The sequence below is a fragment of the Pseudomonas sp. GL-B-12 genome, from assembly GCF_019955895.1.
GTDB lineage: Bacteria > Pseudomonadota > Gammaproteobacteria > Pseudomonadales > Pseudomonadaceae > Aquipseudomonas.
This window is the reverse complement of the sequence record NZ_JAHBCX010000033.1, coordinates 285,866-343,536: the sequence shown is the minus strand read 5'-3', so window position 1 is coordinate 343,536 and position 57,671 is coordinate 285,866. Positions and strand designations below refer to the sequence as shown.

Here is a 57,671-nt window from a genome sequence, read left to right as displayed (position 1 = left end):
TCGCTGTGGCTGATCGTTATCGCGCTGGTTCTGTTCGGCTCGCTGGCCGGTGGTCTCACGGCGATACGGGAAGAATACAAAAGCGCCGCCCAGAGCAGCTACGAAAGCAGTTCGGTCACCACCGATGAAATCGACGTCGAGGTCGAACCGGTGCCAAATTCCGCCAACGATGCAGCCGAAGAGGCCCAGCCCCCTGTAGACTCTGCGAAAGAATAAACAGCGCTCCTGGCCCGTGACACCTGCGTCGCGGCGCGGAGCTGTTGCGATGGAGAACTGCATGACCCGTTACGCTCTGATCACTGGCGCCTCCAGCGGCATCGGCCTGGCAATGGCCGAAGCGCTGGCCCGGCGCGGCCGCAGCCTGATTCTGGTGGCCCGACAACGTGATCAGCTGGAAAGTATTGCGATTGAACTGACCCAAAGGTTCGGCGTGGAAGTGTTGTTCCGTGCCTGCGACCTGGGCGAACCGCTGCGCCTGTCCGGATTCCTGCTGGAGCTGGAAGAAGGCGACCGGCAGATCGATCTGCTGGTCAACTGCGCCGGTATCGGTACATGCGGCCCGTTTCTGGCCCAGGACTGGATGACCGAGCAAGACCTGATCGAAGTGAACATCCTCGCCCTCACCCGCCTGTGCCATGCCATCGGCAACAGCATGGCCCTGCAAGGCGGCGGGCAGATTCTGAATGTGGCCTCGGTGGCGGCGTTTCAACCGGGGCCGTGGATGAGCACTTATTACGCCAGCAAAGCGTATGTGCTGCACTTTTCCGAAGGATTGCGTGTCGAGCTGAAAAAATGTGCGATCAAGGTTTCGGTGCTCTGCCCCGGGCCGACCCGCACGGCGTTTTTCCGTACCGCACAACTCGACAGCGACAAACTGGCCAACAGCAAACTGCTGATGAGCCCCGAGGAAGTGGCGCTCTACACCGTGCGCGCACTGGAAAAGAATAAAGCGATCATTATTCCCGGGCGGCGCAACCGCTGGTTCGCCTTCCTGCCGCGGCTGGGCTCGCGCTGGCTGACTCGCACAATCGCCGGTATGGTCAACAAGGCTTACTGCCCGCGCTGATCCAACTTAAGGTAAAAAGCTGGGCGCTGGCATACGCCATGAGTACACTCAGGCCAGCCCAAACAACGGAGAAAACAGCTGTGGATACTCTGTTCACCAAGATCATCAACCGGGAAATCCCGGCGAAGATCATTTACGAGGACGACCAGGTACTGGCCTTCCACGACATTGCCCCACAGGCACCGGTACATTTCCTGGTGGTCCCGAAGAAACCGGTTCGCACTTTGAACGACCTGACCGAGGACGACAAGGCATTGGCCGGGCACATTCTGTTCACCGCCCAGCGCCTGGCACTGGAACTGGGCTGCGAAAAAGGTTTCCGCGTCGTCATGAACTGCAATGAAGAAGGCGGACAAACCGTCTACCACATTCATATGCACGTGCTGGGTCAGCGCCAGATGCACTGGCCGCCGGGCTGATTGCGCCAAACCCCGAGGAAGCGGCACACTGCCGCTTCCACAAAAAGCATCACAACACTGTCACAGCCTCTGCATCACAATGACCCAGCGCAAACCTTCCCCGGCCGATTGGGTTAAACTGGCCGCCGAAATCCCCCCGGAGGTCAGCATGACTACCCAACGTCACTACTCGCCAATTGACCGCCTTCTGCTGCAAGCCGATGCCGCGATGCGCACCCTGCTGCCCTTCAGCGGTCAGCCGTACCGTCCGTCGCCCGCCATCGTACAGCCGGATGCGAAGATGAGCGACGAAGACACGCGCCACGTTGCCGGCCTGATGCGCATCAACCATACCGGCGAAGTCTGCGCCCAGGCGCTGTACCAGGGACAGGCACTGACCGCCAAGCTGCCGCAAGTGCGTGCCGCGATGGAACATGCCGCCGAAGAAGAAGTCGATCACCTGGTCTGGTGCGAACAACGCATTCATCAACTGGGTAGCCACACCAGCATCCTCAATCCGCTGTTCTATGGCATGTCGTTCGGGATTGGCGCAGTGGCCGGCCTGATCAGCGATAAAGTCAGCCTGGGGTTCGTTGCGGCGACGGAAGACCAGGTGTGCAAACACCTGAACGAACATCTGGAGCAATTGCCGGCCGAGGATGAAAAATCCCGGGCGATTCTTGAGCAGATGCGTATCGATGAAGAACAGCATGCCGAAAGTGCGCTGGAGGCTGGCGGGTTCCGCTTTCCGGCACCGGTGAAATTCGGGATGAGCCTGATGGCCAAGGTGATGACCAAGAGTACTTATCGGATCTGACTCCATTTTTTGTAGGAGCGAGCGCCAGAATAAAAAAGGCGACTGCCGTGAGGGAGTCGCCTTTTTTTGTGCTCGGGAGTCTTACGCCATATTGCGCGCGTAGAAGATTTCGAGCATTTCGTGTTTCACCCGCTCGGTCACCTGGGCGCGTTGCTCAGAGGACAGGTTGCTGGTGGCGTCGCCGAACAGGTAGTTATCCAGCTCGAAGTTCTTCAGCAGCATCTTGGTGTGGAACAGGTTTTCCTGGTACACGTTCACGTCGGTCATCTGGTACGCGTCGTAAGTGTCATCGGAGAGGTAGTTCTGGATCGAATTGATCTCGTGGTCGATGAAGTGCTTTTTGCCCTCAACGTCACGGGTGAAGCCGCGCACACGGTAGTCCACGGTCACGATGTCCGAATCGAACTGGTGAATCAGGAAGTTGAGCGCTTTAAGCGGTGAAATGACCCCGCAAGTCGACACGTCGATGTCCACACGGAAGGTTGCAATACCGCTGACCGGATGGATTTCCGGGTAGGTGTGCACCGTAATGTGGCTCTTGTCGAGGTGGGCCAGAATAATTTCGGGCAGCGGGCCCGGGGACTCTTCGATCTGACTGTCGGTCGGGGTTACCGGCTCTTCCGAGATCAGGATCGTGACGCTGGCGCCCTGCGGCTCATAGTCCTGACTGGCAATGTTCAGGATGTTGGCACCAATGATATCGACAACTTCCGTGAGGATCTGCGTCAGGCGTTTCGCGTTGTACTCTTTATTGATGTACTCGACGTAAGCCTGCTGGTCTTGCGGGGTTTCCGCGTAGCAGATGTCATAGATGTTGAAGCTCAAGGTCTTTGTCAGGTTATTGAACCCGTGGAGCTTGAGTTTGCTTTTCACCGTTAAAAACTCTCTATGTGTTTGCGGCCCGGCCGCGTGATCAAGCATGCCCGTCAGATGCGAACAACGCACCTGCGTAGGACGGTTAACACCTCTTCGCGATGGCGATTTTGGTTGTCTGTTCGGGTGCGAGGCCTGTCGGCTGACGGGCCACCACCCTGAAAAAAGTGGCGCATTATGCAGACGTCAGCTTGTGTTCGCCAGAGTCTGCACTGCTTTTATGATAGTTGAATGTCGATTCAACCGAGCTCGATGATCTCGTAGTCGTGGGTAATTGCCACGCCTGCGGCGCCGAGCATGATCGAAGCCGAGCAATATTTCTCGGCAGACAGCTCGATGGCGCGTTTGACCTGGGCTTCTTTCAGCCCGCGGCCCTTGACCACAAAATGCATGTGGATCTTGGTGAACACCTTTGGATCTTCGGTCGCACGCTCGGCTTCAAGGAAGGCTTCACAGCTTTCCACTGCCTGGCGGGACTTCTTGAGGATGCTGACCACATCGAAATTGCTGCAACCGCCGACACCCAGCAGCAGCATTTCCATCGGCCGGACACCCAGGTTACGTCCGCCGGCATCGGGCGGACCGTCCATGACCACGACATGACCGCTACCGGATTCGCCGAGGAACATGGCTTCGCCAGCCCATTGGATGCGTGCCTTCATCGCCAAGACTCCACTGTATAAAAAAGGGTCGCCAGCTTAGCACAGGCCCCGTGATTGACGGCGCCCGGCGTCCTAGGACATATCCCACCGCCTTGTAGGTAAATGCTCGAATATTTCAAGAGGTGTCTGTTAAGCTGACGCCAATTCAATGGCGCATTGCCAGCTTTTCCCCAGCGTCCGCTATTCATAAAAAAACCAAACACACCGTGCAGTCTTTTCGGGATACAACCATGGTTGCGATTGCCCCCAACCCCAAGATCAAGAACCTCGACAAGCTGTTGATGCATTGCCAGCGCCGCCGCTATCAGGCCAAGAGCAACATCATTTGTGCCGGCGACCGCTCGGAAACGCTGTTCTTCATCATCAAAGGCTCAGTCACCATCCTGATCGAAGATGACGACGGCCATGAAATGATCATTTCCTACCTGAACACCGGGGACTTTTTCGGCGAGTTGGGTCTGTTTGAGCAAGCTGGCCTAGAGCAGGAGCGCAGCGCCTGGGTGCGGGCCAAGGTTGAATGCGAAGTCGCGGAAATCAGCTACGCGAAATTCCGCGAGTTGTCCCAGCAGGATCCGGACATTCTTTACGTGCTCAGCGGACAAATTGCACAGCGTCTGCGCAACACCACGCGCAAGGTCGGTGACCTGGCATTCTTTGATGTAACCGGTCGAGTCGCCCGCTGCCTGCTGGAGCTGTGTAAACAGCCAGACGCCATGACTCACCCCGATGGTATGCAAATCAAGGTGACACGTCAGGAAATCGGGCGGATTGTCGGTTGTTCGCGGGAGATGGTCGGTCGCGTACTCAAGGATCTGGAAGAACGCAACCTGGTGGACGTCAAAGGCAAGACCATGGTGGTCTTCGGTACGCGATAAGCTCGAAAACCTAGCCGCTGAACATCTGCGCCAGCATCAACCGGTAGAGTTCGTCCAGACGTGCCAGTGCATTGGGTGCTGTGAACTTCTCATGCAGCGCGATGTGGCTTTCGGCGCGTACGCGTTGCTCCAGCCCGCAGGCCTCGTTGAAACGATTGACCGCGGCGACCATTGACACTCGCTCGTTATCGATCAGCATCGCTCCGTGCACCAGTCCTACCGGACGCTGCCCACCCTGGCTCTGGCGCCAGCGCTGGGCGGTACCGACCATTTTGCGTCCGTCGAGGTTGACGTTGAAGCGACCGTCACAGAAGGCGCCTTCGATTTCACCCAGGGATGAAGTGCCTCCCAACTCATCCAGCAACTGACAAATCGGATCGCACAAGCGGTGGTAACCGGTTTCGATGCGATTCAGATCCCCTTCGCTGCGTGGGGGCGCGTAAACCAGGGCGATGTTGATCGTTGAGGCCGATTGCGGCACCGGTTCGCCACCGGTTTCACGTAACAGTACTGGCCAACCTGCCACTGCCGACACTTCACATGCGGCCTCGAAACCGGGCAGGCGATTCAAACGGCGCGGCATGACCAGCGCCCGATCACTCGGCTGCCAGAACAGCAGGCCGAACTCCGCGTCGCTGGCGCAGACCGAGGCCAGCAGATCCTGTTCGGCTTGCAGGCCAGCTTCGATGGTCAGGGAGATTGGCAGCGACATAGGCGACTCCGGCAGACATGAGGTCTTTAGGGAATTTGAGGTCCTCATCGCGGGCAAGCCCGCTCCCACAGGGAATCGGGTTGCCTGCAATGGCGGGGGTCAGTCGAGTGTAGAGCCGCTGACAGGTACACCGCGCTCAGGGAAGAACAGACGCTGCAACTCGCTGCCCGGGCTTTCGGCGCGCATGAAGGCTTCGCCGACCAGGAATGCGTAGACGTCGCTGATTTCCATCAGTTCGACATCGGCGCGGTTGAGAATGCCGCTCTCGGTGATGACCAGTCGATCGCGCGGAATACGCGGCAACAGGTCGAGGGTGGTTTCCAGGCTGACATCGAAGGTGTGCAGATTGCGGTTGTTCACGCCAACCAGCGGAGTGTCGAGGGTTTTCAAGGCCCGCTCCAGCTCGTCGCCGTCGTGGACTTCCACCAGCACATCGAGGTTGACGCTTTTGGCCACGGCTGCCAGTTCGGCCATTTTCACGTCATCCAGCGCGGAAACGATCAACAGCACGCAGTCGGCACCCAAGGCCCGGGCTTCGACGATCTGGTACGGATCGATCATGAAGTCCTTGCGGATCACCGGCAGCTGGCACGCCGCGCGGGCCTGCTGCAGATACGCATCCGCGCCCTGGAAGTAGTCGATGTCGGTGAGTACCGACAGGCAGGTCGCGCCGCCCTTCTCGTAGCTTCTGGCGATGTCGGCGGGAATGAAGTTCTCGCGGATCACGCCTTTGCTTGGCGAGGCTTTCTTGATTTCGGCAATGACTGCCGGCTGCTTCAGCTTGGCCTGAGCCAGCAAGGCCTTGGCAAAACCACGGGGTGCATCGGCCACCTTGGCCAGGCTTTCCAGCTCGGCGAGGCTGACGCGAGCGCTGCGCTCGGCCACCTCCTCGACTTTGCGCGCCAGAATCTTTTCCAGAACCGTCGGTACACTCATCCCTCATTCTCCACTTTGAATACCGCGGTAAACGCACCCAGCTCCTCGAACTTTTCCCGAGCGAGGCCGGTGTGCAGCGCATCGTGCGCAAGTGCAACTCCCTCTTTCAAACTGCTGGCATGATCGGCGGCGTACAGCGCGGCACCGGCATTGAGCATGATCATCTCGGCCGCTTTCTGACCGTTTTCGGTCTTGCGCTTGCCCAGGGCATCACGAATCAGCTCAAGAGATGCCGCCGGGCTTTCTACTGCCAACCCATGCAGGCTCTGGCTCTTCATGCCCAGGTCTTCCGGCTCGACCCAATACTCGGTGATCTGGTCGTTTTTCAGTTCTGCCACGAAGGTCGGTGCTGCCAGGCTGAACTCATCCAGGCCGTCCTTCGAATGCACCACCAGCACATGCTTGCTGCCCAGACGCTGCAACACTTCCGCCAGCGGCCGGCACAAGGCCTGGGTGAACACGCCCACCACCTGATGTTTCACACCGGCCGGATTCGTAAGCGGGCCGAGCATGTTGAACAAGGTCCGCAGACCCAGTTCGCGGCGCGGGCTTGCAGCGTATTTCATCGCAGAGTGATGGGTCTGGGCAAACATGAAACCAATACCAACGTTGTCAATGCAGCGCGCCACTTGCACCGGTGTCAGGTTCAGGTAGATACCGGCCGCCTCCAGCAGATCGGCACTGCCGCTCTTGCCCGAGACTGCACGGTTGCCATGTTTGGCCACGGTGCAGCCAGCAGCGGAAACCACGAACGCAGCAGCGGTTGACACGTTGAAGATATTGGCGCCGTCGCCGCCGGTGCCCACCACATCGACCACACCGTCGAGGGTCTTGAGTTCGACCTTGTCCGCCAGTTCGCGCATCACCGACACTGCACCGACGATTTCGTCGATGCTTTCGCTCTTCATGCGCATAGCCATCATGAACGCGCCAATCTGCGCGTCCGAGCATTGCCCGGTCATGATTTCGCGCATCACATCGCGCATTTCATCGGTGCTGAGGTCGAGGTGATCGACGATACGGCTCAGGGCTGTCTTGATGTTCATGAAAAGTCCTTAGCGCGTGCCGCCGGTTTGTTTGAGGAAGTTGGCGAACAGTTCGTGGCCCTGTTCGGTGAGGATCGACTCAGGGTGGAACTGCACGCCTTCGATGTTCAGAGTCTTGTGACGCAGGCCCATGATCTCGTCGACCGAGCCGTCTTCGAGCTGGGTCCAGGCGGTCAGCTCCAGGCAATCTGGCAGGGTTTCGCGCTTGACGATCAATGAATGATAGCGCGTGACCGTCAGCGGACGATTCAGCCCTTCGAAGACACCCTTGTCCTCGTGGAACACCGGGCTAGTCTTACCGTGCATCACTTGACGGGCGCGCACCACATCACCGCCAAAGGCTTGGCCGATGGACTGGTGGCCGAGGCAGACGCCAAGAATCGGCAGTTTGCCGGCGAAATGCTTGATCGCTTCAATCGAGATACCGGCTTCGGTCGGGGTGCAAGGACCGGGGGACACGACGATGCGCTCAGGGTTGAGGGCTTCGATTTCAGCGATGGTCAGTTCATCGTTGCGCACGACCTTGACTTGGGAACCGAGCTCGCCCAGGTACTGCACAACGTTGTAGGTAAAGGAGTCGTAATTATCGATCATCAGCAACATGGCGTTTAGAACCTCTTGAATTCACTGACTTTGAAGATGGCCTTCGAATGATTTACCCGCAGAGTGCTGCGCTTTGTCAGGTGCCGGAGTAGCGCCAGCAAAGCGGCATTTCAAACAGGTATAGAAGGCGAAGCGATACAGGTCCGGCGAGGCCGGCAAAAGAATTCAGGCGCGCCAACGCCAGCGGGCGTGTGCCTTGATGACTTGATCCAGGAGTTTACTGATGATCAACACGGGGAAGGTCTCGTTCGTACGTCCCGGCACAGTAACTTAGCTGGGCAGAGCGCGCAATATCGCCGGGGGTGCTGCCCGCGAAACTATCAAAGGCTTAGCGACAGATGGCAAAAGGCCGAAAGTTTTTGGTACTGTCGTTTCGTTCACTACAACAATAAATAAACGGACTTGCTCATGATCAAACAGTCGTTGTTTGTACCGCTCGCAGGATGCTTGCTCGCGATCGCATGCGCCCAGGCGAACGCCGCACCTAATCCTTATACAAGCTTCATTGTCTTCGGGGACAGCCTTAACGACGCTGGGACCTTTGCCGACACGGGCGGGCCTGCCGGGGCGACGCAGCGCTTCACCAACCGGACGGGGCCGGTGTACCTGGATGGCAGCGGCGAAGTCCGCTCGCTCAACGCCACACAGATTCTGGGTGGAAAACTGGGGTTTTCACCGGACCAGACGGCATCCTCTGCTTCAGCAGTTCGCGTCAACGAAGGCCTGCCTGATGGTAACAACTGGGCTGTAGGCGGCTACCGTACCGACCAGATTCTTGATTCGATTACCAGCACCTCCGCCACCGGCGAACGCACCCGGGCCGGCTATCTTCCATCCAATAACTTCCGTGCCGACCCGAACGCACTGTATTACCTGTCGGGTGGCGGTAACGACTTCCTGCAAGGTCGCGTCACCAGCCTGCCCCAGGCCAGTGCCGCCGCCGACCGCCTGGCTGACAGCGTGCAGACGCTGCAAACCGCCGGTGCCAAATACGTCATGGTCTGGTTGCTGCCCGATATCGGCTTTACCCCGGCGTTCAACGGCACCCCGCTGCAAGCGTTCACGTCCCAACTCAGCGCCCAGTTCAACACTGAACTGGTAAGCCGACTGCAAAACATCAATGCCGAAGTCATCCCGCTCAACATTCCGGTACTGCTCAAAGAGACGTTCGCCAACCCGGCACAGTTTGGCCTGGCCACCGACCAGAACCTCATCGCCACCTGCTTCAGCGGCAGCGGCTGCACCGAGAACGCCCGCTACGGCATCAACAGCGCCACGCCGGACCCGACCAAGCTGATCTACAACGACTCGGTGCACCCCACCGAAGCCGGGCAGCGCCTGATTGCCGATTACGCGTATTCCCTGCTGGCGGCGCCGTGGGAGTTGACCTTGCTGCCAGAAATGGCCCAGGGCACCGTGCGTGCGCATCAGGATGAATTGCGCAATCAGTGGCTGGCCGATTGGGAAAACTGGCAAGGCGTCGGCCAATGGCGAGCCATTGTTTCCGGCGGCGGACAGCATCAGGACTTTGACGGTCAGGACAGCGTGGCAAGCGCCGACGGTAACGGTGCCAACCTGAACATCGGTAGCAGCTACCGTCTCGACGATGCCTGGCGTGTTGGTCTGGTGGCCGGTTTCTATAACCAGAAACTCGAAGCCGGCAACAACGACTCCGACTACAAGCTAAACACTTACCTGGGCACGGCATTCGCCCAGTACCAGCAAAACCGTGTGTGGGCTGATGCGGCGCTGACGGCCGGGCATCTGGATTACGATAGCCTCAAGCGTAAATTCCAGCTGGGCGTCAACGAACGCGGCGAAAAAGGCGATACCAGCGGCTACGTCGAAGCCTTCAGCGCACGCGTGGGTTACGACATTGCGCAACAAGCCAGCAGCCCTTGGCATCTGTCGCCGTTTGTCAGCGCCGACTTCTCCAAGGTGCAAGTCGATGGTTACTCGGAGGACGGCAACGACTCCACGGCGCTGACCTTCGCTGATCAGGAGCGTATTTCCCGGCGTCTGGGCGCTGGCCTGCAGGGCAAATACCAGATCACCCCGCAAACCCAGGTTTTCGGCGAAGCGGCAATCGAGCGCGAGTACAACGACGACACTCAGGACGTGGGTATCAACCTCAACAGCCTGCCGAACAACCAGTTCACGCTGGAAGGCTACACCCCGCAAAGTCACTTGCAGCGTGTGAACCTGGGGGTGAGCCACAACCTCACCCGGGACCTGGCACTGCGCGCCAGCTACAACATTCGCAAGGACGACGACTTCACCCAACAGGGCATCAACCTAGGTGTTGCGCTGGACTTCTGATGTGCAGCCAATAAAAAACGCGGCGCCCTCACAGGCGCCGCGTTTTTTTATTGGTGAACACTTATTGCTCGCGCTCGGCTGCGTAGCAGTCGTCGATGGGGCCTGCTTCGCAGGCCAGCGGGAGCAAGCTCCCTCGCCACAAAAAGCCCTTTGCCACTGTGTCAAAAGTAAGCTCAGGTGTTCGGGGTCTGTTCAGCCAAGGCAACGGCGCGGAACATCGCGCGGCGCTTGTTCAGGGTTTCTTCCCATTCCAACGCCGGTACCGAGTCGGCGACGATGCCGCCACCGGCCTGCACATGCAGTTCGCCGTTCTTGATCACCGCCGTGCGGATCGCAATGGCGGTGTCCATGTTGCCGTTCCAGGCGAAGTAACCGACCGCACCGCCGTAGACGCCACGCTTGACCGGCTCCAGTTCGTCGATGATTTCCATCGCGCGAATCTTCGGCGCGCCGGACAAGGTGCCCGCCGGCAGAATCGCCCGCAGTGCGTCCATGGCGGTCAGCCCGGCTTTCAGTTGCCCGGTGACGTTGGACACAATGTGCATCACGTTGGAGTAACGCTCGATGACCATTTTCTCGGTGAGCTTCACCGAACCGATTTCCGATACGCGACCGGTGTCGTTGCGACCGAGGTCGATCAGCATCAAGTGTTCGGCGATTTCCTTGTCGTCCGACAGCAGGTCTTTTTCCAGCGCCAGGTCGGCCTCTTCGTTGGCGCCCCGCGGACGGGTGCCGGCAATCGGGCGCACGGTGATCAGGTTGTCTTCGACCCGCACCAGCACTTCCGGCGAACTGCCGACGACGTGGAAGTCGCCGAAGTTGAAGAAGTACATGTAAGGCGTCGGGTTGAAGCAGCGCAGCGCGCGGTACAGATCGATCGGCGCCGCCTTGAAGTCGATCGACATGCGCTGTGACGGCACGACCTGCATGCAGTCACCGGCCAGGATGTATTCCTTGATGGTGTCGACGGCTTTTTCGTAATCGTCCTGGGTGAAGCTGGAGCGAAACACCGGGTCAGCCGATTGTTGCTTGCTGAAGTCCAGGCCACGGCGCGGGGTGATCGGCTGACGGAGTTTTTCCAGCAACTCCTCCAGGCGCGCGCGCCCTTGTTCGAAGGCGTCTTCCTGCGCCGGGTCGGCCAGGACGATGGCGTGCATCTTGCCGGCCAGGTTATCGAACACCACCACGGCGTCGGACACCATCAGCAGAATGTCCGGTACGCCCAGCGGGTCCGGGTTCGGGCATTTGCCCAAGCGCTTTTCCACATAACGCACGCAGTCATAACCGAAGTAACCCACCAGGCCGCCGTTGAAGCGCGGCAGGCCGGCAATGGTCGGAACGTTGTAGCGAGCCTTGAAGGTTTCGACGAAGGCCAGCGGGTCTTCCACGTCGTGGCTTTCGGTCTCGACGCCATCGACGGTCACGCTGACATGATGATCGTGAACCCGCATCACGGTACGGCACGGCAAGCCGATGATCGAGTAACGGCCCCACTTCTCGCCGCCCTGTACGGACTCCAGCAAGTAGGAATTGGGCTCGTCGGCCAGCTTCAGGTAGATCGACAGGGGCGTGTCGAAGTCGGCCAGGGTTTCGCAGGCAAGCGGGATGCGGTTGTAGCCGGCAGCGGCCAAACGCAGGAATTCTTCGCGGATCATGAGGTGCCTCGTGGCTTGAGGGTCGAACAGTCAGGTATGCAAACGCGCCGGATAACCGGCCAGAATCAAGTCAGGCGCGCCAACGCCAGCGGGCCAGGGCCTTGATGACTTTCATCCAGAGTTTGCGAGTGACCACCACGATGGCGTTTCCAGAAGGGGGTTTGACAGCGTCGGCCAACGTTATCTCAGCGGCCGGATCCAGGCAACCGGGAATTAGTTTGCGCAGGTCGTCGATCACCAGCGCCGGCGACTCTTCGGCAATTGGCCGACCGTGGTTATAGCCGTAGCTCAGGGCCACGCACTTGACCCCCGCCGCTTTCGCCGCCAGCACATCGCTGCGCGAATCGCCGACAAACAACGACTGCGAAGCCGGAATGTTGGCCATTTTCATCACGAAAAACAGCGCGGCCGGATCGGGCTTTTTCTGTGGCAGGGTGTCGCCGCCGATGATCCAGCGGAAGTAACGGCCGATTTTCATCTGATCCAGCAGCGGCGCGACGAAACGCTCCGGCTTGTTGGTGATCAGCGCCATCTCGACGCCCTGCTTTTGCAGCCATTTGAGGAAGTCGCGCACGCCGGGATACACCACCGTCAACTCATGGCTCTCGCCATAAGCCTGCATGAAATACTCCAGCGCCCGTTCGGCCTCGTGGTTATCGACCGCCGAATGATCTATAGCGCCAGCCAGCGCACGACGCACCAATACCGGCGCGCCGTTGCCGACCCATTCACGTACCGCTTCCAGACCGGCGGGCTTACGACCGAGTTTGAGCAGCATCTTGTCCACAGCCACTGCCAGGTCCGGGACCGAATCGATCAACGTGCCGTCCAGATCGAACATCACCAGCCGCGGCAGTTGCCCCGGGAACAACTGCTCAAAGCCACTCATGGGCGAGCCAGCGCCAGTTCGGAACGCATCTTGTCGATGACTTCCTGATAGTTCGGCGCATTGAAGATGGCCGAGCCGGCGACGAAGGTGTCAGCGCCAGCCGCAGCGATTTCGCGAATGTTGTTCACGTTCACGCCGCCGTCGATTTCCAGGCGAATGTCACGGCCCGACGCATCGATCAGCGCCCGCACTTCACGCAGCTTGTCGAGGGTGCCGGGGATGAACTTCTGCCCGCCGAAGCCCGGGTTGACGCTCATCAACAGGATCATGTCGACCTTGTCCATGACGTGCTTGAGCACATCCAGCGGGGTCGCCGGATTGAACACCAGGCCCGACTTGCAGCCGCCTTCGCGGATCAATTGCAGGGAGCGGTCGATGTGCTGGGTGGCTTCCGGGTGGAAGGTGATGTAAGTAGCGCCGGCTTCGATGAAGTCGCCGACGATGCGGTCCACCGGGCTGACCATCAGGTGCGCGTCGATCGGCGCGGTCACGCCGTACTTGCGCAGCGCCGCACAGACCATCGGGCCGATGGTCAGGTTCGGTACGTAGTGGTTGTCCATGACATCGAAGTGCACGAAGTCGGCACCGGCGGCCAGGACGTTGTCCACTTCTTCACCCAGGCGGGCGAAGTCGGCGGAGAGAATCGACGGAGCAATTACGAAGGGCTGCATGACGCACCTTTTCTGAGCAGAATCACGATGGCGCGCATTGTATACCTCATGCTTTGACGCGCGCACCGTGAGCGCGATGATTGGACCTTGCCATCATCCAATAACAGCAAAGGCTCTAGTACGCCGCGCGATAGATCTTTTCGATATCGACGGCACTCAACTTGCGCGGATTGTTGCGCATCAAGCGCTCGATCCCCGCCGCTTCCACGGCCATGGACGGGATGGCGTCCTCGGGCACACCGAAGCTGCGCAGGCCCTGGGGAATTTCCACAGCGGCACACAGTTCGGACATGGCTTGCACGGCTTTGTCGGCCGCTTCGTTGATGCTCAATTGAGCGGTCTTCACGCCCATGGCCTCGGCGATATCCTGCATGCGTTCGATGCAGGCCATCTTGTTCCAGGTCATGACATGGGGCAGTAACAAGGCATTACTGACTCCATGGGCAATGTTGAAACGCCCGCCCAGCGGATACGCCAGCGCATGCACCGCGCCAACCCCGGCATTGCCGAACGCCATGCCGGCCATCAGGCTGGCAGTGGCCATGTCTTCGCGCGCTTGCAGGTTCGACGGGTTGGCGTAGGCCTTGGGCAAAGCCTTGGCGATCAACTTGATGGCGCCGATGGCCAGGGCATCGGTAATCGGCGAGGCGTTGACCGACAGATAGGACTCGATGGCATGCACCAGCGCATCGACGCCGCTGGCCGCCGTGACGCTGCGCGGACAGGTCAGGGTCATTTGCGGACTGACCAGCGCCACATCCGGCAACAGGTAGTCGCTGACAATGCCCTTCTTCAGTTGCGCGAGCTTGTCGGAAAGGATGGCGACGTTGGTCACTTCCGAGCCGGTGCCGGCGGTGGTCGGGATGGCGATCAGCGGCGGGCCTTTGCGCGGGACCTGATCAATACCGAACAAATCCTCCAGCGCACCGTGGTACCCGGCGTAGGCCGCCACGCTCTTGGCAATGTCGATGGCACTTCCGCCACCGAGGCCGATCAAGCCGTCATGCCCGCCGTCGCGATAGACCTGCATGCAATCTTCGACGATGGCAATTTCCGGGTCCGGCAGTACCCGGTCGAAAATCTCGTAACTACGTTCGCCCAGCTGTGCCAGGGCCAGTTCTACCGTGCCGGACTTGACCAAGACGGCATCGGTGACGATCAGCGGGTTGTCGATGTCCAGGCGTGTCAGCTCGGCGGCCAGTTGCTCGATGGCACCTGCGCCGGTGATCAGTTTGTGAGCGATTTTGAAAGAGGAAAGACTCATGTGCGCAGCCTCTTATAGGTAGGGGAGCTGGGCACAATAGTAGCTGGGGATTTCGGGTTGTCTTCCATTCAGGTCGTGAATGACCCAACAGACACTGGAGATCCAATGTAGGAGCGAGCCTGCTCGCGAAGACGGACTGACAGTCACTATGGATGTCGACTGAAAGTCCGCTATCGCGAGCAGGCTCGCTCCTACAGTTGATTGGTGTGAAGGCTTAAACCTGCGCCGTGCGCAGTTTCTCGCTACGCCCACGCAGCCATTCCAGGGTCAGCAACAGGATCACCGAGAAGGCAATCAGCAGCGTCGCGGCGGCGGCGATGGTCGGGCTGAGGTTTTCGCGGATACCGCTGAACATCTGCCGTGGCAGGGTCGCTTGTTCGGGGCCGGCAAGGAACAGCGTCACCACCACTTCATCGAACGAAGTCGCAAAGGCAAACAGCGCCCCGGAGATCACGCCCGGCGCAATCAGTGGCAAGGTCACCCGGCGGAACGTGGTCAGCGGCGAAGCGCCCAGGCTTGCCGCAGCCCGTACCAGGTTCTGGTTGAACCCCTGCAAGGTCGCCGACACTGTGATGATCACAAACGGGACACCGAGCACGGCATGCACGACGATCAGCGAGGTATAGCTGTTGCCAAATCCCAGTGGAGCGAAGGTCAGGTAACTGGCCACACCAATGATCACCACCGGCACCACCATCGGCGAAATCACTAGCGCCATCACCAGCGGCTTGCCCGGGAAATCGCCTCGGGTCAGGCCGATCGCCGCCAGCGTGCCGAAGATCATCGCCAGTACCGTCGCTGCCGGGGCCACGATGATGCTGTTCTTCAACGAACGCATCCATTCCGCCGAGGCAAAGAAGTCCTGGTACCAGTGCAGCGAAAAGCCTTGCAGCGGATAGACCAGAAAACTCCCCGAGTTGAACGACAGCGGAATGATCACCAGCACCGGCAGGATCAGGAACAACAGAATCAAGCCGCAGAGAATCCGCAAGCTGTAGAACCACACCCGTTCGATGGGCGACATATAAGGACTCAGCATTTCGTTCTCCCCTTAGCTCAGGCGCAGGCGGCTCGCGCCCACCAGCCAGCTGTAAATCAGATAAAGCACGACCGTCGCGAGCAACAGTAGCCCACCGAGTGCGGTCGCCATACCCCAGTTGATGCTGGTGTTGGTGTAGAAGGCGACGAAGTAGCTGACCATCTGGTCGTTCGGGCTGCCCAGCAATGCCGGGGTGATGTAGTAGCCGATGGCGAGGATGAACACCAACAGGCAACCGGCGCCTACACCGGCATAGGTCTGCGGGAAGTACACCCGCCAGAAGCTGGCGAACGGATGGCAGCCGAGGGAAATCGCGGCGCGCATGTAGGTCGGCGAGATGCCTTTCATCACGCTGTAGATCGGCAGGATCATGAACGGCAGCAGGATGTGCACCATCGAGATGTAGACACCGACGCGGTTGAACACCAGCTCGATCGGCTTATCGATGATGCCCATGGCCATCAGGCCGCTGTTGATCAGGCCACCCGATTGCAGCAAAACGATCCACGCCGCGACCCGTACCAGGATCGAGGTCCAGAACGGCAACAGCACCAGGATCATCAGCAGGTTGCTCTGCCGTGATGGCAGGTTCGCCAACAGGTAAGCCAGGGGATACGCCAGCACCAGGCAGATCACGGTGATGATCAGGCCCATCCAGAAGGTGCGGGCGAAGATGTCGAGGTAGATCGCCTGGTCCGGGGTGGCCGGGGCGATTTCGCCGAGGTCGTCGATGCGGTGATCGACAGCCGCCAGCAGGTAATACGGGGTAATGTTGCTGGTGTTGCGGCGCACCGCTTGCCAGTAGGCCGGGTCGCCCCAGCGCTCATCGAGACCTTCCAGCGCTTCTTTATAGGAGGCAGGTTCAGTGGCGAGCGGCAAGGCGCGGGCAGTTTTGGTCAGCAGGCTACGGTAGCCGGCCAGTTCCATGTTCAGGCGTTTGGACAGATCGCCCAGGGTCTGATTCTTGCGAGCGTCGGCGAGGTCTTCGGCCGCCGCTTTGTAAACCGGTTCAGCGGGCAGGCCGCGGCCGTCCCAACTGGCGATGGCGGTCACGGTACGCGGCATGCCGCCGACCACTTCCGGGTTGCCAACGCTTTTGTAGAGCAGCGCCACGATCGGCACCAGGAACACCAGCAACAGAAACAGCACCAGCGGTGCGATCAACGCTTGGGCCTTCCAGCGGTTGACCCGCTCGGCATGCTTGAGCCGCTGCTTCAAGGTGGGGCTGGTGCCCTCGTTCAGGGGAACGGCGATAGCCATGACGTACTCCGGGAATCTTTGATCGTTACAGAGGTGGAAATACCACCTCGATCGTTATTGTGGGAGCGGGCTTGCTCGCGAAGGCGTCAGCACATTCAGCATCGCTGTTGACTGACACTCCGTCTTCGCGAGCAAGCCCGCTCCCACAGGTGGGGCAAGCCCACCATCACAAGGTTCTGCTTACTTGGCAGCCCAGGCGTTGAAGCGCTGTTCCAGTTGCTCGCCGTTGTCAGCCCAGAAGCTGACGTCGATCTGCACCTGGTTGGCGATGTTTTCCGGGGTAGTCGGCATGTCTTTCAGGACATCCTTGGTCAGCAGGGGTACAGCCTGGGTGTTTGCCGGGCCGTAGGCGATGTTTTCCGAGTAGGTCTTCTGCTGCTGTGGCATCACCGAGTAGGCGATGAACTTCTTCGCGGCTTCAGCGCGCTTGGCATCCAGACCTTTTGGAATGGCCCATGCGTCGAAGTCGTAGATACCGCCGTTCCACACGACTTTCAGGTTGCTTTCTTTCTGCACGGCAGCGATACGACCGTTGTAGGCCGAGCTCATGACCACGTCGCCGGAAGCGAGGTATTGCGGCGGTTGTGCGCCGGCTTCCCACCACTGGATGTTTGGCTTGAGCTCATCGAGCTTCTTGAACGCGCGGTCCTGACCGTCTTTGCCGGCCAGCACTTTGTAGACGTCTTTCGGCGCAACGCCGTCGGCCATCAGTGCGAATTCCAGGGTGTACTTGGCGCCTTTACGCAGGCCACGCTTGCCCGGGAACTGCTTGGTGTCCCAGAAATCCACCCAGCTGGTCGGTGCGGTTTTCAGCTTGTCGGCGTTGTAGGCCAGCACGGTCGACCACACGAAGAAACCCACGCCGCAAGGCTGGATGGCGCCCTTGACGTAGTCTTCGGTCTTACCGAACAACTTCGGATCAAGCTGTTCGAACATGTCTTCGTCGCAACCACGGGACAGTTCCGGCGATTCAACCTCTACCAGATCCCAGGACACGCTCTTGGTGTCAACCATGGCCTTGACCTTGGCCATTTCACCGTTGTACTCGCCGGCCACGATCTTGCCGTTGCCTGCCGCTTCCCACGGTGCGTAGAAGGCTTTGACCTGAGCCGCCTTGTTCGCCCCACCAAAGGACACCACGGTCAGGTCCGGGCCGGCCGCCATTGCGTGTGCCGCGCCCATCATGCCCAGTGCCAAAGCGGTGAATTTCAGGGATCTCAACATTTATTGTTCTCTCCACGTGCAGGGTTGGTGTTGGTGTTGCCGGGGCGATCAATGCGCCTCTAAAAGTGGGTCGAGTGCGCGAACGTGCTCGACCTGCCAGCCAAGCGGTACCACGTCGCCGACGGCGAGCGAGGGATCAAGCTCGGCAATCGGCTGTTTCACGAAGAAGTCGGTCTTACCGCAGACTTCCATGCGAACCCGGACGTGGTCGCCCAGATAGATGAATTCCTCGACTCGCCCGGAGAAGCGGTTGACGCATTGGTCGCTGGAGCCATTGAGGCTCACTCGCTCCGGACGAATGGACAGGGTCACCGGCTCGCCGGTCTGGCCGATGTTGACCGCCAGCGCTTCGACTTTTTCCCCGCGACCAAGCTCAACCACGCAGCGCTCGCCGCTCTGGCTGACCAGTCGGCCATTGAGGCGGTTGTTCTCGCCAATGAAGTTGGCGACGAAGGTGTTTTTCGGCTCTTCGTAGAGGGTGCGCGGTGGCGCGATCTGCTGGATTTCGCCTTGGTGGAACACCGCCACACGGTCGGACATGGTCAAGGCTTCGCCCTGATCGTGGGTCACGTAGACCACGGTGACGCCCAGGCGCTGGTGCAGGTGCTTGATCTCCATCTGCATGTGTTCACGCAGTTGTTTGTCGAGTGCGCCGAGGGGTTCGTCCATCAGCACCAGTTGCGGCTCGAACACCAGCGCGCGGGCCAATGCCACACGCTGTTGCTGACCGCCGGAGAGCTGCGCAGGGTAGCGCTGGGCGAAGGCATCGAGCTGGACCATGCTCAGCACGCGCTTGACCCGGGCACTGACGTCGCTCTTGTTCATGCCGCGTACGGTCAGCGGGAAAGCCAGGTTCTCGGCCACCGTCATGTGCGGGAACAATGCGTAGTTCTGGAACACCATGCCGATGTCGCGCTTGTGCGGCGGCACGTTGTTGATGGCGCGCCCGGCCAACAGGATTTCGCCCGCGGTCGGCGTTTCGAAACCAGCGAGCATCATCAGGCTGGTGGTCTTGCCGGAGCCGGACGGCCCGAGCAACGTGAGGAATTCGCCTTTGCGAATGTCCAGGTTGAGGTCCTTGACGATCAGGTTCTCGCCGTCGTAGCTCTTCTGCACTCCACGAAAGCTGACCAGAACATCATTGGCCCCTGCGCTTGAATCGACCTGGCTCATACCCACACCTTTGTTATTGATGACTGCTGTGGGACTAAGCCTAGTGGACGCTGGGTACCGCGCAAATCGGGGCGCAAGAGAGATTCCCCTAAGCCGGATGGAAGGCTGGGGGTAGGGATTGCCCTACAAGGATGGCGCGTTTTGGCAAACGCAGGGGCAAGGGGTCAGCTACAAGCCACAAGAACAAGCCCATGCGGTATCTGGAGCTGTCGTAAATGGATATGCCACCACCGGACCCACATTGAGTTTCGGTGTGGTTTAGAGGAGCTTGTGCTCCATCGCGTACTTCACCAGTTCCGCCAGCGAGGTGATGTTGAGCTTTTGCATCAGCCGCGCCTTGTGGGTACTGATGGTCTTGCTGCTCAGCGCCAGTTGCTGGGCGATGTCGTTGACGTTGGCGCCCTGGGCCAGGCGTTCGAACACGGAAAATTCGCGCTCGGAGAGTAACGAGTGCAATGGACGCGAGTCGGTAAGACCGACCTCGAAAACCATGCGGTCGGCCAGTTCCGGGTCGATATAACGCCCGCCTGACGCCACTTTGCGAATGGCCGTCAGCAACAGTGCCGGGTCGCTGTCCTTGGTCGCATAACCGGCAGCGCCCACCTTCAACGCCCGGGCGGCCATCTGCGCTTCGTCGTGCATCGACAGCACCAGGATCGCCGGTGGATTGTTCAGGGCGCGAATCCGCGGAATCGCTTCCAGGCCGTTGACGCCCGGCATGGAGATGTCCAGCAACACCACTTCGCAGGGCACATGACGCAAGGTGTCGAGCAACTGCTCGCCATTGCTCGCTTCCCCCACCACCAACAAGTCCTTGGCCAGGCCGATCAACTGCTTGATGCCTTCGCGAACGATGGTGTGGTCTTCGGCTACCAGTACACGGATCACGTTCTTCTCCAGGTTCAAGATCTATCGCGAGCAAACAATAGATAAACATCAGGCTGCATCCAGCGGCACTCGCACACTCAGGGTCGTGCCCTCACCCGGCTCACTCTCAAGCGACAACTCACCGCCCATGATCAACACCCGCTCGCGCATGCCGACCACCCCAAAGGATGTCGGCCTGCCAGCTGCGGCGACAAATCCTACGCCATCATCGCTGACCGTCAGACACAATTCGTCGCCCTCAAGGGCCAGTGTCAGTTCAACAGTATGCGCCTGGGCGTGCCGCATGACATTGGTCAGCGCTTCCTGAAGGATTCGAAACAGGCCGATTGCCTTCGCATCGCTGAGCACTGGCAAATTGTCCGGCACCTGCACCAGACACGGGATCTGCGTGCGCGCCTCGAATCGGCGGGCCTGCCACTCAATGGCCGAGGCGATGCCAGCGTCGAGAATCGGCGGTCGCAATGCCGTGGCCACATCGCGGACCAACTGAAACAACTGAGCGATCAAGCGCTTCATGCTGTTCAAGCGCTCGTTCAGACCGGGATCAAGTTGCGCGTAAGCCAGTTCGCACATGGAGGTTTCTAGCTTGAGCACGGTCAGCATCTGACCCAGTTCATCGTGAACTTCCCGGGCAATGCGCGCTTTTTCTTCCTCGCGCACGCTTTCCAGGTGCGCGGACAACTCACGCAGTTGTTCCCGGGAGCTGGCCAGTTCAAGTTCGATGCGCTTGCTCTCGCTGATGTCCCAGACGATCCCGTCCCAGACATAGGCGCCGTCTTCCAGCCGGCGGGTGATGGCCTTGATTTCCGCCCAGCGCTGCTCGCCCTGACGGGTGAGGATTCGCCCCTGCCACGACCAGTCGCTGTCGGTATCCAGCGCATGATCCTGGGTCTGGTGATAGCTGGCCTTGTCATCAGGATGCACGAGGCTGCGCAGGCCTTTATCGCGATGCGCCAGCGTGGCCGGCGAGTAACCCACCAGGCTTTCGCTGCCTTCGCTGATGTAGGCAAAGTCGATCTGACCGGTCACCGGCGCCCGCTCCAGCCGGAAAACCAGTCCCGGAACGTTGGCGGCGATACCTTGCAACCGCGCCTCGCTTTCCTGCAAGGCCGCCAGGGCACGACGCCGCTCCGTGACATCGTTGAGGTAAACCACCAGGTATTCGCCATCGCGAAAGCGCAGAAAACTCAATGAGACATCGGCCGGCAGGATGCTGCCATCGGCCCGCACGCAATTGGATTCGAAGCTTTGCGGGCCATCTTCACTGGCCCGGGCGCGCTTCCACAGGTTCAGCCAACGGTCCATGTGCAGGCCAGGCTCGAAATCGATCAGGGGCCGATCGATGATCCCGCCGGCCGGATAGCCCAGCATGCTTTCCGCCGCGCGGTTGGCGTAGCGCACATGGCTGTCCCAGTTGACCCAGAGGATGCCGACGGTGCTCTGGTCAATGGAAAACTGGGTGAGCCGCAAGGCCTCTTCGCTGGCGGCGCGCAAGGCGATGTCTTCCTGCGCGGCCAGCAGGCGCTGTTCCAGGTTGTGCTGCTGGCGACGCTGCCAGAACACGATGGCCATGCAACTCAACGTCAGCACTGCCAGCAACAGGCAGAGGTTTTGCCAAAACCCCGGAGACTCGGTGAGCCGCGGATACTTGGGCTGCAGCCATTGATTGTGCAGTTGCTCCAGATCCTTGGCCGGGATCGCCCGCAATGCACTTTCGACGATGCCCGCCAGTTCAGGTTTGTCGCGGAGCGTGGCCACCCGCAGCAGCTGTGGCAGGCCGACATCCCCCACCACCACCAACCCGGCGAACTCCGGCTCGACCGACAAGCGTCCCAGCTGCGCCTCATCGATCACCGCATAAGCCGCCTGCTGGCCAACCAATAATTGCAATGCCTGGCGTTCCATCGGTACGCCTTGCAGATTCAGGTGCGGGTAGTTGCCGCGCAGGTAATCGGCAATGGCACTGGGCATCCGCACGGCGACGCGGGTCTGGCTATCGAGCTTTTCCAGCTCGACAGCGCCAGCGCTTTTCTGGTCGCTGACCACCAGTTGCGGCACCCGCATGTAGGGGTCTGAAAACTGCCAGAGGCGCAGCCCGCCAGGTGTCTGGGTCAGCCCCGGGGCGATGTCGATCTCGCCCTCGCGGGCCGCGGCTTCCAATTGTTCAAGGTCAGAAAAATTGCGCCAGCTCAGTTCGACATTGAGGTTTTTCGCCAGCCACTTCATCAACTCGACGTTCACCCCGGACAGGCGCTGCAAGCGACGATCGTATTGCGCATAGGGCGCCTGCAGCACCACGCCGACCCGCAACTCGCTCTGCTGCGCCAGCCAGTGCTGCTGTTTCGGGGACAGTTGGGCAACGGGCGCCGGAGGCGCGACGGCCGCCCAGCCCATCAAGGGAAACCACAAACAGCCGATAACCCACAGGCAGTGAAAACGCATCATTGAACTCTCACACACTGACAAATACTGACCAACCCATTAGGCTGCCGGAACATCTTCTGGCCTGGAATATCCGATGCCCCTTGTCTACCGCCTGGCACTGCCAGCATTGTGCCTGTCGCTGATCCTGCCTTGCGCTTTTTCCGTCAAGGCGGCCGACCCGGCGCCCGCCACGGAGGAAAAAACCGCCGAAGAGAAACCACTCGAACGTCAGCCGCTGCCTGAGCGTAGTCAGGAAGAAGCGACTGCACTTGAGCGAAAGATCCCGGCTCAGGAACAGCTACAACTGCAAGCAGGCACCGACACGTTTCTGGCCTTGTGGAGACCGGCCAATACCGCCGAACCCAAAGGCGCGGTGATTATTATCCCGGGCGCCGGTGAAACCGTTGACTGGCCGCAAGCGATCGGCCCTTTGCGGCGCAAATTGCCGGATGCCGAGTGGAGCAGCCTGAGTATCACCTTGCCGGACCTGCAAAGCGATGCCATTGCGCCACGAATCGTCGAAGCAGCACAGGCTCCCAAGCCCCCCGAAACCGTCAGTAAAGACTCGACCACCGCCGCCCCCATCGAACAGGTGGCCGGTGGCGAGGCCGATGTGGCCGACAAGGCCGTCGCCGGAACCAGCGAAGAACAGTCCAAGGCAGATGCCGAGCGCATCTTCGCCCGGATCGACGCCGCGATCGCCTTCGCCGAACAGCAAAGCGCCCGCAGTATCGTGGTGTTGGGGCATGGTTCCGGCGCCTATTGGGCCGCGCGCTACCTGAGCGAGAAGCAGCCATCGCAGGTCGAAAAACTGGTGATGGTTGCCGCCCGGACACCTGTGGTGGCCACGCCCGGGCTGGCAGAGCTGACCCCGACCCTGAAACTGCCAACCGCGGATATTTTCTACAAGGACAAAGCGCTGGATCGCGACACAGCACTGGAGCGACTGCAGGCCAGCAAACGCCAGAAGTCATCGGCATTCAGCCAGGTTGCACTCAAGGCGTTGCCGGATACCAAGGCCGAACAGGAGCAACTGTTCCGTCGGGTGCGGGGCTGGTTGAGCCCGCAGAACCCGGCGGGCTGACAGACCGAGGCGCCTTCATCGCGGGCAAGCCACGCTCCCACAGGTTTTATGCCGATCACAAAATTGCGTACGACACAAAACCTGTGGGAGCGAGCTTGCTCGCGATAGCGGTATTACTGGCGACGTAAGCTTTCCGGGCTAGCGAAAATCCCGCCGCTCCCGAATCAGCGTATAGGCGTTATGCAGTTCACGCGTTCGCTCGGTGGCCTCACGCACCTGCATCGCCGTCGCGCCACTGCCAGCAATCTTGTCCGGATGATGACGACTGAGCAGGCGCCGATAAGCACGCTTGATCTGTGCCGGCTCAGTGGTGGCCGACACGCCCAAAAGCCTTAACGCGTCCTGATAATTTGGCACGCTGCTGCCCAATGGCCGCTTCTGCGGCTCATAGTCGTGGGCCAACGCTTGTACCTGATGGGGCGTCCAGCCCAACCACTTGCCCCATTGGCCAATCAATTGACGTTCACTGCTGCCGGCACGACCATCGGCCCACACCATTCGCCAGCAGGCGCGCAACACGCCTTCTGCCGCATGGGGCTGGGCACTCAGGCGACGCAGATAACCGTGTAACCGGTCGCGGCCCGACTTGCCGCGATTGAACGCGGCAATCGCACGACGCCGGGCCGACTCGGACATGTCCAGCGAGCGCATTTCCGCTCGGGCCTGTTCGATGTGCCCAGCCATCACCTGGCCGTCACACTTGGCCAGGCGCCCCAACAAGACAAACAGCAACTCATCGTTACGCAGCACCGGGCGACCGCCCAGCTTTTCCCACAAGTGCCCCCAGCTTTGCAGGTGCAAGCGCCGGTCCAGCGCCTGCCCCAACAACGCGCCGAGCATGGCCCCCGGAATACTGGCTATGGCAAAGCCTGCTCCGGCTCCGATCAGAGTCCCTGGCCACAGCATGTCAGCGGCTCGCTTCTATCAATGTTTCAACTTCGGCCAGACGCTCGTGAGTGCCGACATCGACCCAGTGCCCCCTCAATTGCTCTCCGGTCACCTGACCGTCAGCCATGGCTTTGCGCAACAGCGGCGCGAGCTTGAAGGCCCCCGCGGTGCAACCGTCGAACAGCTGCGGATGCAACACGGCGATGCCGCTGTAGGTCAGAGTGGCGGCCTCCGGCTGACCGTCGCGCACCTGCGTTCCGACCAGGCTGAAGTCCCCGGCCGGATGATGGGGCGGGTTGCCGGCCAGCACCAGGTGCGCCAGGCCGTTGATGGGCTGATGCAGCACGCTGAAGTCGTAATCGGTCCAGATGTCGCCATTGACCACGACAAACGCTTCATCCCCCAACAACGGCAACGCGTGGAAAATCCCACCGCCGGTTTCCAGGGGCTGGCCTTCCGCCGAGTATTGAATGCTCACGCCATAGCGCGATCCATCGCCCAGATAGTCTTCGATCTGCTGACCGAGCCAGGCGTGATTGATCACGATGTCAGTGAACCCGGCGGCGGCCAACGCTCGCAGGTGATACTCGATCAACGGCACTCCGCCTGCACGAACCAGCGGTTTTGGCGTGGTCAGGGTCAGCGGGCGCATGCGTTCGCCTTTACCCGCGGCCAGAATCATTGCCTTCATGCGCTCACTCCGACACGCAGACTGGCCAGCAACACATCCAGCTCGGCCAGTTCAGGGCGACGAGCGATCACGCCTTCTATGTACGCAAAGAAACGCGGCACATCGCCCAGGTAACGCGGCTTGCCGTCTCGATGGCAGATACGCGCGAAAATGCCGATGACTTTCAAGTGGCGTTGCACGCCCATCAAGTCGCTGGCACGCAGGAAGTCCTCGAAGTCGGGCTGAACCGGAATTGCGAGGGCACCCGCTTGCTGCCAGTAGCTTTCGAGCCAGCCGTGCACGCGTTCTTGCGGCCAGCTGAGAAATGCGTCCTTGAACAGGCAGGTCACGTCGTAGGTCACCGGGCCATACACCGCATCCTGGAAATCCAGCACACCGGGATTGGGCTCGCTGAGCATCAGGTTGCGCGGCATGTAGTCGCGATGCACCAGGACTTTTGGCTGTGCCAGGGCGCTGTCGATCAACAGTTCGCTGACCTGCTGCCAGAGCACTTGTTGCGCCGCGTCGAATTCGATGCCCAATTCGCGCTTCACGTACCACTCGGGGAACAGTTCCAGCTCACGACGTAACAAGGCCACGTCATAGCTCGGTAGAGGCGCAACCATCGGTAACTGCTGGAAAGCCAGCAACGCTTGCAGGGCATCCCTGAACAAATCGTCGGCGTTTTCGCTGTCGATGACGTCCAGATAGGTCTTGTTACCCAGGTCATTGAGCAATAGAAAACCGCGCTCGAGGTCTTCGGCATAAATTTTCGGCACATTTATTCCGGACTTTGCCAGCAAAAAGGCGATATCCACGAAGGGTTTGCAGTTTTCCTGGGGCGGCGGCGCGTCCATCACGATGAAACTTTTGCCACCGCCTTCCCAACGGAAATACCGCCGAAAACTCGCGTCGCTGCTAGCCGCAGTCAACGTGGCCGGGGGTACAATGCCCCAGCCCTGCTCGGCAAAAAGGGTCGCCAATTGTTCATCGAGCCAAACTTTCAGGTGTTGCAAGCGTACATCTTTATCAGGCATTGCAAGGGTCTCCGACGGCGCTAGCCGTCAAGCGGGTCATGCTTTATTATCCAGCATCTTTTTCAGACCATCGAGAGGCGTGCGGCCCACACCGCGGGCAGATGGCACGCAGGAAGCCCGGACTAATAAGATGGCATTGAAATCCCCCGCGTTTGGTAAAAAATTTCCGTTGTTGGTTACCGGCAGTTTGCTGGCGCTGCAACCCCTCGCCACTTCCTATGTGGTCGCCGCGGAACAGTTTGACTGCTCAGTCTCTGCTTCGGGTTCCTGGAACTGTGCACCAAAGTCGCCGGCGGCTGCATTGCCACCGCGTCCCGTTCATGATGGCAGCGCAGTTTCCGCCACCGGCGAAGCCCCGGCCGAGAACGGTTCCAGCGAAGACACTGGCGCCAAGCCGGTGCTGGTCACCGAGTCCAAAGGCCGTGGCCTGAAGTCGCGTAGCGCAGACTACAGTCACCTCGACTGGGTTCCCCGCGAGCAGCTCACCGCCGCACAATTGGCCGAAACCGGTCCTTATTGCTCTGGTTCCTATATCGAACCGATTCGTCCTGGCATGAATGACAAGACGAATAAAAGTGACGCACCCACCTTTATCGGTGCAAAAGCCTCCCGCTATAAGCAGGATGAGCAGGTCGCGACCCTGGCCGGCGACGTTGTCATGCGTCAGGGCAGCATGCAGGTCGAAGCCGATGAAGCCAACCTGTACCAGGCTGAAAGCCGTGGCGACCTGAACGGCAACGTGCGCATTCGCGACAACGGCGCACTGATCGTCGGCGACCACGCCGACGTGCAGCTCGACACCGGTGAAGCCAAGGTCGACAACGCCGAATACGTGATGCACAAATCCCGTATCCGCGGTAATGCGCTGTACGCCAAACGTGCCGAGAACGCGATCATCCGCCTCAAGGATGGTACGTACACCACGTGCGAACCGAACAGCAACGCCTGGCAGCTCAAGGGCAACAACATCACCCTGAACCCGGCCACCGGCTTCGGTACGGCGACCAACGTAACGCTGCGGGTCAAGGACATTCCGGTCCTGTACACGCCGTACATCTATTTCCCGATCGACGACCGTCGCCAGTCCGGCTTCCTGCCGCCGACCATCGGCACCGGCAGCGATACCGGTTTCATGCTGGTCACCCCGTACTACTTCAACCTGGCACCGAACTACGATGCCACGTTGTACCCGCGCTACATGGAAAAGCACGGCTTGTTGATGGAAGGCGAATTCCGCTACCTGACCAAGTCCAGCGAAGGCCAGTTCGGTGCGGCGTACCTCAACGACGAAAGCGACGAACGCGACAAGCAGAGTGACGCCGAAAAAACCCGCTACATGTACAACTGGCAGCACAAGGGTGGTCTAGACTCGCGAGTGCTCACGCAAGTCGACTACACCAAGATCAGCGATCCGTATTACTTCCAGGATCTGCAGACCGACCAGATTGGCATCAAAAGCAGCGACTACGTGAACCAGCAGGGTTCCGTCACCTATCGCGGCGACAGCTATACCGCTCGCGTGAACGCCCAGGCATACCAACTGGCGACCGTGTCGAACATTACGCCGTACGACCGCCTGCCGCAGCTCACCCTCGACGGCATGCTGCCTTATCATCCGGAAGGCCTGGACTTCACGTACAACACCGAACTCGTACGGTTTGACCGGGATCTGCAGAGCGGAACATACTTTGACGAAGACGGCGTCGGCTCTCCCCGCCTTGATAACAACATTCAAGGCCTGGCTCGCGCCAATGGCGACCGACTCAACCTGGCTCCGGCTATCAGCCTGCCATTGAACTGGACCTACGGCTTCCTGAAACCGAAGCTCAAGTACCAGTACACCCAGTACCAACTGGATCTGGACAACACCGGCAAGGCGCAGATCGCCGCGCAAAGCGCAGAGCAGGACAAGCTCAGCGGGACCTTCGACAGCAACCAGAACCGTGGCGTGCCGATCGCCAGCATCGACAGCGGCCTATACTTCGATCGCAATACCCAGTATTTCGGCAAGAACTACCGCCAGACCCTCGAGCCGCGTCTGTTCTACCTGTACGTGCCTGAAGTCGACCAGGAAGACATCCCGGTATTCGATACCAGCGAATACACCTTCAACTATGCATCGCTGTTCCGTGACAATCGTTTCTCCGGTTCCGACCGTGTCGGCGACGAGAACAAATTGTCCCTGGGTGTGACCAGCCGCTGGATCGAAGACAACGGTTTCGAGCGTCAACGCATCAGTGTCGGCCAGGCCTTGTACTTCAAGGACCGTGAAGTCCAGTTGCCAGGCGTGAACTTCAACGACCGTGACGACGCCAAAGCCAGCGTTTCCCCATATGCACTGGAATACGAGTATCGCTGGAACCGCGACTGGCGTACCACGGCCGACTACAACTGGGACCCGGACAGCCGCAGCCCTCGTTCGGGCAGCGCGATGTTCCACTACCAGCCTGAGGACAACCCGAACAAGGTCGTCAACGTTGGCTATCGCTATCGTAACGACCAGGTGATCTACAACCAGAACACCGGTAAATGGCAGTTCGGCGGTGACTACGGCACCCCTGGCCAGCCTGGTTTCGTGAAGGATTACTACAAGATCCAGCAGCACGACTTCTCGGTGATCTGGCCGATCGTGCCGCAATGGAGCGCTATCAGCCGCTGGCAGTATGACTACAACCGCAACCGTACCCTGGAAGCCTTCGGTGGTTTCGAGTACGACAGTTGCTGCTGGAAACTGCGCCTGATCAACCGCTACTTCGTTGATTATGACGAGTTCAGCCAGCAGGCACCGCAAAACGAAAAAGGCGACCATGGCGTCTTCCTCCAAATTGTTCTGAAGGGACTCGGCGGCCTCACCGGCGCCAAGGCAGAGAGCTTCCTCGACAAAGGCATTCAAGGTTATCGTGAACGTGAAGACCAAGCTTTCTGATTGTCTGCGCCCGCTGATGCTGGGCGCGCTGTTCCTGAGTACGGCGGCCAGTGCCGCCGTACAGTCCATCGATAAAGTGGTGGCCATCGTCGACAACGACGTGGTCATGCAGAGCCAACTGGACCAACGCGTTCATGAAGTTCAGCAAACCATTGCCAAGCGTGGTTCTGCCGTGCCCCCGGCCAGCGTCCTGGAGCAGCAGGTACTTGAGCGCCTGATCGTCGAAAACCTGCAATTGCAGATCGGCGAGCGCTCCGGCATCCGCATTACCGACGAAGAGTTGAACCAGGCTGTCGGCACCATTGCCCAGCGCAACAACATGTCGGTCGAGCAGTTCCGTGCCGCACTGACTCGCGACGGCCTGTCCTACGATGACGCACGTGAGCAGATTCGTCGCGAAATGGTCATCAGCCGTGTGCGCCAGCGTCGGGTTGCCGAACGCATTCAGGTCTCCGAGCAGGAAGTGAAAAACTTCCTGGCGTCCGACCTGGGCAAAATGCAGCTGTCCGAAGAGTTCCACCTGGCCAACATCCTGATTCCTACGCCGGAAAGCGCCAACTCCGACGCGATTCAGAATGCAGCCAAACAGGCCGATACGATTTACCAGCAGCTCAAGCAAGGCGCTGACTTCGGTCAGTTGGCAATCGCCAAGTCCGCCAGCGAAACCGCACTGGAAGGTGGTGACATGGGCTGGCGTAAAGCCGCTCAACTGCCTCCGCCGTTCGATCGCCTGCTGAGCACCATGCCGGTGGGTGATGTCACCCAGCCAATGCGCACGCCGGGCGGCTTCATCATCCTGAAGATCCTCGACAAGCGTGGCGGCGAGACCCAGATGCGCGATGAAGTGCATGTGCGCCACATCCTGGTCAAACCGAGCCCGATCCGCGACGAAGCGAAAACCAAGGCCCTGGCTGAGTCGCTCTACAGCCGTATCGAGGCTGGCGAAGACTTCGGCGAGCTGGCGAAAAGCTACTCGGAAGACCCGGGTTCCGCCCTCAACGGCGGCGACCTGAACTGGATCGACCCGAACGCGCTGGTGCCCGAGTTCCGCCAAGTGATGGCCAAGACCCCGCAAGGTCAGCTGTCCAAGCCGTTCCAGACTCAATACGGCTGGCACGTCCTGGAAGTTCTTGGTCGTCGCGCCACCGACAGCACCACACAGGCTCGCGAGCAGCAGGCAATGACCGTTTTGCGTAACCGCAAATACGACGAAGAGCTGCAAACCTGGCTGCGTCAGATCCGTGACGAAGCGTACGTGGAAATCAAACTCCCTGGCGCCGACCAGGCAGCGCAGTGAAACCCCAACGTTTCGCGCTGACACCCGGCGAACCGGCCGGCATAGGTCCAGACCTGTGCCTGCTGCTCGCCTCGCAAGCCCAGCCACACCCCCTGATTGCCATCACCAGCCGCGATCTGCTCATTGAGCGGGCCGCGCAGCTGGGTGTGGCCGTCGACTTGCTGCCGGTTACGCCCGACAACTGGCCGGATGCACCCGCGCCAGCCAACAGCCTGTATGTCTGGGATACACCGCTCAATGCCAAGGTCGTCGCCGGGCAACTGGACAAGGCCAACGCTGCCTTCGTTCTGGAAACCCTGACCCGCGCCGGCCAGGGCTGCCTGAGCGGAGATTTCGCCGGCATGATTACCGCACCGGTGCACAAAGGCGTGATCAACGAATCCGGCATCGCCTTTTCCGGGCACACGGAGTTCCTCGCCGACCTGACCCACACCGCGCAAGTGGTGATGATGCTGGCCACACGCGGTTTGCGCGTAGCCCTGGTGACCACTCACCTGCCCCTTCGCGAGATTGCCGACGCAATCACGCCGGAGCGTCTGGAACGCGTCACGCGAATCCTGCACGCCGACCTGCAAGACAAGTTCGGCATCGCCCAACCGCGCATCCTGGTCTGCGGGCTCAACCCCCATGCCGGCGAGGGCGGACACCTGGGCCATGAAGAAATCGATATCATCGAACCCACATTAGAGCGCTTGCGCGGCGAGGGCATGGACCTTCGTGGCCCCCTGCCCGCCGACACTCTGTTTACCCCCAAATATCTGGAGCACTGCGATGCGGTGCTGGCGATGTACCACGACCAGGGCCTGCCGGTGCTGAAGTACAAAGGCTTCGGCGCGGCAGTCAACGTGACCCTCGGCTTGCCGATCATCCGCACCTCGGTCGACCACGGCACAGCCCTGGACCTGGCCGGCAGCGGCAAGATCGACACCGGCAGCCTGCAAGTCGCCCTGGAAACCGCCTACCAGATGGCCGAGACCCGTTTATGACCGAGCACTACCAACACAAGGCGCGCAAACGCTTTGGCCAGAACTTCCTGCACGATGCCGGCGTTATCGACCGCATCCTGCGCTCCATTCATGCCAAGGCAGAAGACCGCCTGCTGGAAATCGGCCCGGGCCAGGGCGCACTGACCCAAGGCCTGCTCAGCAGCGGCGCGCAACTCGACGTGGTGGAGCTGGACAAGGACCTGATCCCGATCCTCAACCAGCAGTTTGCCGGCAAGAGCAACTTCAACCTGCATCAGGGCGATGCGCTGAAGTTCGACTTCAACAGCCTGAATGCCGCGCCTGGCAGCCTGCGTGTGGTCGGCAACCTGCCGTACAACATCTCCACGCCGCTGATTTTTCACCTCTTGCACAACTCGCACCTGATTCGCGACATGCACTTCATGCTGCAAAAGGAAGTGGTCGAGCGCCTGGCGGCCGGCCCTGGTGGTGGTGACTGGGGCCGTTTGTCGATCATGGTTCAGTACCACTGCCGGGTCGAGCACCTGTTCAACGTCGGCCCGGGCGCGTTCAACCCGCCACCGAAAGTCGACTCGGCCATCGTGCGCCTGGTGCCCCACGCGGTACTGCCGCACCCGGCCAAGGATCATCGCCTGCTGGAACGCGTCGTACGCGAAGCGTTCAACCAGCGCCGCAAAACCCTGCGCAACACCCTGAAGCTGCTGCTGAGCAATGCCGAAATCGAAGCCGCCGGCGTCGATGGCAGCCTGCGTCCCGAGCAACTCGACCTGGCTGCCTTCGTGCGCCTGGCTGACAAACTCAGCGAACAAAAGCCTGCCACAGACTGACAAGCGATGAGCGCTATCGGGTAGGACGCCACTCTGGTCTACTACCCGATACTTGGCCTAGACTGAACCCCAACAGCTACGCCCCGCGTCCCGCTTCGTTTTTAAGGCCCCTTGCATGTCCGATCCTCGTTATCAGGTCGACGTCAGCGTCGTCACCCGCTATCTGGCAGAACAATCGCAACCCGAGCACGACCGCTTTGCCTTCGCCTACACCATCACCGTGCAAAATAATGGCGAAATGCCCGCCAAACTGCTTTCACGGCACTGGATCATCACCGATGGTGACGGGCATGTCGAAGAAGTGCGCGGCGCAGGCGTGGTAGGTCAGCAGCCGTTGATCGACCCCGGCAAGAGCCACACCTACAGCAGCGGCACGGTCATGACCACCAAGGTCGGCACCATGCAAGGCACCTATCAGATGCTGTCCGACGACGGCAAACACTTCGATGCCATCATCGCGCCCTTCCGCCTGGCGGTGCCCGGAGCCCTGCACTGATGGCAACGTACGCTGTCGGTGACCTGCAAGGCTGTCTTCAAGCCCTGCAATGCCTGCTCAAACAAGTGGCGTTCGACCCACAACGGGATCGTCTGTGGCTGGTGGGCGACTTGGTCAACCGCGGCCCACAGTCTCTGGAAACCCTGCGCTTCCTCTACAGCATTCGCGAATCGCTGGTGTGCGTGCTCGGCAACCACGACCTGCACCTGCTGGCGGCCGGACGCAACATCGAACGCCTGAAGAAGGCCGACACCCTGCGCGAGATCATTGAAGCGCCCGATAGCGCGGAACTGCTGGAATGGCTGCGCCAGCAAAAGCTCATGCACTACGACGAACGGCGCAACCTTGTATTGGTCCATGCCGGCATTCCACCGCAGTGGTCGCTGCGCAAAGCCTTGAAGTGTGCTGCCGAAGTCGAGACCGCCTTGCGTGACGACAACCTGTTGCCGCCCTACCTCGATGGCATGTACGGCAACGATCCGGCGAAATGGGACAACGACCTCAAAGGCGTGACGCGCCTGCGGGTGATCACCAACTATTTCACGCGCATGCGCTTCTGCACCGCCGAAGGCAAGCTCGACCTCAAGAGCAAAGAAGGCCTCGATACCGCACCACCTGGCTACAAGCCCTGGTTCCAGCACAAGGAACGCAAGACCAAGGATCTGAAAATCATCTTCGGTCACTGGGCAGCACTGGAAGGCAAGTGCGACGAGCCGGGCATCTCGGCCCTCGACACCGGTTGCGTCTGGGGCGGCGCCCTGACCCTGATGAACGTCGACAGCTTTGAGCGCCTGTCCTGCAAATGCGACGAACACGGTCATGCCGTGCCGCCAGTCGGCTCATCCATTCCCCAAACATCGCCAGCCAGCGCCCCGCGCTAGACTGCCCCTTCAGCCGAGCCACAGGAGCCCGCCATGAGCGAATTCAAACGTATCCCCCCGGAACAGGCCCAAGCCCTGCGCGAACAAGGCGCAGTGGTGGTCGACGTCCGCGACCCGGCCACTTTTGCCGCCCTGCACATCGCAGGCTCGAAGCATCTGGACAATCATTCCCTGCACGCTTTCATCCAGGGCGCCGACCTCGATGCACCGACCGTGGTGGTCTGCTATCACGGCAATTCCAGCCAGGGCGCGGCCGCCTACCTGATCAGCCAAGGCTTCTCCGACGTCTACAGCATGGATGGCGGATTCGAGTTGTGGCGTACGACGTATCCTGCGGAAACGGCGCAAGGCACCACTGAATAATTTTTTTGTAACGTTGCAAGCCCCGACTCCCGCGGGCTGGCGCGGTGGCAGACGAACGGTCTGCCACAACTAATTACGTATCTCGCCTTTACCTGCCGAATTCCCAACTATCCTTAAGCCCAGGCCATCCAAAACAGGGGAGAGCCGGTACACCGGCGCACGGGTCATCGGGAGTAGCTTTCGGAGTAGTCAGCTCCGGGAGAGTTCTGGGGGGTAAACAGCAATCGCCTGTTCGGTTGCTGCCAGCATCGACTGAGTGATCCGGCGTCGGCTCCACGTATCGAGCGAGGTGACGTCATGAGTATCTTTAGCCACTTCCAACAACGCTTCGAGTCCACACGCCAGGAAGAACTCTCTCTGCAAGAGTATCTTGAGCTGTGCAAAAAAGACCGCAGCGCCTACGCTTCCGCCGCCGAGCGTCTGCTACTGGCCATCGGTGAACCGGAACTGCTCGACACCTCGACCAACTCGAGACTGTCGCGCATCTTCTCCAACAAGGTCATCCGCCGCTATCCGGCCTTTGAAGACTTCCACGGGATGGAAGAATGCATCGACCAGATCGTGTCGTATTTCCGCCACGCCGCTCAGGGCCTGGAAGAGAAGAAACAGATTCTTTACCTGCTCGGCCCTGTCGGTGGCGGTAAATCGTCCCTGGCCGAGAAGCTCAAGCAACTGATGGAAAAAGTGCCCTTCTATGCCATCAAGGGCTCGCCGGTTTTCGAGTCGCCCCTGGGTCTGTTCAACTCCACTGAAGATGGAGCGATCCTCGAGGAAGACTTTGGCATTCCACGGCGCTACCTCAACACCATCATGTCGCCATGGGCGACCAAGCGCCTGGCCGAATTCGGTGGCGACATCAGTCAGTTCCGCGTGGTCAAACTCTATCCGTCGATCCTCAACCAGATCGCCGTGGCCAAGACCGAACCAGGCGATGAAAACAACCAGGACATCTCGGCACTGGTGGGTAAGGTCGATATCCGCAAACTGGAAGAATTCCCACAGAACGACGCTGATGCATACAGCTACTCGGGCGCACTGTGCCGGTCCAACCAGGGCCTGATGGAATTCGTCGAAATGTTCAAGGCACCGATCAAGGTGCTGCACCCATTGCTGACCGCCACCCAGGAAGGCAACTACAACAGTACCGAAGGCCTCGGCGCGATTCCGTTCACCGGGATCCTGCTGGCGCACTCCAACGAATCGGAGTGGCACACCTTCCGCAATAACAAGAACAACGAAGCCTTCATCGACCGGATCTACATCGTCAAAGTGCCGTACTGCCTGCGGGTCAGTGACGAAGTGAAGATCTACGACAAGCTGCTGTTCAACAGTTCGCTGGCCAAGGCGCATTGCGCGCCGGATACCCTGAAGATGCTGGCCCAGTTCACCGTGCTCTCGCGCCTCAAGGAGCCGGAAAACTCCAACATCTACTCGAAGATGCGCGTGTACGACGGCGAGAACCTCAAAGACACCGATCCGAAAGCCAAGTCGATCCAGGAATACCGCGACAATGCGGGCGTCGACGAAGGCATGAACGGTCTCTCAACCCGGTTCGCGTTCAAGATCCTGTCGAAGGTGTTCAACTTCGATCCGCACGAAATTGCCGCCAACCCGGTGCACTTGCTCTACGTGCTGGAACAACAGATCGAGCAGGAACAGTTCCAGGCCGAGACCCGCGAACGCTATCTGCGCTTCCTCAAGGAGTACCTGGCACCGCGCTACATCGAGTTCATCGGCAAGGAGATCCAGACTGCCTACCTCGAGTCCTACAGCGAGTACGGCCAGAACATCTTCGATCGTTATGTGCTGTACGCCGACTTCTGGATCCAGGACCAGGAATACCGCGACCCGGAAACCGGCGAGATCCTCAACCGCGTAGCGTTGAACGAAGAACTGGAGAAAATCGAAAAACCGGCCGGTATCAGCAATCCGAAGGATTTCCGCAACGAAATCGTCAACTTCGTACTGCGTGCCCGGGCCAACAACAACGGCAAGAACCCGACCTGGCTCAGCTACGAAAAACTGCGGGTGGTCATCGAGAAGAAAATGTTCTCCAACACCGAGGACCTGCTGCCAGTCATCAGCTTCAATGCCAAGGCAAGCAAAGAGGACCAGCAGAAACACAACGACTTCGTCACACGGATGGTCGAGCGGGGCTACACCGACAAACAGGTACGACTGCTGTCCGAGTGGTACCTGCGGGTCAGAAAATCACAATAACCCGCTGCCGGTCAGACCGGTTGTCGTCAGCCAGAGGCCTGTGTATGCATTTTCTGTTACACAAGCCTCTGGAAGGTGTTCGAAAGTCGGTAGCGAGTTCAAGCAGCATCCACAGCGCTTGGGGGAGCGTCGTACATCCCTTGGCTCTCAGTCCTATGCTGCATCACCGCTCGCCCCTTTCAGGACAGCTTCTAAGGAGCAGTCATGAGCTATGTGATCGACCGACGTCTCAATGGCAAGAACAAGAGCACGGTGAACCGCCAACGGTTTCTGCGGCGCTACCGTGATCACATCAAAAAGGCTGTCGAAGAGGCGGTCAGCCGGCGCTCCATTACCGATATGGAACACGGCGAACAAATCAGCATTCCCGGTCGCGACATCGACGAGCCGGTGCTTCACCATGGTCGCGGTGGCAAGCAGACAGTCGTGCACCCGGGCAACAAGGAATTCACCAGCGGCGAACATATCGCCCGTCCACCGGGAGGCGGTGGCGGTCGAGGCCCCGGCAAGGCTGGCAATTCCGGCGAAGGGATGGACGAATTCGTCTTCCAGATCACCCAGGAAGAATTTCTCGAATTCATGTTCGAGGACCTCGAACTACCCAACCTGGTCAAGCGCAACCTGACCGGCACCGACACCTTCAAGACCGTGCGCGCCGGGATCAGCAACGAGGGCAACCCGTCGCGGATCAACATCATCCGCACCCTGCGCTCAGCCCACGCCCGGCGAATCGCCCTGTCCGGCAGCAGCCGGGCAAAACTGCGCGAAGCCAAAGAGGAACTTCTGCGACTCAAGCAGGAAGAGCCGGACAACTTCGGCGATATTCAGGAAATCGAAGCAGAAATCGAAAAACTCAGCGCGCGCATTCACCGCATACCGTTTCTCGACACATTCGACCTCAAGTACAACCTGCTCATCAAACAACCCAACCCCAGTTCCAAGGCCGTGATGTTCTGCCTGATGGACGTGTCCGGCTCGATGACCCAGGCGACCAAGGACATCGCCAAGCGCTTCTTTATCCTGCTGTACCTGTTTCTCAAGCGTAACTACGAAAAGATCGATGTCGTGTTCATCCGCCATCACACCAGCGCCCGCGAAGTGGATGAAGAGGAGTTTTTCTACTCCCGGGAAACCGGCGGCACCATCGTCTCCAGCGCCCTGAAACTGATGCAGGAGATCATGGCCGAGCGTTATCCGAGCAACGAGTGGAACATCTACGCTGCCCAAGCCTCCGACGGTGACAACTGGAACGACGACTCTCCGATCTGCCGCGACATCCTGATCAACCAGATCATGCCATTCGTGCAGTACTACACTTACGTTGAGATCACCCCGCGCGAACACCAGGCCCTGTGGTTTGAGTACGAGCGCATCGCCGAAGCCTTTTCCGACACTTTTGCCCAGCAACAACTGGTCTCGGCCGGGGATATCTATCCGGTCTTCCGTGAACTCTTCCAGCGCAGGTTAGTGACATGACCGCCAAAGAGCAGAAACGCCAACCCATTTCCACCGGCTCCGAATGGACGTTCGAGCTGATCCAGGCCTACGACCGCGAAATCAGTCGTATTGCGGCCGGCTACGCACTCGATACGTACCCCAACCAGATCGAAGTGATCACCGCCGAACAGATGATGGACGCCTACGCCTCGGTCGGTATGCCGCTGGGTTATCACCACTGGTCCTACGGCAAGCACTTCCTCAGCACCGAAAAGTCCTACACTCGCGGCCAGATGGGTCTGGCGTACGAGATCGTGATCAACTCCGACCCCTGCATCGCCTACCTGATGGAAGAAAACACCATCTGCATGCAGGCGCTGGTGGTGGCCCATGCCTGCTATGGGCACAACAGCTTTTTCAAAGGCAACTACCTGTTCCGCACCTGGACCGATGCCAGTTCGATCATCGACTACCTGGTGTTTGCCAAGCAGTACATCATGCAGTGCGAAGAACGCCACGGTATCGACGCGGTCGAGGACCTGCTCGACTCCTGCCATGCGCTGATGAACTATGGTGTCGACCGCTACAAACGCCCTTATCCGATTTCCGCGGAAGAAGAACGCCGTCGGCAAAAGGACCGGGAGGAGCATTTGCAGAAACAGATCAACGATCTGTGGCGCACCATTCCAAAAGGAGCGGACAAGTACAGCGACAAAGACAACGCACGCTTCCCCGCCGAACCTCAGGAAAACATCCTGTACTTCATCGAAAAACACGCGCCACTGCTGGAGCCATGGCAGCGGGAAATCGTGCGCATCGTGCGCAAGATCGCCCAGTATTTTTATCCACAGCGCCAGACCCAGGTGATGAATGAAGGTTGGGCCACGTTCTGGCACTACACCCTGATGAACGACCTGTACGACGAGGGCCTGGTCACCGACGGCTTCATGATGGAGTTCCTGACATCCCACACCAGCGTGGTCTTTCAGCCGGGCTTCGACAGCCCTTACTACAGCGGAATCAACCCCTACACTCTCGGGTTTGCCATGTACCGGGACATCCGGCGCATGTGCGAAGAACCCACCGAGGAAGATCGCCGCTGGTTCCCGGAAATTGCCGGCACCGACTGGCTGGCAGCCATCAAGTTCGCCATGAGCAGCTTCAAGGATGAAAGTTTCATCCTGCAATACCTGTCGCCGAAGGTGATCCGCGACCTGAAGCTGTTCAGCATTCTCGATGACGACCAGAAGGATGACCTGCTGGTACCCGCCATTCACGACGAAGGTGGCTACCGCATCATCCGTGAAACCCTCGCGGCACAGTACAACCTGGGTAATCGCGAACCCAACGTGCAGATCTACAGCATCGACCGGCGTGGTGACCGCTCCCTGACCCTGCGTCACCAGCAACACGACCGCAAACCGCTGGGAGAGTCCACCGAGGAAGTGCTCAAGCACTTGCACCGCCTCTGGGGTTTCGACATTCACCTGGAAACCCTGCAGGGTGATCAGGTCATGAAAACCCATCATGTGCCGCCCAGAAGCGAGCACAGCGAAGGCGATTACGGCCGCCTGGACCTGGCCGTCATCCATCTTTGATCCGGCTTGTGCCTCCGAAAGCTCGATGCAACGGTTATCCTGTCGAGCTAACGGAGGTTTTTTATGCGGATTTATAAAGTCGGTGGTGCGGTACGCGATCGCCTGCTGGGCAAACCGGTTACCGATATCGACTGGGTCGTGGTCGGCGCGACGACCGAAGAGATGCTCGCCAAGGGCTTTCGCCCGGTGGGCGCGGATTTCCCGGTGTTCCTTCATCCCAAAAGCGGTGAGGAATACGCCCTCGCCCGGACCGAGCGCAAAAGCGGGCGCGGTTACGGCGGGTTCACTTTTCACGCCAGCCCTGAAGTCACCCTCGAAGAAGACCTGATCCGTCGCGACCTGACCATCAATGCCATGGCTGAAGACGATCAGCAGAACCTGACCGACCCTTACCACGGCCAGCGCGACCTCGAAGCACGCCTGCTTCGCCACGTTTCCCCGGCATTTGCCGAAGATCCGCTCCGAGTTCTGCGTGTTGCCCGCTTCGCGGCGCGCTACGCGACGCTGGGTTTTACCGTCGCCCCGGAAACCCTGGAACTGATGCGCCAACTCAGTGAGTCAGGCGAGCTTGAAGCACTGACCCCGGAGCGCAGCTGGAAGGAAATTTCCCGCGCCCTGATGGAAGATCAACCACAGGTGTTTGTGGAGGTTTTGCGTGCATGCGGCGCGCTCAAGGTACTGATGCCAGAGGTCGACGCACTGTTTGGCGTACCGCAACCACCTGCCCACCACCCGGAAATCGATACAGGCGCACATACCCTGAGCGTGTTGCAGCAAGCAGCACAACACAAACAGCCGCTGACCGTGCGTTGGGCGTGCCTGCTGCATGACCTGGGCAAAGGCCTGACGCCAGAGGAAGAATGGCCGCGACACATTGCCCATGAGCTCAAAGGCCTGAAGCTGATCAAAGCGGTCAATGAACGCTTCAAGGCGCCGAGAGACTGCCAGGAACTGGCGCTGCTGGTGGGCGAGTATCACACCCACGGGCATCGCGCCCTTGAGCTGAAGCCATCGACATTGCTGGAATTGCTGCAAAGCTTCGACATTTACCGTCGGCCACAGCGGTTCGAGGAGTTCATCGCGGCATGCGAGATGGATGCGCGCGGGCGCAAAGGGCTGGAAGGAAGAAGTTATCCACAGGCGGATTATTTGCGCGGCGCGGCAACCGCTGCTCGTAGCGTGGCGGTCCAGCCGTTGCTGGAGAAAGGTTTCAAGGGGCCGGAGCTGGGGGAGGAGATCAAGCGCGAGCGGCTGAAGGCGTTGAAGGCCTACAAAGAGGCGGCGTCTGCCTGAAAAGCTTCGTCGGAGCACCGCCCGGAGCAAGCCCGCTCCCACAGGGTTAGCGCTAACCTGTGGGAGCGGGCTTGCTCGCGAAGGCGTCAGTCAGATCACATCAAATCTGAAGGTGTCAGTTGCTCACCGCGCCATTCGAAAGCCACCGGCGCCAACACCTGATCAATCTGCGCTTCACCCCACAGGGTCGCAAAGCTCTTGCCTACACCCGGATGCACGCGTTCCGGCGCAATCAACGACAACGGCCACAGAACGAACGCATTTTTCAGAATTTCTGCCCGCGGCAAGATCAAGCCATCGAAGTTGCCCACCAGGTCACCGAACAACAACACGTCGATATCCAGTGGCAAACCTCGGCGATCCGGTGCGTAACGACCGTTATCCGCCTCGATGAATTTCAATCGACGATCAAGTTCCATCAGTGGCATATCGGTATACGCCGACACCACGAAATTGAAGAACGGCCCGCTCTTGATGCCCACCGGTTGGCTTTCGAACACCGCCGAACAGCGGATATCGACAAGGAACGCCGCCAATGCATCGAGCCCCGCCCGCAAATGGGCTTCACGCTCGATATTGCTACCGAGCCCGAGGTACACCTGAGTCAGCGACATCCGCGCTCGATCTCCACGCCCACACCGCCGATGGCAGCCGGGATGGCACCGGGCTTGGTCAGCTTCAGGCGCATCCAGGTGATTTTGAATTCGCTCATCAGCACTTCAACCAGGCGCTCGGCAAAGGTTTCCACCAGCTGGAATTGCGCCTGCTCGGCAAACGCCTGGATGCGCGAGGAAACACTGGCGTAGTCGAGCGCCAGGGTCAGGTCATCACCGCCTGCGGCCGGGCGATTATCCCAGGCGAAGCTCAGGTCAAGACGCAAGCACTGTCGGATGCCTCGTTCCCAGTCGTAGGCACCAATCACCGTGTCGACTTCCAGGCCCTCGATAAACACTCTGTCCAAGCACTTCTCTCCGCTACACGACAAGGGCGCAATGCGCCGTTAGAATCAGGGCTTCCTCGCCCGGAATAGTTAGCATGTTTTGGTTATTGGCGATCCTCGCCTACCTGCTCGGCTCTCTGTCCTTTGCCATTTTGCTCAGCCGCCTGACCGGTAACCCCGATCCGCGAATGAGTGGCTCGGGCAATGCCGGCGCCACCAACATGCTGCGCCTGGCCGGCAAGAAACTCGCCATCCTGACCCTGCTCGGCGACCTTTGCAAAGGCCTGCTGCCGGTACTGATTGCGCGTCTTGCGGGTCTTTCGCAGCAGGAACAGGCCTGGATCGGCGTCTATGCCGTCATCGGCCATCTGTTTCCGTTGTACTTTCGCTTTCGCGGCGGCAAGGGTGTCGCCACCGCTGCCGGCATGTTGCTGGGACTATACCCGCCCGCCGCCCTTCTGGCGGTCTGCGCCTGGCTCTTGACGTTCTACCTGACCCGCACCAGCTCCCTGGCCGCCCTCATCGCCACACCGCTGACCCTGCCGTTGCTGGCCTGGCAAGAACCGGCCACCCTGCTGCCCATGAGCGCGCTCACTGGGCTGATCGTCTGGCGTCATCGCGGCAATCTACGCGACCTGTTTGCCGGGCGCGAACGGCATTTCTAGCGGCCGGACATGAGCGCCGCTCATCACAATGCGGACAACTGCTCCATCGGCCAGCGTGCCTGCACGCTGATCGCCAGGCTTTCCTGCTGACCGGCCTGCAAGCGCTGGCAGCCAGCAAAGGCGATCATCGCGCCGTTATCGGTGCAAAACTGCGGACGGGCATAAAACACATCACCCTTCATGTCGCCGAGCATTTTCTCCAGGGAAGCGCGCAACGCCTTGTTGGCACTGACGCCCCCTGCAATCACCAGGCGCTTCATGCCGGCGGCCTTCAGGGCACGCTTGCACTTGATGGTCAAAGTCTCCACCACGGCCTGCTGGAATGCCAGCGCGATGTCGCAACGGGTTTGTTCGCTGTCGTCCCCGGCGCTGACACACTGTTGCCAGGTATTCAGTGCGAAGGTTTTCAAGCCACTGAAGCTGAAATCCAGGCCCGGGCGGTCGCACATCGGACGCGGGAAGACGAAACGTCCTGCAACGCCCTGTTCTGCAAGGCGAGCGATCTCCGGTCCACCCGGATAATTGAGGCCCATCATCTTGGCCGTCTTGTCGAAGGCCTCGCCAGCGGCGTCATCCAGGGTCTCACCCAGAAGCGTGTACTGACCAATTCCGTCGACCTGAACCAGTTGCGTATGACCACCCGACACCAACAAAGCGACGAACGGAAATTCCGGCGGTTGCGACTCCAGCATCGGCGCCAGCAAATGGCCTTCCATGTGATGCACGCCAAGGGCCGGAATGCCCCAGGCAAAGGCCAGCGCCTGAGCGCAGGAAGCCCCTACCAGCAACGCGCCCACCAGGCCAGGACCCGCGGTGTAGGCGATCGCATCGATCTCGGTCGGCACACAGTCGGCCTCGGCCAACACCTGACGAATCAAGGGCAGCATGCGTTTGACGTGATCGCGCGAAGCCAGCTCCGGCACCACGCCGCCATAGGCGCGGTGCAGGTCGATCTGACTGAACAGCGCGTCGGCCAGCAGGCCGCGTTCACTGTCGTAAAGTGCGACACCGGTTTCATCGCAGGAGGTTTCTAATCCCAGTACTAGCATGGGTTTGCGCCTTGTTTAGGCTGAATTCGAAGGCGCGCATAATAGTCGTCGCGTGATGCCCCGACCAGCGGTTTTCGATCAGAGGCTTTGCATTCCGAGCGTTGAGGGGTTAACATCCGCAACCCTTAAAAACCGACGTCTTCAAGTGCTCTTTTGCCGCGAGGATGTTGACCCCGGTAATGAATGAAGGTAGCTCTGGATGCCAGCCGTCAAAGTAAAAGAGAACGAACCCTTCGACGTAGCTCTGCGTCGTTTCAAGCGCTCCTGCGAAAAAGCCGGTGTACTGGCTGAAGTTCGTAGCCGCGAATTTTACGAGAAGCCAACTTCTGAGCGTAAGCGCAAAGCAGCAGCCGCTGTTAAGCGTCACGCCAAGAAAGTTCAGCGCGAACAGCGCCGCGCCGTTCGTCTGTACTAATACACAGACGATCGTAGCAAGCTTCTGCCAAGCCCGGCCCTCAGCCGGGCTTATGGCATTTGCGTAAAACGCTTGATGCTTCACTGTCAAAGCCGCAGACGCGACCGAGACAAATCTGCTTCACCGCGTCAGACCTGGCTTTTTTGCCAGCGGTGCACGTCTTTTCTGACGAGCCTTTCAAGGCTACTGACGAGCACACCCACTGATTCCTCTCACGACGATCAGCCCAAGGCACCTGCTTGCGTGCCAGATGATGAGCTATCCGGGGCCTATGATTGGCCACAGCGGATTCAGCGCAACACATTCAAACAGTCGAATACTGATTGGCATTAACGTCATTGGATTTTCGGCAGATACACTTCCCGACAGCGATTACGCAGACGACACTGGTCGAGCCGCACACTTTGCGCGCCTCAAACAATGACCGCCGTTCGGTCGCCGTACGTTACGGGATCCTTTCAGCGCAGATGACGAGAACGCCATGGCCGGGCTAATTCCCCAGAGCTTCATTGACGACCTTCTGAACCGCACCGACATCGTCGATGTGGTCAGCTCGCGCCTGCAATTGAAAAAGGCCGGCAAGAACCACACCGCCTGCTGCCCGTTCCACAAGGAAAAGACTCCGTCGTTCAGCGTCAGCCCCGACAAGCAGTTCTATTACTGCTTCGGCTGCGGCGCTGGCGGCAATGCCCTCGGCTTCATCATGGACCACGACAACCTGGATTTCGTCCAGGCCGTCGAAGAACTGGCCAAAGCCGCCGGCATGGAAATCCCCCGCGAAGAAAGCGGCCGCCCGCACAAACCGCGACAGCCGACCGATTCGCCGCTGTATCCGCTACTGAGCGCCGCCGCCGACTTTTATCGCCAGGCCCTGAAAAGCCACCCATCGCGCAAGGCCGCCGTGGATTACCTGAAAGGTCGCGGGCTGACCGGCGAAATCGCCCGGGACTTCGGCCTGGGTTTTGCTCCGCCTGGCTGGGACAACCTGTTCAAGCACTTGAGCAGCGATACCCTGCAACAAAAAGCCATGATCGATGCCGGCCTGCTGATCGAAAATGCCGAAAGCGGTAACCGTTACGACCGCTTCCGCGACCGCGTGATGTTTCCGATCCGCGACAGTCGCGGGCGCGTCATCGCCTTCGGTGGCCGGGTATTGGGCGACGACAAGCCGAAGTACCTGAACTCCCCGGAAACCCCGGTTTTCCATAAAGGCCAGGAACTCTACGGCCTATACGAAGCGCGCAAGACCAACCGCAACCTCGACGAGATCATCGTCGTCGAGGGTTACATGGACGTCATTGCCCTGGCCCAGCAAGGCCTGCGCAATGCCGTCGCGACCCTGGGCACCGCCACCAGCGAGGAACACCTCAAGCGGCTGTTTCGCGTCGTGCCCAGCGTGCTGTTCTGCTTCGACGGCGACCAGGCCGGCCGCAATGCGGCATGGCGAGCACTGGAGGCGACACTGTCGAGCCTGCAGGACGGTCGTCGCGCACGCTTTCTGTTCCTGCCCGAAGGCGAGGACCCGGACACCCTGGTCCGCTCCGAAGGTACCGACGCCTTCCGCGCACGCATCAACCAGCACGCACAGCCACTGGCCGATTACTTCTTCCAGCAACTGACGGAAGAAGCCGACCCGCGCTCGCTTGAAGGCAAGGCCCATATGGCCACCCTCGCCGCGCCGTTGATCGACAAAGTCCCGGGCGCCAACCTGCGCACCCTGATGCGTCAGCGCCTGAGCGAAATCACCGGTCTGAGCGGCGAAGCGGTGAGCCAACTGGCACAAAGCGCCCCGCAAGAAGCACCACCGGCCTACGACCCAGGCATCGATTACGACGCGATGCCTGATTACAGCGACTATCATCAGCCGCAGGCACAGGAAATGTATGTGCCGCAGCAGGAATGGACGCCGAAGAAACCCGGTGCAGGAGGCAAGAAATGGGACAAGAAACCGTGGGACAAAAATGGCAAACGGGGCGGTGATCGCGATCAACCCCGTGCGCCACGGGTACCCGCCGCCGTAGAACCGCCGACCCTCGCCGCCTTGCGCACGTTGCTGCATCACCCGCAACTGGCGGAAAAAGTCGAGGATGCCGGGCACTTCGCCGCCGAAGATCACACCAACACACAATTGCTGGTGGCGCTGCTCGAAGCCGTGCAGAAGAATCCCAAGCTAAACTCAATTCAACTGATTGCGCGTTGGCACGGCACAGAACAAGGCCGTTTGCTCAGGGCGCTGGCCGAAAAGGAATGGCTGATTGATGGAGATAACCTTGAACAACAGTTTTTCGACACCATTACTAGCTTGTCAGCCCGCCAACGCGAGCGGAACCTGGAACAACTTCTGCGAAAAGCGCGTCAAAGCGAATTGACCAGCGAAGAGAAAAATCAACTGCGCGATCTCTTGAGTCGCAATGTTTCCGCAACAAACCCGACCTCAACTGGCGCGTGAGGTCATAGCTCAGGTATAATCCTCGGCTTGTTTTTTGCCCGCCAAGACCTTCAGTGGATAGGGTGTTATGTCCGGAAAAGCGCAACAGCAGTCTCGTATCAAAGAGTTGATCACACTTGGTCGTGAGCAGGGCTACCTGACTTACGCGGAGGTCAACGACCACCTGCCGGAGGATATTTCAGATCCGGAACAGGTGGAAGACATCATCCGCATGATCAATGACATGGGGATCAACGTATTCGAGGTTGCGCCAGATAAGGATTCCCTTATGCTGGCCGACGCCGATACCGACGAAGCCGCAGCCGAAGAGGCCGCTGCAGCGTTGGCTGCGGTCGAGACCGACATTGGTCGTACTACCGACCCGGTGCGCATGTACATGCGCGAAATGGGTACGGTGGAGCTCCTCACGCGTGAAGGCGAAATCGAAATCGCCAAACGTATTGAAGAGGGCATCCGTGAGGTGATGAGCGCAATCGCGCACTTCCCCGGCACGGTTGATCATATTCTCTCCGAGTACACCCGCGTCACCACCGAAGGTGGTCGCCTGTCCGACGTCCTGAGCGGTTATATCGACCCGGACGATGGCATCGCGCCGCCTGCGGCAGAAGTGCCGCCACCGGTTGACGCGAAAGCCGTCAAGGCGGATGACGATTCCGACGACGAAGACGGCGAAGCCTCGGATGACGAGGAAGAAGCCGAAAGCGGTCCGGATCCGGTCATCGCTGCACAGCGCTTTGGCGCTGTGGCCGATCAGATGGAAATCACCCGCAAGGCGCTGAAAAAGCACGGTCGCAGCAACAAGGCAACGATTGCCGAGCTGTTGGCCCTGGCCGAACTGTTCATGCCGATCAAACTGGTGCCGAAGCAATTCGAAGGCCTGGTCGAGCGTGTTCGCAGTGCTCTGGATCGCCTGCGTCAGCAAGAGCGCGCAATCATGCAGCTCTGCGTTCGTGATGCACGCATGCCGCGTGCCGACTTCCTGCGCCAGTTCCCGGGCAACGAAGTCGACGAAAGCTGGAGTGATGCCCTGGCCAAAGGCAAAGGCAAATATGCTGAAGCCATTGGTCGTCTGCAGCCGGACATCATCCGTTGCCAGCAGAAGCTGACCGCGCTGCAAACCGAAACCGGCTTGACCATCGCCGAGATCAAGGACATCAACCGTCGCATGTCGATCGGCGAGGCCAAGGCCCGCCGCGCGAAGAAAGAGATGGTTGAAGCCAACTTGCGTCTGGTGATCTCGATCGCCAAGAAGTACACCAACCGCGGCCTGCAATTCCTCGATCTGATCCAGGAAGGCAACATCGGCTTGATGAAAGCGGTAGACAAGTTCGAATACCGTCGCGGCTACAAGTTCTCGACTTATGCCACCTGGTGGATCCGTCAGGCGATCACTCGCTCGATCGCCGACCAGGCCCGCACCATCCGTATTCCGGTGCACATGATCGAGACGATCAACAAGCTCAACCGCATTTCCCGCCAGATGCTGCAGGAAATGGGTCGCGAACCGACCCCGGAAGAGCTGGGCGAACGCATGGAAATGCCTGAGGACAAGATCCGCAAGGTATTGAAGATCGCTAAAGAGCCGATCTCCATGGAAACCCCGATCGGTGATGACGAAGACTCCCATCTGGGTGACTTCATCGAAGACTCGACCATGCAGTCGCCAATCGATGTTGCAACCGTTGAGAGCCTTAAAGAAGCGACTCGCGAAGTGCTGTCCGGCCTCACTGCCCGTGAAGCCAAGGTACTGCGCATGCGCTTCGGTATCGACATGAATACCGACCACACCCTTGAAGAGGTTGGTAAGCAGTTCGACGTGACCCGTGAGCGGATTCGTCAGATTGAAGCCAAGGCGCTGCGCAAGCTGCGCCACCCGACGAGAAGCGAGCATCTGCGCTCCTTCCTCGACGAGTGATCACAGAACCCCCGGCCCAGGCCGGGGGTTTTGCTTTGTACAGATTAAATTTCCCCGCTTCCCCCCTCCTCCCTGTAGCCGTCTACACTCGAAACATTCCCCCGAGCCATAACGAGACCGTTATGCCCAGACTGCCGACCGTGCTTTTTTTGCTGTCGCTGATGACCTGGACCGCAACGGCTGGCGCGCTGACTCTCACTGACGATGAACGTAGCTGGCTGGCGGCTCACCCGGAATTGCGCCTGGGTGTCGATGCTTCGTGGCCGCCCTTCGAGTTTCGTGACGATGGGGGCCGCTACCAGGGCCTTGCCGCGGATTACATCGAGGTCATCCGCAAAAGGCTGGCAACCCGGCTCACGCCCATCGAGCCGGTGAGCTGGACCGCCGTCCTGGAACAAGCCAAAAAGGGCAAACTGGACCTGCTGCCGGGCATCATGTCGACCCCTGAACGCCAGAAATATCTGTCGTTCACCCGCCCCTATCTGGATTTTCCGATTGTCATCCTGGCCCATGTCGGGGGCCCCCAGCCACATAATCTGCAAGACCTGTACGGCCTGAAAATCGCCGTGGTGGAAAACTACGCCCCCCACGAGCTGCTGCGCAGCCACCATCCCGACTTGAACCTGGTGGCGATGCCCAACGTCAGCTCGGCGCTACAGGCGCTGGCCACCGACGAAGTGGACGCCGTGGTGGGCGATCTGGCTTCCAGCGTCTGGAGCCTGCGCCAACTCAAGCTCGATGGGTTGTATGTCAGCGGTGAAACCCCCTATCGCTATCAACTGGCCATGGCTGTACCCCGCGACAACAAGATGCTGGTCGGCATTCTCGACAAAGTCCTGGCGGACATGAGCCCCGCTGAAATCAGCGCCATTCAGGAGCGTTGGGTCGGCAACGTCCTCGATCATCGAACTTTCTGGAATGACCTGCTGGTGTATGGCCTGCCCGGATTGCTGCTGCTGACTACCGTGCTGGCGGTGGTTATCCGCATCAACCGCCGCCTGAGCTCGGAAATCGCCCGCCGGGTCAACCTTGAACAGGAACTGCGCAGCAGCGAATACCACTACCGCGGCCTGGTGGAGAGCCTGTCGGCCATCGCCTGGGAAGCAAAAGTCACCGACTTCACCTACAGCTATGTATCGCCCCACGCCGAAGACCTTCTCGGTTATCCCCTGTCCCATTGGCTGATTCCGGGCTTCTGGCGCAACATCATTCACCCCGCCGACCTGACCCGTGCCCAGACCTTCTGCGATCACGAAGTGCTGGCCGGGCGCGATCACCGCCTCGATTACCGGGTGATCACCGCCGACGGCCGCTGCCTGTGGGTGCGCGATATCGTCAGCCTGATCGAACACGGGCATGAGCCGGTGCTGCGCGGGTTGATGATCGATATCACCGACGCCAAGCGCACCGAGGAAGCGCTGCGCCTATCGGAACAGAAATTCGCTTCCGTGTTCCAGCAATGCCCGGACATGCTGGTGATCGCGCGCCTGAGCGACGGCTGCCTGCTGGAAGTCAACGAAGCGTTCGAAGAACAGATCGGCCTTAAGGCCGAGGACGTCATTGGCCAGACCGCCACCAACCTGAACATCTGGGGGATTCCCGGTGTTGGGCCGGGCCTGTTGCAACGCTTGCAGGCCGGCAGCATCCGCAACCTGGAAATGCCCTTTCGTCGCAGCAACGGCCAGGTGTTTACCGGCCTGATCTCCGCCGAACCGTTCAACCTCGACATGACACCGGCGCTGGTGGTCGTAGTGCGGGACATCACCCAGCTCAAGGAAACCCAGCAACAGTTGCAAACTTCCGAAGAAAAATTCGCCAAGGCCTTCCACGCCTCTCCCGACGGTTTGCTGCTGTCTCGGCAAAGTGATGGTTTGCTGTTGGAGGTCAACGATGGTTTTAGCCGCATCACCGGGTTCAACAGCGCCATGTCGGTGGATCGTTCGGCGCTGGACCTGGGAATCTGGGTGAACCTCAATGAACGCAAGCAAATGCTCGACCTGCTGCACCGCGACGGTTTTGTCCGCGACTTCAGCTGCCATATCCGCCGCAGCGACGGGCAGATCCGCCTCTGTGAAGTGTCCAGCCGTCCGCTGCCGATTGGCGATGAAGACTGCATGCTGACCATCGCCCGGGACATCACCGAACGGCACCTGATGCAGGAAAAACTGCAACAGGCCGCCACCGTGTTCGAAAGCACCGCCGAAGGCGTGTTGATCACCGATACCCAACAGCACATCAGCGCGGTCAACCGTGCGTTCACCGAAATCACCGGTTACAGCGAAAACGAAGCCCTGGGCCACACGCCACGCCTGCTCGCCTCAGGCCTGCATGACAGCGCGTTCTACGCGGCCATGTGGCATCAATTGACCGCCGAAGGTCATTGGCAGGGCGAGATTTCCAATCGGCGCAAGAATGGCGAGCTGTATCCGAGTTGGCTGACCATCAGTGCCGTGCGCAACCGAGACAAGTTCATCACCCACTTTGTCGCGGTGTTCGCCGACATTTCCAGCCTCAAGCATGCCCAGGCCAAACTCGACTACCAGGCGCACCACGACCCGCTGACCGGCCTGCCGAACCGCACGCTGTTCGAAAGCCGCTTGCTGACGGCGCTCAACAACCAACAGGAAAACGGCGGCCAGGGCGCCGTGCTGTTCCTCGACCTTGACCGCTTCAAGCACATCAACGACAGCCTCGGCCACCCGGTCGGCGACCTGCTGCTCAAGGGCATTGCCGTACGTCTCAAGGAGCAATTGCGTGACATCGACACCGTGGCGCGCCTGGGTGGTGACGAATTCATCATTCTGTTGCCGGGCCTGCAACAATCCAGCGATGCCGACCACATCGCCACCAAATTGCTCAATTGTTTCGCCGCGCCGTTCCAGGCTGGCGAACACGAGTTTTTCATCAGCGCCAGTATCGGCACCAGCCTCTATCCGAAGGATGGCTGCGACGTTGCCACACTGATCAAGAACGCCGACGCCGCGATGTACCGCTCCAAGGCCAAGGGCCGCAACCGCGTCGAAAGCTACACCCGCGACCTCACCGCCCAGGCCAGCGAACGCGTGGCGCTGGAACACGAACTGCGCCGCGCCATCGAACGCAACGAGTTGCACCTGTGCTACCAACCGAAAATCAGCCTCGTGGACTACAGCCTGGTCGGCGCCGAAGCCCTGATCCGCTGGCGCCATCCGACCTTTGGCGACGTGCCGCGGGAACACTTCATCCCGCTGGCTGAAGAAAACGGCATGATCCTGCAAATCGGCGACTGGGTGCTGGAAACCGCCTGCCGGCAGATGGCCGAATGGCACCGGCTGTACGACAGTCCCGGCCCGCTGTCGGTCAACCTTGCCGGCGCCCAATTGCGCCAACCCAATCTGCTGGGCCGTATTGAACAGTTGCTTAAGGACAACGGCCTCAACCCCGGTTTCCTGCAACTGGAAATCACCGAAAACTTCATCATGAGCCAAGCCGAGGAAGCGCTGGCGGTGCTGCATCAACTCAAAAAACTAGGCGTGCAACTGGCCATCGATGACTTCGGTACCGGTTACTCGTCCCTGAGCTACCTCAAGCGTCTGCCACTGGACATCCTCAAGATCGACCAGTCCTTCGTCCGCGGCCTGCCGGACGATCCCCACGATGCGGCGATCGTACGCGCCATCATCGCGCTCGGACGCAGCATGCCATTCACCGTGATTGCCGAAGGGGTCGAGACCCTGGCGCAACAGCAATTCCTCGCTGCCGAGGGCTGTGAACAAATCCAGGGCTACATCGTCAGCCTGCCCCTACCCCCCGACGAATTTGCCGCGACGTTTCTTCGTACAACCGTATTGGATTTTTCGGATAGCACAGCTGCGAAACCATCGCTATAATCCGCGACCTACTGAGGGCCTATAGCTCAGTTGGTTAGAGCAGAGGACTCATAATCCTTTGGTCCACGGTTCAAGTCCGTGTGGGCCCACCAAACAAGAAAGCCGCGTTCTTACGCGGCTTTTTCGTGTCTGCTGCAAAAGTGCCGCCGATCCTTGATCTGCCAAGCCATGGTCAAACCTGCTTCATCTTGGGTAAGCTCGACACATCATTGCGCCAGTAAGCTCAGCGACGCGCAATCAAGGGATGAGCACGCACAGGATTGACTATGGCCGCGACCAGCAATTTCTCCTTTCTCCAGGAACACGACCCCGTTTTCCTGCAGTTGGCGACCACGGCCGAACAGATCTTTGCCAGCGACCCCAACACCACCCTGATCAAGCTGCGGCAACTGGGCGAGGCTTTGGCTCAAGACCTGGCCAGCCGTGCTGGTATCGAATTCGATGTCACGACCAAGCAGACCGACTTACTCTACAAATTAAGCCGGGATATCCAGCTCGATCAAAAAATCCGCAGCCTGTTCCACACACTGCGCACCGAAGGCAACAAAGCCACTCACCAATTTCGAACTCAGCACCGTGAAGCATTGGACGGGCTGAGAGTCGCCCGTGCCCTGGCCATTTGGTACCACCAATCGTTCGGCAAGCAAGGTGATAAGTTCAGCCCCGGCCCCTTTGTAAATCCGGAAGACCCCAGCACTCCGCTGCGCGACCTACAAAACCAGATTGAGCAGCTAAAAACTCAACTGAGCGAGTCCAGCCAACAACTTGAAAGTAATCAACAGTTGGCTGACCTCATAAAGCGCGAGGCCGAAGAATACGCCGTTCTCGCCGAGCAAATGGGCGCTGAATCAAGCCTCCACAAGCAGCAAGCCAAACAGCATGAAGCCGAACTGGAAAGGTTGCGCAGTGAGCACGAGCAAAGCATCAAAGCCCTGCAAACTCAGCTGCTGACCCAGCCGCAGGCCTCGTCACAGGTCATGCACCGCACAATGCGGGCCACTCAGCAATTTGACCTGAGCGAAGACCTCACCCGGATCCTCATCGACCAACAGTTAGTCGACGCTGGCTGGGAAGCGGACTCCCTCGATCTGACATACAAAAAAGGCGCCCGCCCCGAAAAGGGCAAGAACAAAGCCATCGCCGAATGGCCAACCCGCATTCCAAATGCCGATGCGGACTATGTCCTGTTTGCAGGCTTGATGCCGGTAGCCATCGTTGAAGCCAAGCGCAAACGCAAAAATGTTGCAGACCGCATTCCCCAGGCCGAGCGTTATTCCCGCGAATTCAAGTTCGCCCCGGAGCAGTTAAAACCATGGCTGGAGGCCGGTCAGCCCGCGGCCTGGAACGATGGTGAAGGCAAAACCTTCCAGGTGCCCTTCGCTTTCGCTTGCAATGGTCGCCCTTACATCAAGCAACTCGCGGAGCAATCCGGGACTTGGTTCCGAGATCTGCGCAGCCCGGCCAACACAGCCCGGCCACTGCAGGATTTCCATAAACCCGAAGACCTGCGAGACCTGCTCAAGCGCAGCCGTGCCGAGGCCGAAGCCAAGCTCAAGGAAGAAGGCTTCGCCTATCTGAAGTTGCGCGACTACCAGGAAAAAGCGATTCACGCCGTAGAGCAAGCCTTGGCCAACAACCAACGCGACTGCTTGCTGGCGATGGCCACCGGTACTGGTAAAACCCGCACCATCATTGGCTTGATGTACCGCTTCCTGAAAACCGAACGCTTCAAGCGCATTCTGTTTCTGGTCGATCGCAGTGCCCTTGGCCAACAAGCCATCGACTCGTTCAACGACACCACCCTCGAGCAAAACCACACGCTCGCGCAGATCTACGACATCAAAGAGCTGGGCGACATGGCCGCCGAGGCGGAAACCCGCATCCAGGTGGCCACCGTTCAGGCCATGGTCAGCCGCATTTTCCGCTCCGACACGCCACCTTCTGTGGGCGAGTACGACTGCATCATCGTCGACGAAGCCCACCGTGGTTACACCCTCGATCAGGAAATGAGCGAAGGCGAACTGGCCGTCCGCGATCACAATCAGTACCTCTCACAGTACCGCCGCGTGCTGGATTATTTCGACGCGTGCAAAGTCGGCCTGACCGCTACCCCGGCCAAACACACCAGCGAAATTTTCGGTAAACCGGTGTTCACCTACAGCTACCGCGAAGCCGTGGCGGATGACTGGCTGATCGACCACGAACCGCCGATCCGCTACGAAACGCAACTGAGCAAACACGGCATCCACTTTGACAAGGGCCAATCGGTCAGCGTAATCGATACACAGACCGGCGAAGTCGATGTCGCCGAGCTGGAGGACGAACTCAACTTCAACATCGAGTCGTTCAACCGCCGCGTCATAACACCGGCTTTCGACAAAGTGATCTGCGACGCCCTGGCTAATGAGCTGGACCCGTTCGGCGAAGAAAAAACCATGGTGTTCTGCGTCAGTCAGGCCCATGCCGAGCGAGTGAAAAACCTGCTCAATGAAGCCTTCAAAGACGCCTACGGTGAGCAATACAACCAGGCAACGGTGCAAATCATCACCGGTCAGAGCGACAAGGTTGAACAACTGATCCGCAAGTACAAAAACGAACCACACCCCAGCATCGCGATCACCGTCGACCTGCTGACCACCGGCATCGACGTACCAAAAATCTGCAATCTGGTATTCATGCGCCGGGTGCGCTCACGCATTCTTTATGAACAAATGAAAGGCCGCGCGACCCGCCGCTGCGACGACATCGGCAAAACGGTTTTCCGCATCTACGACCCCGTCGACCTCTACGCCAGCCTCGAAGCCGTCGACACCATGAAGCCGTTGGTGAAGAACCCCAATGTCTCCCTGGAGCAATTGGTCAGCGAACTCACCAGCGACGCCAGTCACGACGCTCCCGGCAGCCAGGAAGACAGCAGCCACGCCCATGATGTGCTCGACGTGCTCAGCCAGCGCATAATGCGCATTCTGCGCAAGGCCGATCACAAAGCTGAAACCAAGCCCACGCTGAAGAAAAAGCTTGAGGAGCTGGAGGACATCTGGGGCGTGGAGCCTGCCAAGCTGCACAAACACCTGCATGAACTGGGACCACGGCAGGCGGCCGAGTTCATTCGCGAGCACAGTCAGCTGCTGACCCAATTGAATGCCGTCAGCACCCTGCTGGGCTCGGAAAACTACCCGATCATTTCCACCCACAGCGACGAACTGCTCGTGCGTGAGCAAAGCTACGGCGCCTATCAAAAGCCTCAGGATTACCTCGAAAGCTTCCACGATTTCGTCCACAGCCAGCTCAACCAATCCGCTGCGTTGGGCGTGGTAGTCAATCGCCCCAAAGACCTCACCCGCGAACAACTGCGCACTGTGCGCTTGCTGCTGGATCAACATGGCTTCAGCGAAGTCAGCCTGAAAAGCGCCTGGCGTAACCAGACCAACCAGGAAATCGCTGCCAGCATCATTGGTTTTATCCGCCAGGCCGCGATTGGAGAAGCCCTGCTGCCCTTCGACCAACGCGTGGCCAACGCCATGCAAAAAATCTATGCCCTTGAGCCGTGGACGCCCGTGCAGCGTAAATGGCTTGATCGCCTGGCCAAGCAATTGGTGCACGAGGTGGTCATTGACTCGCAACAGGTCAACGATGCCTTCCAGAACGATGGCGGCATCAAGAGCTTGAACCGTCACCTTGGTGGCAACCTGGACAAGGTACTGGAAGCCTTGAATGACAACCTGTGGCCTGCGGTCGGCTGAGCCCGTTGACAGTGACCGGGCAAAAACAACTAGACTGTCCTCAGTCCCAGGACAGAGGACAGTTGCTAGCTGAGGCCATATGAAGAGTCAAGACGTACTGTTGCTGATCAAACTGATTTGCCTGGAGCAGCGCGAGCGCCTGCAACAGCAACTCGACAGCGAAACAGCAGAACTGCTCAAGCTCAGCAACACCGCCGAGCAATGGCAAGGCTGGGAAGACCACACCGAACAAGACCCACCCGTGCACCATGACAGCTACTCCGTGCGCGCCCTGCAAGCCTCACTGGGCATCAGCAAAACCGAAGTCGCCTCGGCACTCAAACGCTGCCAGCAGATTGGACTGTTACGCCTGGACCCAAGCACCCAGCTGCCTCGGGTCAACAGCAAGGCGCTGTTGGGCTTTATTGAGCACGGCTTGCGCTATGTGTTTCCGGTCAAGCCCGCCGAAATGGTTCGCGGCATCCCCACCAGTTTTTCCGCCCCCGTGTTGCAGGGCAAGTTGATGAGCGGCGGCGACCTGATCCACGTCTGGCCAGACGCCTATGGCACTCGCAAAGGGCAGTCCATCACGCCCCTGTTCAAGACCGTCCCGGGCGCCGTCAAAAAAGACCCCCGCTTGTATGAATACCTGGCGCTGATAGATGCCGTGCGTCTGGGCAATGCCCGGGAAGCCAATCTGGCGAACCAACTGCTACGCGAGAAGATTCTTTAACCATGAGCCGCACACAAAACATCCAGATGCTCGAAGTCGTCGCCAAAGCGCTCGGCGAGGAGCTTTGCCAAGAGGTTGCCTTCGTCGGTGGTTGCACGACAGCCTTGCTGCTGACCGACGAATTCACTCTGGAAGAAGTGCGCTACACCGACGATGTGGATCTGGTGGTGCACCTGACCGGCTATGCCCAGTGGCAAACGCTGGTGGCACAACTCAAACAAAAAGGCTTCAAGCAATCGCCGCAGGACGAGGTTATTTGCCGCCTGCGCCTGGGCGAGCTGAAAGTCGACTTCATGCCCGAAGATGCCGAAACCGCCAACCTGCTGGGCTGCAACAACCGTTGGTTCAGCGACGGCTTGGCCAACGCGCAGTGGCATGAACTACCCAGTGGCTGCCGCATTCGCCTGTTCAGCCCGCCCTACTTCCTCGGCAGCAAACTGGAAGCCTACGCCGGTCGCGGTGCGCAGAACCCGCTGGGCAGCCAGGACCTCGAGGACATTCTCAATCTGGTGAACGGCCGGGAGGAATTGCTGACCGAAGTAGAGTCTGCCGCCCCGGATCTTCGCGTCTACCTGAGCCAAACACTGGCAGGCCTGCTGGGAAACAACGACTTCGGCTATCTGGTGCAAGATGCCGCGCGTGGTGACAGCGAACGTGAGCAGATCATCTGGGACCGCCTGCACCACATTGTTCGGGTCACCGCCTAAATGCTCGCGTCTGTGAAGTGGCACACCCAGGCCGGTCGCCACACGGCGGACAACCGCGATGCCTTCGCCCATGCCGCGCAGGCAAACGCCAGCCTCTACCTGATCGCCGATGGCAGCAGCCGTCACCCGCGCAGCGGTGAATTGGCTCATGCCTTGCTGAATGATCTGACCCAAGGCTTTGGCCAGTTACCGACGCAAGAACTGAACGCCGAGCAACTGGCCAGCGCACTCCAGCAGATCATCATCACCCGCCATCAAACACTTCGGGGCGACTTCCCCTTGGCAGCCTGCAGCTATCTGCTGCTTTGCCTGCTCCCCGATGCGGCATTCACAATTCATGAAGGCGACTGCTGCCTGGGCGTCATTGATCAGGACAGTGAAATCAACTGGCTGAGTGCTGTACATTGCGCACCCAATTGGCAGGGTGACCT

49 protein-coding genes and 1 tRNA gene (2 of these 50 running past the window's edge) are annotated in these 57,671 nt (G+C 59.6%); 28 read left to right on the top strand and 22 right to left on the bottom strand.

Features of this window, described 5'->3' with window-relative positions:
- The 4 genes from KGA85_RS19430 to coq7 form a co-directional block, all read left to right on the top strand.
- On the top strand, positions 1-216 hold the 3' end of the coding sequence (locus tag KGA85_RS19430; RefSeq protein ID WP_223460270.1) for a DUF805 domain-containing protein. It extends 750 nt beyond the left edge of the window; 216 of the gene's 966 nt are visible here — the last part of the coding sequence; the start codon falls outside the window, past its left edge; it ends in the stop codon at positions 214-216.
- Positions 217-277: 61 nt separating this feature from the next.
- Complete coding sequence (locus KGA85_RS19425; RefSeq protein WP_108231607.1) at positions 278-1,066, top strand: SDR family NAD(P)-dependent oxidoreductase; 789 nt, start codon at positions 278-280, stop codon at positions 1,064-1,066.
- 80 nt (positions 1,067-1,146) lie between these two features.
- Positions 1,147-1,485: a histidine triad nucleotide-binding protein gene (locus KGA85_RS19420; RefSeq protein ID WP_007986008.1), complete on the top strand. Its 339-nt coding sequence runs from the start codon at positions 1,147-1,149 to the stop codon at positions 1,483-1,485.
- Positions 1,486-1,633: 148 nt separating this feature from the next.
- On the top strand, positions 1,634-2,281 hold the full coding sequence (gene coq7 / locus KGA85_RS19415; protein WP_223460272.1) for a 2-polyprenyl-3-methyl-6-methoxy-1,4-benzoquinone monooxygenase: 648 nt from the start codon (positions 1,634-1,636) through the stop codon (positions 2,279-2,281).
- An 81-nt stretch (positions 2,282-2,362) separates the two neighbouring features.
- Here coq7 and speD read toward each other — a convergent pair whose 3' ends face one another.
- Both speD and KGA85_RS19405 read right to left on the bottom strand, forming a co-directional pair.
- A complete protein-coding gene (gene speD / locus KGA85_RS19410; protein ID WP_007986012.1) occupies positions 2,363-3,154 on the bottom strand; it encodes an adenosylmethionine decarboxylase in 792 nt (263 codons plus the stop codon).
- A gap of 239 nt (positions 3,155-3,393) precedes the next feature.
- Complete coding sequence (locus tag KGA85_RS19405; protein WP_007941657.1) at positions 3,394-3,816, bottom strand: OsmC family protein; 423 nt, start codon at positions 3,814-3,816, stop codon at positions 3,394-3,396.
- Between the two features lie 230 nt (positions 3,817-4,046).
- On the opposite strand from KGA85_RS19405, the gene crp reads away from it, so the two are divergent.
- The gene (gene crp / locus KGA85_RS19400) at positions 4,047-4,691 is read left to right on the top strand and encodes a cAMP-activated global transcriptional regulator CRP (RefSeq protein WP_223460273.1); all 645 of its coding nucleotides are present in this window, start codon (positions 4,047-4,049) and stop codon (positions 4,689-4,691) included.
- A 10-nt stretch (positions 4,692-4,701) separates the two neighbouring features.
- Here the strand turns inward: crp and KGA85_RS19395 are convergent, their stop codons facing one another.
- From KGA85_RS19395 to KGA85_RS19380, 4 genes are all read right to left on the bottom strand, one after another.
- On the bottom strand, positions 4,702-5,403 hold the full coding sequence (locus KGA85_RS19395) for a lipoyl protein ligase domain-containing protein (protein WP_223460275.1): 702 nt from the start codon (positions 5,401-5,403) through the stop codon (positions 4,702-4,704).
- A 99-nt stretch (positions 5,404-5,502) separates the two neighbouring features.
- Positions 5,503-6,339: an indole-3-glycerol phosphate synthase TrpC gene (gene trpC, locus KGA85_RS19390; protein ID WP_150725216.1), complete on the bottom strand. Its 837-nt coding sequence runs from the start codon at positions 6,337-6,339 to the stop codon at positions 5,503-5,505.
- Positions 6,336-7,385, bottom strand: a complete 1,050-nt coding sequence (trpD, locus tag KGA85_RS19385; protein WP_223460277.1) for an anthranilate phosphoribosyltransferase — start codon at positions 7,383-7,385, stop codon at positions 6,336-6,338. The genes trpC and trpD overlap by 4 nt, the downstream gene beginning before the upstream one ends.
- 9 nt (positions 7,386-7,394) lie before the next feature.
- Entirely contained in the window at positions 7,395-7,988 is a 594-nt protein-coding gene (locus tag KGA85_RS19380) for an aminodeoxychorismate/anthranilate synthase component II (RefSeq protein WP_007906885.1), read from the bottom strand.
- A gap of 408 nt (positions 7,989-8,396) precedes the next feature.
- Here KGA85_RS19380 and estP point away from each other — a divergent pair, with 408 nt between their 5' ends.
- Complete coding sequence (gene estP, locus KGA85_RS19375) at positions 8,397-10,307, top strand: esterase EstP (protein ID WP_223460280.1); 1,911 nt, start codon at positions 8,397-8,399, stop codon at positions 10,305-10,307.
- Positions 10,308-10,480: 173 nt separating this feature from the next.
- On the opposite strand, the gene trpE is transcribed toward estP, so the two are convergent.
- The 10 genes from trpE to KGA85_RS19325 form a co-directional block, all read right to left on the bottom strand.
- Positions 10,481-11,962, bottom strand: coding sequence for an anthranilate synthase component I (gene trpE, locus KGA85_RS19370; protein WP_223460282.1), 1,482 nt, complete (start codon positions 11,960-11,962; stop codon positions 10,481-10,483).
- Between the two features lie 70 nt (positions 11,963-12,032).
- Positions 12,033-12,851, bottom strand: a complete 819-nt coding sequence (locus tag KGA85_RS19365; protein ID WP_007986028.1) for a phosphoglycolate phosphatase — start codon at positions 12,849-12,851, stop codon at positions 12,033-12,035.
- A complete protein-coding gene (gene rpe / locus KGA85_RS19360; protein ID WP_150725211.1) occupies positions 12,848-13,522 on the bottom strand; it encodes a ribulose-phosphate 3-epimerase in 675 nt (224 codons plus the stop codon). The genes KGA85_RS19365 and rpe overlap by 4 nt, the downstream gene beginning before the upstream one ends.
- A 115-nt stretch (positions 13,523-13,637) precedes the next feature.
- Complete coding sequence (locus tag KGA85_RS19355; RefSeq protein WP_223460284.1) at positions 13,638-14,786, bottom strand: iron-containing alcohol dehydrogenase; 1,149 nt, start codon at positions 14,784-14,786, stop codon at positions 13,638-13,640.
- Between the two features lie 214 nt (positions 14,787-15,000).
- Positions 15,001-15,825: an ABC transporter permease gene (locus KGA85_RS19350; protein WP_046039496.1), complete on the bottom strand. Its 825-nt coding sequence runs from the start codon at positions 15,823-15,825 to the stop codon at positions 15,001-15,003.
- A 12-nt stretch (positions 15,826-15,837) separates the two neighbouring features.
- Positions 15,838-17,085 carry an ABC transporter permease gene (locus KGA85_RS19345; RefSeq protein WP_223460285.1) on the bottom strand — a complete coding sequence of 416 codons (1,248 nt, stop codon included), beginning with the start codon at positions 17,083-17,085 and terminating at the stop codon, positions 15,838-15,840.
- Positions 17,086-17,265: 180 nt separating this feature from the next.
- On the bottom strand, positions 17,266-18,309 hold the full coding sequence (locus tag KGA85_RS19340; RefSeq protein WP_223460287.1) for an ABC transporter substrate-binding protein: 1,044 nt from the start codon (positions 18,307-18,309) through the stop codon (positions 17,266-17,268).
- 48 nt (positions 18,310-18,357) lie between these two features.
- Complete coding sequence (locus KGA85_RS19335; protein ID WP_223460289.1) at positions 18,358-19,482, bottom strand: ABC transporter ATP-binding protein; 1,125 nt, start codon at positions 19,480-19,482, stop codon at positions 18,358-18,360.
- A gap of 258 nt (positions 19,483-19,740) precedes the next feature.
- Complete coding sequence (locus KGA85_RS19330) at positions 19,741-20,370, bottom strand: response regulator transcription factor (RefSeq protein WP_008051638.1); 630 nt, start codon at positions 20,368-20,370, stop codon at positions 19,741-19,743.
- Positions 20,371-20,418: 48 nt separating this feature from the next.
- Entirely contained in the window at positions 20,419-22,815 is a 2,397-nt protein-coding gene (locus tag KGA85_RS19325) for a PAS domain S-box protein (protein WP_223460291.1), read from the bottom strand.
- Positions 22,816-22,888: 73 nt separating this feature from the next.
- Here KGA85_RS19325 and KGA85_RS19320 point away from each other — a divergent pair, with 73 nt between their 5' ends.
- Positions 22,889-23,878 (top strand): alpha/beta hydrolase family protein, encoded by a 990-nt coding sequence (locus KGA85_RS19320; RefSeq protein WP_223460293.1) that lies wholly within the window; start codon positions 22,889-22,891, stop codon positions 23,876-23,878.
- Positions 23,879-24,016: 138 nt separating this feature from the next.
- Here the strand turns inward: KGA85_RS19320 and KGA85_RS19315 are convergent, their stop codons facing one another.
- From KGA85_RS19315 to KGA85_RS19305, 3 genes are read right to left on the bottom strand one after another with little or no spacing between them, the layout of a single operon-like run.
- On the bottom strand, positions 24,017-24,784 hold the full coding sequence (locus KGA85_RS19315; RefSeq protein WP_223460295.1) for a TerB family tellurite resistance protein: 768 nt from the start codon (positions 24,782-24,784) through the stop codon (positions 24,017-24,019).
- Between the two features lies 1 nt (position 24,785).
- A complete protein-coding gene (gene murU, locus KGA85_RS19310; protein ID WP_223460297.1) occupies positions 24,786-25,457 on the bottom strand; it encodes an N-acetylmuramate alpha-1-phosphate uridylyltransferase MurU in 672 nt (223 codons plus the stop codon).
- Positions 25,454-26,473, bottom strand: a complete 1,020-nt coding sequence (locus KGA85_RS19305) for an aminoglycoside phosphotransferase family protein (RefSeq protein ID WP_223460299.1) — start codon at positions 26,471-26,473, stop codon at positions 25,454-25,456. Before KGA85_RS19305 ends, murU begins: the two co-directional genes overlap by 4 nt.
- Positions 26,474-26,603: 130 nt before the next feature.
- On the opposite strand from KGA85_RS19305, the gene KGA85_RS19300 reads away from it, so the two are divergent.
- The 11 genes from KGA85_RS19300 (at position 26,604) to KGA85_RS19250 (ending at position 40,776) form a co-directional block, all read left to right on the top strand.
- Complete coding sequence (locus KGA85_RS19300) at positions 26,604-29,399, top strand: LPS-assembly protein LptD (protein ID WP_223460301.1); 2,796 nt, start codon at positions 26,604-26,606, stop codon at positions 29,397-29,399.
- A complete protein-coding gene (surA, locus tag KGA85_RS19295) occupies positions 29,380-30,696 on the top strand; it encodes a peptidylprolyl isomerase SurA (RefSeq protein ID WP_223460303.1) in 1,317 nt (438 codons plus the stop codon). The genes KGA85_RS19300 and surA overlap by 20 nt, the downstream gene beginning before the upstream one ends.
- Positions 30,693-31,682 carry a 4-hydroxythreonine-4-phosphate dehydrogenase PdxA gene (gene pdxA / locus KGA85_RS19290; RefSeq protein WP_223460304.1) on the top strand — a complete coding sequence of 330 codons (990 nt, stop codon included), beginning with the start codon at positions 30,693-30,695 and terminating at the stop codon, positions 31,680-31,682. The genes surA and pdxA overlap by 4 nt, the downstream gene beginning before the upstream one ends.
- Positions 31,679-32,488, top strand: coding sequence for a 16S rRNA (adenine(1518)-N(6)/adenine(1519)-N(6))-dimethyltransferase RsmA (gene rsmA, locus KGA85_RS19285; RefSeq protein ID WP_223532697.1), 810 nt, complete (start codon positions 31,679-31,681; stop codon positions 32,486-32,488). Before pdxA ends, rsmA begins: the two co-directional genes overlap by 4 nt.
- Positions 32,489-32,603: 115 nt before the next feature.
- The gene (gene apaG, locus KGA85_RS19280) at positions 32,604-32,984 is read left to right on the top strand and encodes a Co2+/Mg2+ efflux protein ApaG (RefSeq protein ID WP_223543316.1); all 381 of its coding nucleotides are present in this window, start codon (positions 32,604-32,606) and stop codon (positions 32,982-32,984) included.
- A complete protein-coding gene (locus tag KGA85_RS19275) occupies positions 32,984-33,865 on the top strand; it encodes a symmetrical bis(5'-nucleosyl)-tetraphosphatase (RefSeq protein WP_223460309.1) in 882 nt (293 codons plus the stop codon). The genes apaG and KGA85_RS19275 overlap by 1 nt, the downstream gene beginning before the upstream one ends.
- A 33-nt stretch (positions 33,866-33,898) precedes the next feature.
- On the top strand, positions 33,899-34,228 hold the full coding sequence (gene glpE, locus KGA85_RS19270) for a thiosulfate sulfurtransferase GlpE (RefSeq protein ID WP_008051614.1): 330 nt from the start codon (positions 33,899-33,901) through the stop codon (positions 34,226-34,228).
- A 297-nt stretch (positions 34,229-34,525) separates the two neighbouring features.
- A complete protein-coding gene (locus KGA85_RS19265) occupies positions 34,526-36,448 on the top strand; it encodes a PrkA family serine protein kinase (protein WP_007982655.1) in 1,923 nt (640 codons plus the stop codon).
- 204 nt (positions 36,449-36,652) lie between these two features.
- Entirely contained in the window at positions 36,653-37,924 is a 1,272-nt protein-coding gene (locus KGA85_RS19260; protein WP_007993202.1) for a YeaH/YhbH family protein, read from the top strand.
- On the top strand, positions 37,921-39,483 hold the full coding sequence (locus tag KGA85_RS19255) for a SpoVR family protein (protein WP_223445646.1): 1,563 nt from the start codon (positions 37,921-37,923) through the stop codon (positions 39,481-39,483). The genes KGA85_RS19260 and KGA85_RS19255 overlap by 4 nt, the downstream gene beginning before the upstream one ends.
- A 63-nt stretch (positions 39,484-39,546) precedes the next feature.
- Positions 39,547-40,776 (top strand): multifunctional CCA addition/repair protein, encoded by a 1,230-nt coding sequence (locus KGA85_RS19250; RefSeq protein WP_223460311.1) that lies wholly within the window; start codon positions 39,547-39,549, stop codon positions 40,774-40,776.
- A 95-nt stretch (positions 40,777-40,871) separates the two neighbouring features.
- On the opposite strand, the gene folK is transcribed toward KGA85_RS19250, so the two are convergent.
- Together folK and folB are read right to left on the bottom strand one after the other, a co-directional pair.
- Complete coding sequence (folK, locus tag KGA85_RS19245; protein WP_223460313.1) at positions 40,872-41,390, bottom strand: 2-amino-4-hydroxy-6-hydroxymethyldihydropteridine diphosphokinase; 519 nt, start codon at positions 41,388-41,390, stop codon at positions 40,872-40,874.
- Positions 41,381-41,737, bottom strand: coding sequence for a dihydroneopterin aldolase (folB, locus tag KGA85_RS19240; protein ID WP_223460315.1), 357 nt, complete (start codon positions 41,735-41,737; stop codon positions 41,381-41,383). Before folB ends, folK begins: the two co-directional genes overlap by 10 nt.
- Before the next feature lie 74 nt (positions 41,738-41,811).
- Here folB and plsY point away from each other — a divergent pair, with 74 nt between their 5' ends.
- Complete coding sequence (gene plsY, locus KGA85_RS19235; protein WP_223460317.1) at positions 41,812-42,381, top strand: glycerol-3-phosphate 1-O-acyltransferase PlsY; 570 nt, start codon at positions 41,812-41,814, stop codon at positions 42,379-42,381.
- Between the two features lie 23 nt (positions 42,382-42,404).
- Here plsY and tsaD read toward each other — a convergent pair whose 3' ends face one another.
- A complete protein-coding gene (gene tsaD, locus KGA85_RS19230) occupies positions 42,405-43,430 on the bottom strand; it encodes a tRNA (adenosine(37)-N6)-threonylcarbamoyltransferase complex transferase subunit TsaD (RefSeq protein WP_223460318.1) in 1,026 nt (341 codons plus the stop codon).
- 199 nt (positions 43,431-43,629) lie between these two features.
- Between tsaD and rpsU the strand changes: the two genes are divergently transcribed.
- From rpsU to KGA85_RS19185, 9 genes are all read left to right on the top strand, one after another.
- A complete protein-coding gene (gene rpsU, locus KGA85_RS19225; protein WP_002551877.1) occupies positions 43,630-43,845 on the top strand; it encodes a 30S ribosomal protein S21 in 216 nt (71 codons plus the stop codon).
- Between the two features lie 481 nt (positions 43,846-44,326).
- Positions 44,327-46,294: a DNA primase gene (dnaG, locus tag KGA85_RS19220; RefSeq protein ID WP_223543315.1), complete on the top strand. Its 1,968-nt coding sequence runs from the start codon at positions 44,327-44,329 to the stop codon at positions 46,292-46,294.
- A 67-nt stretch (positions 46,295-46,361) separates the two neighbouring features.
- Entirely contained in the window at positions 46,362-48,209 is a 1,848-nt protein-coding gene (gene rpoD, locus KGA85_RS19215; RefSeq protein ID WP_223543314.1) for an RNA polymerase sigma factor RpoD, read from the top strand.
- 122 nt (positions 48,210-48,331) lie between these two features.
- Complete coding sequence (locus KGA85_RS19210) at positions 48,332-52,078, top strand: bifunctional diguanylate cyclase/phosphodiesterase (protein WP_223460324.1); 3,747 nt, start codon at positions 48,332-48,334, stop codon at positions 52,076-52,078.
- Positions 52,079-52,093: 15 nt separating this feature from the next.
- Positions 52,094-52,170 (top strand) — tRNA-Ile (locus KGA85_RS19205).
- A 174-nt stretch (positions 52,171-52,344) separates the two neighbouring features.
- On the top strand, positions 52,345-55,821 hold the full coding sequence (gene hsdR / locus KGA85_RS19200; RefSeq protein WP_223543313.1) for a type I restriction-modification system endonuclease: 3,477 nt from the start codon (positions 52,345-52,347) through the stop codon (positions 55,819-55,821).
- A gap of 79 nt (positions 55,822-55,900) precedes the next feature.
- The gene (locus KGA85_RS19195; RefSeq protein WP_223460327.1) at positions 55,901-56,533 is read left to right on the top strand and encodes a hypothetical protein; all 633 of its coding nucleotides are present in this window, start codon (positions 55,901-55,903) and stop codon (positions 56,531-56,533) included.
- A gap of 2 nt (positions 56,534-56,535) precedes the next feature.
- Positions 56,536-57,240 (top strand): hypothetical protein, encoded by a 705-nt coding sequence (locus tag KGA85_RS19190; protein ID WP_223543312.1) that lies wholly within the window; start codon positions 56,536-56,538, stop codon positions 57,238-57,240.
- On the top strand, positions 57,241-57,671 hold the 5' portion of the coding sequence (locus KGA85_RS19185; RefSeq protein WP_223543311.1) for a protein phosphatase 2C domain-containing protein. The gene runs 271 nt beyond the window's last position; the window shows 431 of its 702 coding nt (coding positions 1-431); it begins with the start codon at positions 57,241-57,243; the stop codon falls past the right edge of the window.

Bases quoted from the DNA above. Each gene is read 5' to 3' on its own strand.
- apaG (WP_223543316.1), top strand. From the start codon at position 32,604: ATGTCCGATCCTCGTTATCAGGTCGACGTCAGCGTCGTCACCCGCTAT.
- KGA85_RS19405 (WP_007941657.1), bottom strand. From the start codon at position 3,816: ATGAAGGCACGCATCCAATGGGCTGGCGAAGCCATGTTCCTCGGCGAA.
- tsaD (WP_223460318.1), bottom strand. From the start codon at position 43,430: ATGCTAGTACTGGGATTAGAAACCTCCTGCGATGAAACCGGTGTCGCA.
- KGA85_RS19355 (WP_223460284.1), bottom strand. From the start codon at position 14,786: ATGAGTCTTTCCTCTTTCAAAATCGCTCACAAACTGATCACCGGCGCA.
- folK (WP_223460313.1), bottom strand. From the start codon at position 41,390: ATGTCGCTGACTCAGGTGTACCTCGGGCTCGGTAGCAATATCGAGCGT.
- KGA85_RS19195 (WP_223460327.1), top strand. From the start codon at position 55,901: ATGAAGAGTCAAGACGTACTGTTGCTGATCAAACTGATTTGCCTGGAG.
- crp (WP_223460273.1), top strand. From the start codon at position 4,047: ATGGTTGCGATTGCCCCCAACCCCAAGATCAAGAACCTCGACAAGCTG.
- KGA85_RS19250 (WP_223460311.1), top strand. From the start codon at position 39,547: ATGCGGATTTATAAAGTCGGTGGTGCGGTACGCGATCGCCTGCTGGGC.
- trpC (WP_150725216.1), bottom strand. From the start codon at position 6,339: ATGAGTGTACCGACGGTTCTGGAAAAGATTCTGGCGCGCAAAGTCGAG.
- plsY (WP_223460317.1), top strand. From the start codon at position 41,812: ATGTTTTGGTTATTGGCGATCCTCGCCTACCTGCTCGGCTCTCTGTCC.
- KGA85_RS19275 (WP_223460309.1), top strand. From the start codon at position 32,984: ATGGCAACGTACGCTGTCGGTGACCTGCAAGGCTGTCTTCAAGCCCTG.
- KGA85_RS19305 (WP_223460299.1), bottom strand. From the start codon at position 26,473: ATGCCTGATAAAGATGTACGCTTGCAACACCTGAAAGTTTGGCTCGAT.
- rpoD (WP_223543314.1), top strand. From the start codon at position 46,362: ATGTCCGGAAAAGCGCAACAGCAGTCTCGTATCAAAGAGTTGATCACA.
- murU (WP_223460297.1), bottom strand. From the start codon at position 25,457: ATGAAGGCAATGATTCTGGCCGCGGGTAAAGGCGAACGCATGCGCCCG.
- hsdR (WP_223543313.1), top strand. From the start codon at position 52,345: ATGGCCGCGACCAGCAATTTCTCCTTTCTCCAGGAACACGACCCCGTT.
- KGA85_RS19315 (WP_223460295.1), bottom strand. From the start codon at position 24,784: ATGCTGTGGCCAGGGACTCTGATCGGAGCCGGAGCAGGCTTTGCCATA.
- KGA85_RS19335 (WP_223460289.1), bottom strand. From the start codon at position 19,482: ATGAGCCAGGTCGATTCAAGCGCAGGGGCCAATGATGTTCTGGTCAGC.
- KGA85_RS19340 (WP_223460287.1), bottom strand. From the start codon at position 18,309: ATGTTGAGATCCCTGAAATTCACCGCTTTGGCACTGGGCATGATGGGC.
- glpE (WP_008051614.1), top strand. From the start codon at position 33,899: ATGAGCGAATTCAAACGTATCCCCCCGGAACAGGCCCAAGCCCTGCGC.
- KGA85_RS19395 (WP_223460275.1), bottom strand. From the start codon at position 5,403: ATGTCGCTGCCAATCTCCCTGACCATCGAAGCTGGCCTGCAAGCCGAA.
- KGA85_RS19320 (WP_223460293.1), top strand. From the start codon at position 22,889: ATGCCCCTTGTCTACCGCCTGGCACTGCCAGCATTGTGCCTGTCGCTG.
- rpsU (WP_002551877.1), top strand. From the start codon at position 43,630: ATGCCAGCCGTCAAAGTAAAAGAGAACGAACCCTTCGACGTAGCTCTG.
- KGA85_RS19300 (WP_223460301.1), top strand. From the start codon at position 26,604: ATGGCATTGAAATCCCCCGCGTTTGGTAAAAAATTTCCGTTGTTGGTT.
- KGA85_RS19255 (WP_223445646.1), top strand. From the start codon at position 37,921: ATGACCGCCAAAGAGCAGAAACGCCAACCCATTTCCACCGGCTCCGAA.
- KGA85_RS19425 (WP_108231607.1), top strand. From the start codon at position 278: ATGACCCGTTACGCTCTGATCACTGGCGCCTCCAGCGGCATCGGCCTG.
- KGA85_RS19345 (WP_223460285.1), bottom strand. From the start codon at position 17,085: ATGGCTATCGCCGTTCCCCTGAACGAGGGCACCAGCCCCACCTTGAAG.
- KGA85_RS19325 (WP_223460291.1), bottom strand. From the start codon at position 22,815: ATGATGCGTTTTCACTGCCTGTGGGTTATCGGCTGTTTGTGGTTTCCC.
- trpE (WP_223460282.1), bottom strand. From the start codon at position 11,962: ATGATCCGCGAAGAATTCCTGCGTTTGGCCGCTGCCGGCTACAACCGC.
- estP (WP_223460280.1), top strand. From the start codon at position 8,397: ATGATCAAACAGTCGTTGTTTGTACCGCTCGCAGGATGCTTGCTCGCG.
- coq7 (WP_223460272.1), top strand. From the start codon at position 1,634: ATGACTACCCAACGTCACTACTCGCCAATTGACCGCCTTCTGCTGCAA.
- dnaG (WP_223543315.1), top strand. From the start codon at position 44,327: ATGGCCGGGCTAATTCCCCAGAGCTTCATTGACGACCTTCTGAACCGC.
- KGA85_RS19210 (WP_223460324.1), top strand. From the start codon at position 48,332: ATGCCCAGACTGCCGACCGTGCTTTTTTTGCTGTCGCTGATGACCTGG.
- KGA85_RS19350 (WP_046039496.1), bottom strand. From the start codon at position 15,825: ATGCTGAGTCCTTATATGTCGCCCATCGAACGGGTGTGGTTCTACAGC.
- trpD (WP_223460277.1), bottom strand. From the start codon at position 7,385: ATGAACATCAAGACAGCCCTGAGCCGTATCGTCGATCACCTCGACCTC.
- rpe (WP_150725211.1), bottom strand. From the start codon at position 13,522: ATGCAGCCCTTCGTAATTGCTCCGTCGATTCTCTCCGCCGACTTCGCC.
- KGA85_RS19265 (WP_007982655.1), top strand. From the start codon at position 34,526: ATGAGTATCTTTAGCCACTTCCAACAACGCTTCGAGTCCACACGCCAG.
- KGA85_RS19380 (WP_007906885.1), bottom strand. From the start codon at position 7,988: ATGTTGCTGATGATCGATAATTACGACTCCTTTACCTACAACGTTGTG.
- KGA85_RS19190 (WP_223543312.1), top strand. From the start codon at position 56,536: ATGAGCCGCACACAAAACATCCAGATGCTCGAAGTCGTCGCCAAAGCG.
- rsmA (WP_223532697.1), top strand. From the start codon at position 31,679: ATGACCGAGCACTACCAACACAAGGCGCGCAAACGCTTTGGCCAGAAC.
- KGA85_RS19260 (WP_007993202.1), top strand. From the start codon at position 36,653: ATGAGCTATGTGATCGACCGACGTCTCAATGGCAAGAACAAGAGCACG.
- KGA85_RS19365 (WP_007986028.1), bottom strand. From the start codon at position 12,851: ATGAGTGGCTTTGAGCAGTTGTTCCCGGGGCAACTGCCGCGGCTGGTG.